We start from the raw sequence: 55,905 nt of genomic DNA, 5'->3' as shown, positions 1-55,905 counted from the left end.
AACCCTTCGGGCTAGGTGACATCGCTTCTAGAACACTTCCTGGTTAGCACGACACAAGACGAACAGCTCCCGCGAACGGGCGGGTGGGGACTTTACTGATTGTCAGGACGCGGTGCCTGCTGGTTGTTCTGGTCGTAGCGCGGCTGCATCTGCGGGCTGTTCCAGAAGTCCTCGTCCGACTGCTGCTGGCTAGCCGGGGTCTGGCTGATCTGGCCCTGCTGTTGCTCGTCCTGGTAGCGCTGGTCGTCGTTGCCCATCTCGTGGACCTCCGACTTGAAGATGCGCATCGAACGACCCATCGAGCGGGCCAGATCCGGCAGCTTCTTCGCGCCGAAAAGCAGCACGATCAGCAGAATGATAATGGCAATTTGGGCGGGTCCGACCGTCATAGTATTTCTCTCTTTCTCCTCCACAGGCGCCGCGGAGCGGCGATTTTGCCCCTAAGAGCCTAACGCATTCGCTGGTTACTCGCTAAAGGTTGCCAGCGGCTAATTAGTCAGTATATCTCTGCAGGCCCGCTTCGCTGGCGTGCGCAATAGCATTCTTAACCGAATCTGGGCCAATTACCCGGAACCTGTCAGCATGCCCGACAGCAAACCGCGCGAACCACTCCACCGATCCGATGGGCATAGAGGCTGCTACGTAGCCGTTTCCGAGATCCTCGCCCAACCGGATGTCGTAGTCATCGGCCAGCCAGGTGGCTTCCTTCTTCAGCTCAATATGGGCTCTGTCACTGTCCGCTAGCCCGAAGGGGTCCCGCGGATCGAAATCCAGCTGCCGCAGATGGGGCTGGGCCTCCTCGTCCAAGACCGTGGCCTGGCGGATCCGGTCCATGCGGAAGCGCCGGTGCTCCCCCTTGTCTTCTTCCCAGGCCACCAGGTAAACCTGCGAGTCGAAGATGAAGATGCGGGCCGGGTGGACGGTCCGGGTGCGCTCCTCGTTGGAGCTGGCCGACCAGTAGCGCAGCCGGAGTTGCCGCTTGGTCTCAATAGCCCGGGCCGCGGCCACCTGCGCGGCCGACTCGGCCTCCTCCGGCTGGGCGATGGAGTCGTAGATAGCGCGGGTCTTATCGTCCATGATGCCGCGGACCTTCTCCGCTGCGCTTTGGACCGCGGCCGTGTCGATGAGCCCGGGCATGGACTCCAGCGACTCCAGCGTCAGCAGCAGGGCGCCGGCTTCCGTGGGGGTAAGCCGCAGCGCCTGGTTGAGCCCTTGGTCGTCCACGATGGTCACGCCTTCGCGGTAGCCGAAGCTGATGTCGATCAGATCCTCGGTGCGCTGCCCCACCCCGGAACAAAAAAGGCGGTTGAGCGCGCTGTTGAGCTCGGCCACGTCCATGCCGAGGTCCTGGGCGGCCTCCATGAGCGTGGCCTTGGGGTGGCTACGGAAATAGGGGATCAAGTTCAGGGACTGGACCAGGGCGTGCAGTTTCTGGGGTGCGTCGGCCATTAGTAGCGGGCCTCCTCATCCTGGTTGTCCTGGGAAGCGGTGGCGGCAGCCGCGCGCAGCAGCGCGGCGATGTCCTCGCGCACGCTGGCCGGCTCGAGCACCTCCACGTCCGCGGCGTAACCGGCGGCCGTGCGCACGAGGAAGTCGCGCGAGATTTCTTCTATCACCACGGTGCCGTCGGGGCCCGGCGTGCCGAGGGCTTCCAGCTCCCCGGCTTTGCCAGCGGGGATGCGCAGGACGGCGCGCTCGACGACGTCCCGGTTAAGGGAGGCTTCCACGACCTCCTGCAGGGACTGGGTGGGCTCGCCGTGTTCCGGGGTCTGCCGGGTCGCGCGGATCTCGGTGACCCGCAGCAGCCGGAAGGCGCGGGGCGCACCGCGATCGTTATCCCAGCCCACCAGGTAGACGCGGTTGTGCAGGGTCACCAGCCCCCACGGGTCCATGGAACGGGACTGGGCGCTTTGCTGCGGTCCGGGCACGTAGGTGAAGTTGATCCGCAGCCCCTTGCGCACGGTGGTCAGGATGTCGCGCACGATGTTTGGATCCAGGCGGGTCAGGTCATTGTCCGCGGTGTAGACCGGAGCGCCGCTTAGGTCGCGGGAGGCCCCGGAGGCCGCGATCTTCGTCCACGCGGACGAGGAGAACGAGCTCAGCCCGCCCGGCTGCCCCATTCCGGCGGCCACGCCCAGGACCATGGCCTCCTCCGGGGTGAACTCGACCTCGGCTAGCTGGTAGTCGGCCTGCTGCATGCGGTAGACAGACTGGCTGCGCTCTTCGCCGAGTCCCCCGCTGGTTTTGGACGCCGACTGGATAACCGGCACGCCGGCGCGCTGCAGGCTGCGGATGTCGCGGCTGAGTTGCTTGTGGAAGGCCTCGTCGCCCAGGTCCTGGTAGCCCGCCACGTGGGAGCGGATCCACGCGGCGGAGCGGTCGGGGCTGCCGCCGTTCGAGGCGGCGCCGTGGAGGGCGAAGCAGAGATTGGTCAAACGCTCGACGGCCTTGTCGCGGCGCGAGCCCTGCGTGACGGTAGCACCAGCCAAGTTCTCTCCGCTCTCCTTCCCCGTGGCACGAGCACGCCGGCCGGTTTCGCCGGCTGGGCAGTGCCTGCCTAGTGTCCTCGATTTTCCTGCATGTAGTCTAGCAGCGGTTTAAGCCGGGGATCGTCCGCGACGAAAGGATCGAGGAACTGCTCGACGCGGGGCTCGGGCCGATTGACCTTGAGCTTGGTCCAGTCGACGGTGACGTTGGCGCCGGTCTGCCGAGCGGCGGCCAGGAATTTCCCGCGCATCGCCGCCCGAGTCGTGGCCGGGGCCTGCTCGCGCGCGGCGGCGATCGCCTCGTCCGTGGTCCACCGCCGGACCAGGCCGCGGCGGCTCAGCACGCTGTAGAGCCCGCGCCCTGCCCGGATGTCGTGGTAGGTCAGATCGACCTGCGCCAGCTTGGGGTGCGACCAATCGCAGTCCAGCTTCTGCCGGAAGCTGTCCAGCAGCTTCTTCTTAATCACCCAGTCGATCTCCTGATCGACCTGGCTGAAGTCCTGCGTCTCGACGGCCGTGACCATGCGCTCCCACAGGTCGACGACCCGGCGCATCTCGCTGTTCGGCGTGCCCTCGTCGGGCCGCTCGTCCAGCCAGCGCGCGGCGGCGCTAACCAGCTGGCGCTGCACCTCAATGGCCGGGATGGTGAGTCCGTCCGCCAGGGTTAACGGGGTTTGGCCGGTCTGGTCGCCGGCGATGGCGCGCATCTGGGCGATGGGCTCGGTGATAGCGAAGCTGGGCACGTCGAAGCCGGCCTCGAGCATCTCCAGCATCAGCAGGGCCGAGCCCACTTTCAGCGCGAAGGTCGGTTCCGCCATGTTTGAATCGCCCACGATGACGTGCATGCGGCGGAAGCGGGAGGAATCCCCGTGCGGCTCGTCGCGGGTATTGATGATGGGCCGCGAGCGCGTCGTGGCCGAGGAAATGCCCTCCCAGACCTGGTCGGCGCGCTGCGAGAGCACGAACTGCGCGGGAGCAGACCCCGTCGCCGGCTTGATGCGCCCGGCGCCGCAGATGAGCTGCCGGGTGATGAAAAACGGCAGCAGCGCCGTGCTCAGCTCCTTGAGCACGAGGTGGCGCGAGACCAGGTAGTTCTCGTGGCAACCGTAGGAATTGCCGGCCGAGTCCACGTTGTTCTTGAACAGGTAGACCGCGTTGGCCTCCCCGCTCGCGCGCAGTTCCTCCTCGGTGGCGCGGGCGAGTTCATCGACGATGGCATCGCCGGCGCGCTCGTGGTTGAGCAGCTGGGTCAGGCTGTCGCACTCGGCCGTGGCCACCTCGGGGTGCGAGCCGACGTCCAGGTAGAGACGCGAGGAATTGGCGGTAAAGATATTCGACGAGGAATACTTCTCCACCACCGGGCGGAAGAGCTTGCGCGCCAGCTCATCCGGGTCCAGGCCGCGGCGGTCCTCCGGCGACGAGGAAAACAGCCCGTATTCGGTCTCGATGCCCATAATCCGGCGCGCGAAGGGCCCGGGCGCCTGCTGCGGGCCGTGGGTGGACAGCGGGCTCACCGGCTACTGCCCGCCCTTCTGCACGTAGTGGCGGACGAATTCCTCGGCGTTGTTTTCCAACAGGCCGTCGATCTCATCGAGCAGATCGTCGGTTCCGGTAGTCGAAATCTGTGCCTGACCGGAGCCCAAGGCGCCGTCTTCGGCGGCGCCATCGTGGTCGTCGCCGCCACCAGAGTGAATCTGTTGGTTCTGCTGTGACATGGTGTTGTCTTCTCCCTTCCCAGGCCGGTGCCTTTAAGGTGCGTGTGTCTAAAGCTTCGCTAGTGCTACTAGTTCTAACGGTACTCCGGGCTAATCCCCTCGGCCTTGAGCCGGGAGATGAGCTGGTCGAGCCCCAGCTCGCCGTGGATTATCGCCTCGCGGGTCTCCGGCTCGGCCGTTAGGAGTTCGTCCAGCTCGAAAAGCGCGGTCAGATCTCCCTGGCGAATCGCCACGTACTGCCAGTTCGCGGAGATGAGATCGGCGGCGTAGTGCTGCATGAACGCTCCCCGCAGCCCCGCGCGGGAACCCGGCGGGGCAACCTCGGCGGCCCGCTCGATCTCCTCCTCGCTGACCAAGGTGCGCAGCTGCCCGCGCTGCACCAGCGCGTGGTAGAGGGACTTGGACGGGTCGATGTCGGTGTACTGCAGGTCAATGAGCGCCAGCTTGGGGTCATTCGCGGCCACCCCGCGGTCCAGGTAGCCCTTGATGAGGCGGTACTTGGCTACCCAGTCCAGCAGGTGCGCGGCCTGCAGCGGGTCGGCTTCGAGTAGCTCGATAACCTCGTCCCAGCGGCGCAAGACCTCGCGCTCGGCGTCGGTGTCCGCGCTAACCCGCGAGCGGTAGACGGCCAGGATTTCCAGCGCGGTCATCTCGCCGCCGCCGCGCAGCGGCAGCTTCTCCTTGAGCTCCAGGTCCCGACTGACGGTGCTCACGGCCTCGACCGGGTTGGCCAGGCGCACATCGCTGAAGTCCACGCCGGCCTCGATGGCGTCCATGACCAGGGAGGTCATCCCGAGCTTCAGCAGGTTGGAGGTCTGCGACATATTAGCGTCGCCGATGATGACGTGCAGGCGCCCGAACTGGTGGGCGTCGGCGTGCGGCTCGTCGCGGGTATTGATGATGCCGCGGTTGAGCGTGGTCTCCAGGGAGATCTCCTGCTCGATATAGTCCGCGCGTTGGGAAATCTGGAAACCGGGCTCCTCGCCCTCCGGGCCAAGCCCGACGCGCCCGGCGCCGGTAACAACCTGCCGGGTAACGAAGAACGGGATGAGGCCCTGGGCTAGGTCATCGAAGTCAGTGCTGCGCGACCACTGGTAGTTCTCGTGGGAGCCGTATGATGCCCCCTTGCCGTCCACGTTGTTCTTGTAGAACTTCAGCGGCGGGCAGGGCTCGTGATCACTTAAGACCGAGGTATCCTGTGCCGTCAGCTGGGCCACGGCCGCGGCCGCCTTGCGCAGCACCACGTCGCCCGCGGCATCGTAGAGCATGCCCTCCCAGGCGTTCCGGCACTCCGGCGAGGAATACTCCGGGTGGGCATGGTCGACGTAGAAGCGCGCGCCGGAGGCAGTGACCACGTTGGCCACGCCGATGGCGTGCGGGTCCACCACTGGGACGGTCTGGTAGCGCTTGAGGTCGAAGCCGCGGCTGTCGCGCAGCGGGTGCTCCTCGGCGAAGTCCCAGCGCGTGCGGGCGTCGGTGTGCAGGGCGGCGTAGGCGACCACCGCGTGGGTCGAGGAGACGATCGGCGAGAAATCCGGCCGATCGGGGGTCACGATGGCGTATTCGGTCTCGGTTCCTAGAAGGCGTGCCACGTGGGGCTCCTAAATCCAATCAATTCGACGTGCGTGATGGGCTGCCCGGTGGCGTTGCCGCCGACGATCTTGGCCCACTCCTCCGGGTTGGTCGAGGTCGGCACGTGCTCGCTCTCCGACTGCTCGGCCGCCATCGCCTGGGACAAGTGGCGCATCTCGATGGCCGCCTGCTTGCCCGTGGCCAGGGACTCCTTGATGGCCAGCTTCTTGGCACGGGCCACGATATTGGCGATCATCGCGCCGGACACGAAGTCGCGATAATGGAGAGTGGTCACCGAGTCGTCGGCGTGGTGCAGGTTGACGAACGGGCGCGGGGCGAAAAGCTCCGCGATGCTCGACGAGATCAGCGCCTCCCGGTCTCCCGCGTGCGGGATGGACTCCGGGAAATGGCGCTGCATGATTTCGCGCGCGCCCTGCTTGTTGGGCTGGCTGACGCGAATCTTGATGTCGAGGCGGCCCGGGCGCATGATCGCCGGGTCGATAAGCTCCTCGCGGTTCGTCGCGCCGATGACGATGACGTTGCGCAGGTCCTCCACGCCGTCGAGCTCAGCCAGCAGCTGCGGGACGACCGTGGTCTCCATGTCGGAGGACACGCCCGAGCCGCGGGTGCGGAAGATGGACTCCATCTCGTCGAAAAAGATGATGACCGGGCGGTTGGTGGACTTGCCGGCCAGCTCGCGGGCGCGCTCGAAGATCAGGCGGATCTTGCGCTCGGTCTCGCCCACGAATTTGTTGAGCAGCTCCGGCCCCTTGACGTTGAGGAAGTAGCTGGGCTCGCCCGCCCCCATCTTCTGCGCCAGGGAGTGGGCCACCGCCTTGGCGATGAGCGTCTTGCCACAGCCCGGCGGGCCGTAGAGCAGAACGCCCTTGGGCGGGTGCAGCTCGAAGGAGCGGTAGAGCTCCGGGTGCAGAAAGGGCAGTTCCACCGAGTCCCGGATCTGGGTGATCTGCGCGTCCAGGCCGCCGATATCAGAAAACTCGACCTCGGGGATCTCCTCCAGGGACAGCTGGGAAACCTCCGTCTTGGCGACGACCTCCAGCCCGATGCCGGCCTTCGTATCCGCCAGCACGGTATCGCCGGCGCGCAGCGAATCGCGCAGCGACTCGGCCAGGGTGATGACCTCCTCGTCGGCCGGGCCGTTGGTGACCAGGGCTCGGTCGGGGCCCAGGCGCTCCAACACGGTGGCCAGGTGCCCGGTACGCTGGGCTGCCACGCCCTCGACTACGACGATGCCATCGCCGATGCGCACCTGCTGGCCCACCCGCAGGGAGCCCTGCTCCACCTCGGGGGAGATTTTCAGGCGCATGTGGCGCCCGTTGGTAAAGACCTCGGCCTCCTCACGGCCGCCGGAAGGAGTCTGGCTATAGCCCAGGAACGTGCCGTAGGTCGAGGCCGGCTCGGCCAAGGCGTTGACATCGGCGGCGAGCTGGCCGAGCTTGTCGCGCGAATCCTTCAGCAGCTCCGCGAGCTTCGCGTTGCGGTCGGCCAGCTGTGAAATCTGGCGACGCAACTCTTTCGTGTCATCCATGTCACTACCCTAACGTTTTTAGCGACGAGCGGACTATCCGCCCCAACATTGTGCGGGGTTGCCTATCCCCCGCGGATAGATTCCCTAACGGCGGGCGCGGCGCTGCGGGCGCGGCGGCGTCACCCCGTCGGCCAGGCGACGGGTCCAGATGAGGAAGGCCGTGTGCGCGTTCATGCGGTGCTCCGGGCGCGTGGCCAGGCCCTCGACCTTCCACTCGCGGACCAGGGATTCCCAGGCACGCGGCTCGGTAAAGCACTTGAGCTCACGGATGCCTTCCATCACCTTCATCAGCTGCGGCACGGTGGCCACGTACGTCATGAAGACGCCACCCGGGATCAGCAGGTCGCGGACCTTCTCCAGGTGCTCCCAGGGCTCCAGCATGTCCAGGATAATCCGGTCGACCGGGCCACCCAGGTCTTCGACCTGCACGTCGGCCAGATCACCCAGGCGCGGGGTCCACCACTGGGGCGTCTCACCGAAGTATTCCTTGACGTTGTCCACGGCGTATTCCAAGTGGTCGTCGCGCACCTCGTAGGAAAAGACCTGGCCCTCCGGGCCGACCGCGCGCAGCAGGGTCATCGACAGCGCGCCCGAGCCGGCGCCGGCCTCCAGCACGCGGGCGCCCATGAAGATATCGCCCTCGATCAGGATCTGGGCCGAGTCCTTGGGGTAGATGACGGCCGCGCCGCGGGGCATCGACAGCACGTGGTCCACCATCAGGTGGCGGAAGAGCAGGAAGTCCGAACCCAGGCTGGAGGTGACCACCGAGCCCTCGTCGAGGCCGGCGATCTGGCTGTGCTCGATGATGCCCTTGTGCGAGTGGAACTGGCCGCCCTCGGTTAGGACGATGGTGTAGTGCCGGCGCTTGGCATCGGTGAGCTGGACGCGGTCGCCGTACTGGAAGGGGCCGGAATAGGCCATGTGCTTGTTGCTCCTTGCATCTTATTGGGCCAGAAAGGCTGGCCGCCCGTTGTGCAGCGGGGACCAGTCAACCCGGCTATTTTAGCCGACCAGGTATTCCAGCAGGGCGCCGGACAGGGCGGCCTGGTCAGAAACCCCGACCATCTCGCGCGCCGAGTGCATCGACAGCATGGGCACGCCGATGTCCACGGTCTCGATACCTAAGCGGGTGGCGGTAATCGGCCCGATGGTGCTGCCGCAGGGAACATCGTTGTTAGCCACGAAGCGCTGGAAGGGCACTCCCGCGCGCCGGCAGGCGTTCTCCCAACGGGTGATGGATTCGGAGTCGGAGGCGTAGCGCTGCTTGCCGTTGATCTTGGTCACCGGGCCGTGGCCGATGAGCGGCTGGTGGTGCGGATCGTGCTTCTGCGCGTAGTTGGGGTGCACCGAGTGCGCCGCGTCCGCCGACACGCAGTGCGACTGGGCGAAGACGCGGAAGAGATCGTCGCCGCTGGCGCCCAGGCCGACGGCAGTGCGCTGCAGGATATCGGCCAGGATGGGGCCGGCCGCGCCGTAGCGCGAGTTGGAGCCGACCTCCTCGTGGTCGAAGGCAGCCATCACCAGCACGTCTGGGCCGTCGTAGCCCTGGGCCGCGGCCTTGAAGGCCTCCAGGCTGGCGTGCACGGAGCTCAGATTGTCCATCCGGCCGGCGGCGATGAACTCTTCGGCCGGGCCGAACAGTCCGGCCGGCTGCGCGGCGGCAGTAATCAGGTTGAACGCGGCGATGTCCGCGGCCTGCACCCCCAGCTGCTCGGCGACGTACTCGCCCAGCGAGGCGTACTTGCCCCCGTCACTGAGCTGCCAGACCGGCTGCAGGTGGAACTGGCGGTCCGGGGTGAACTCGTCCTTGCGCACCATGTGGATGGCCAGGTTCGGGATCCGCAGGATGGGGCCGGTGTTGACCAGGTGCGTGGCCCGGTCCCGCAGGGTCACCTGGCCGGCCAGGGTCAGCTCCCGGTCGAACCAAGAGTGCAGGATGGGCCCGCCGTAGACCTCCACCCCGATCTGGTCCCAGCCGGCATGCTGGAAATCCGGCTCGGGCTTGACCGTGAACCCCGGCGAATCGGTGTGGGAACCGACGATCCGAAAGCCCCGCAACTTCTCGCCCGCGCCCTCGGCCAACCGGGGCGGGACGATATAGGCCATCACGGCGCCGCCGCGGACCACCACGTGGCCGCCGGGGCTCACGTCCCAGGCGTCCTCCTCGCGTTGGCGTTGGAAACCGGCTGCCACCAGCTCGCGCTCCACGTTGGCCGCGGCGTGGTAGGAACTCGGGGAAGCGTCAATAAAGTCGAGGAAATCCTGCGTGCTAGTCATACCCTCTACCTTGCCACGTCCGCGCGCGCGATAGGGTAAAAACACCATGACTGAATCTTCCCAGCCCGCTACCCCGGCCCAGCCGCGCAAGCCGCGGCCCCTGGCGCTATCGCCCTCCCGCGCCTCCGACTACCAGCAGTGCCCCCTCCTCTACCGTTTCCGCGCGATCGACCGCCTCCCGGAGCCCAAGACCTTGGCACAGGTCAAGGGCACCCTGGTCCACGCCGTCCTAGAGGAGATGCACGAGCTGCCGCGCGAGCAGCGTACCTATCCGGCCGCGGTGAAGATGATCAAGCCGGCCTGGGAGAAGATGCGCGCCGGGGACGCCGAGCTGGACGAGCTGGTGCCCGAAAAACAGACCCTCGATTTCTTCGTCCAGGCCCGCGCGCTGGTCAAGGGCTATTTCGAGATGGAAAACCCGCAGGGCTTCGACTGCCAAGAAGTCGAGATGTACGTCAACACGGTCCTGCCCAACGGCGTGCCCGTGCGCGGGTTCATCGACCGCGTCGACGTCGCCCCGACCGGTGAAGTCCGCGTGGTCGACTACAAGACCGGCAAGAAGCCGGCGCCCAGGTTCAGCCACTCGGCGCAGTTCCAGATGCGCTTCTACGCACTGGTCTACTGGCGCCTGCTGGGCACCATCCCCACCCAGCTGCGCCTGATGTACCTCAAGGTCATCGACTCGATGTTCTTGACCCCCAGCCGCGAGGAACTCGAGTACTTCGAGCGCGATCTCGGCGAGTTATGGGCGCGCATCGAAGGCGACGGCAAGGCCGGCACCTTCCACCCGAAGACCTCTAAGCTATGCGGCTGGTGTTCCTTCCAGGACCTGTGCCCGGCCTTCGGCGGCACTCCCCCGGCCTACCCGGGCTGGCCCGGCTCGGCGGCCGATGCCGCCCCCACCAGCTAGCCGGCCTGCCGCCGCGCCCGTTATTCTGCCCCGGATCGGCCTGCGGCCCTACCGGCGGAAAGCCCTGCGCAACGCGTAAAACCCCGCAGGCCCGAAACTCGAAAGTTCGGGCCGCGGGGTTTCGCGATCCTTAAGCTATGTAAAGCCTAGAAAAGGCCGGAGATGAGGCCGTCGGCGTCCACGTCGATGTTGTTGGCCGCCGGCTTCTTCGGCAGGCCCGGCATGGTCATGACGTTGCCGGTCAGGGCGACCACGAAGCCCGCGCCGGTTCGCGGCAGCAGCTCGCGCACGTGCAGCGTGTGTCCTTCCGGGGCGCCCAGGGCCTGGGCGTCGTCCGAGAAGGAGTACTGGGTCTTAGAGATGACCACCGGGAGCGTGTCCCAGCCGTTGTCCTTCAGGTACTTCAGGTCCTTCAGCGCCTTGGAACCGTACTCGACTTTGTCCGCGCGGTAGATCTCCGTGGCGATCTTCTCGATGGAAGCCTCGATGCCCTCCGCCGGGTCGTACAGCGGCGCGGAGTTGCCGCCCAGGTTGTCCAGGACGATCTGGCCCAGCTCGAGGGCGCCGTCGCCGCCCTTGGTGAAGACCTCGACCTCGGCCAGCTGCACGCCGACCTTATCGGCCCAGTCGCGCATGAAGTCGCGCTCGGCCTGGGTATCCGACGGGAAGAGGTTGAGCGCGACCACCGGGGTGACGCCGAACTTGCGCACATTTTCAACGTGGCGCTGCAGGTTCACCACGCCCTTTTCGAGGGCCTCGACGTTTTCGTTGGTCAGCTCGTCCTTGGCCACGCCGCCGTTGTACTTCTGGGAGCGGATGGTGGCCACCACCACGGCGGCGTCCACGTTCAGCTCGCCGAAGCGGGACTTGATGTCCACGAACTTCTCGCCGCCCAGGTCGGCGCCGAAGCCGGCCTCACTGAGCACGACCTCGCCGTACTCCAGGGCGGTCTGCGTGGCCAGCAGGGTGTTGCAGCCGTGCGCGATGTTGGCGAAGGGGCCGCCGTGCACGAACGCGGGGGTCCCGCCCAGGGTCTGGACCAGGTTCGGGTTGAGGGCATCGCGCATCAGCGCGGTAAGCGCCCCCTCGGCCTCGAGGTCGCGGGCGGTGACCGGGGCCTGGTCGTAGGTGTAGCCCACGGTGATATCGCCCAAGCGCTTCTTCAGGTCCTCCAGGCTGGTGGCCAGGCCGAGGATGGCCATGATCTCGGAGGCGGCCGTGATGGTAAAGCCGGTCTCCGCCGGCACGCCGTGGGCCGGGCCGCCCAGACCGGTGACGACGCCGCGCAGGGCGCGGTCGTTGACGTCCAGGCAGCGCTGCCAGGTCACCCGCCGCGGGTCGATGTTCAGCTGGTTGCCCTGGTGGATGTGGTTGTCGATGATGGCGGCCAGGGTGTTGGTCGCCGCGGCGATGGCGTGCAGGTCGCCGGTGAAGTGCAGGTTGATGTCCTCCATCGGCACGATCTGGGAGTAGCCGCCGCCGGCGGCGCCGCCCTTGATGCCCATGACTGGGCCCTGGGAGGGCTCGCGCAGGGCCACGATGGCCTTCTTGCCCAGCTTGGCGATGGCGTCGGTCAGGCCGATCAGCACGGTGGACTTGCCCTCGCCGGCCGGCGTCGGGGACACGCCGGTAACCAGCACGAGCTTGCCGTGCTCGCGGGAGTGGTCCAGCTTGGTGATATCGACCTTGGCCTTGGTGGTGCCGTACGGGATGAGGGCGTCGGCGGGCAGGCCGGCCTTCTCCGCGATATCGGCGATGGGCTGCAACTGGTGGGACTGAGCGATTTCAACATCGGATGGCTGAGTAGTCATGGTCCCTATCGTACCGAGCTGGCGCGCCTGAGTGGCCAGTTTCATCCATAGACCCAAAGCGATAGGAAAATCACCCCGGAACCGCTGTTGTACTGCGGCGCCGAGGTGACGAGAAAGCTGGGGATGCCCTCCCCGGGCGGTGCTAGACCACCACTGCCCCGATGGCGTAGCAAAGCACGATGGACAGCACGATGCTGACCACACCCGGGACCAGGAACGGGTGGTTGAACACTGCCTTGCCGATTCGGGTCGAGCCGGTGTCGTCCATCTCCACCGCCGCCAGCAGCGTCGGGTAGGTCGGCAGGACGAACAAGGCGGAAACCGCCGGGAACGCGGCCAGCGCGGTCAGCGGGCTAACGCCCAGCGCCAGGGCGGCCGGCATGAGGGCCTTGGTGGTAGCGGCCTGGGAGTACAACAGTGCGGCGGCCAGGAAGAGCACGACGGCCAGCAGCCACGGGGTGGCCTGGATGACGTCGCCGGCCAGGGCCTGGATGTCCTCGATGTAGTGGTTGATGAGGGTGGTGCCCAGCCAGGCCACGCCCAGCACGCAGACACACGCCGACATGCCGGACTTGAAGACCTGCGTGCTCAGGACATCGCCGGCCGGGATCTTGGTGGCCATGACGATGGCCGTGGCAGCAGTCAGCATGACGGCCATGATGGCCTCGTTACGCGGCAGGGTCGGTTCTGCAATCAGGCCGACCTGCTCCGAGGTGATGGTGGCCCAGAGCATCACGATGACGATGGCGACCAGGAAGATGAGGACCGACAGCTTCGCGCCCGGTGCCGGGGTAAACGAGGAGGCCCCGATGGGCTCCTTAACGCGGCCGGCAGCCTTGCGCTCGAGGTAGACCGGATCGACGGCCAGCTCCTTGCCCATCTTGTTGGCCAGCCAGGCCGCCGGGAAAATGGACAGGAAGGTCGCCGGGATAAGGACGGCCAGCACCTGCAGGTAGCCCACGCCGGCGGGCTCCAGGAGGGACGCCATCAGCACGACGGCTGCGGAAATCGGCGAGGCACAGATAGCCATCTGGGAGGCGACGACCGCAATCGAAAGCGGGCGCGACGGACGCACGCCGCCCTCCTTGGCGACCTCCACGATGACGGGCATGGTCGAAAACGCAGTGTGGCCGGTTCCGGCGAGCACCGTCATCAGCCAAGTGACGACCGGGGCGAAATAGGTGATCTGACGGGGATTTTTGCGCAGCAGGCGCTCGGCCAGGTGGACGAGGTAGTCCATGCCGCCGGCGCGCTGCATGGCGGCAATGGCGGCGATGACGCACATGATGATGCCGATGACATCGAAGGGAATGTCTTCGCGAGTGACCGGCACTCCGGTCAGGCCCAAGGCCAACACGCCCAAGCCGCCGGCGAAACCAATGGCGATGGAGCCCAGCCGGGCGCCCAGGAAGATTGCCGCGAGGACAATCAAGATATGGATAACAACCATGGAGGTCTCCAAACGTTGTAAAAAATTATCACTACGTTACTATTGTGCCCCGCCGGGGTGATTCATCCCAATTGAAATGCTCGGTTGTGTTGATTGCCACACCCGCTTCGGTGGATTGGCGTCCGTTAGGGCAAAAACAAACCCTCCGGCCGCGGGGCCGACTCCCCTATTCAGGGAGCCAGCCGCCGCAGCGGGAGGGCATGCCGAGCGTCGTGCTCTACGCGTTAAGAATTAGTTCTCATCCATGTAGAGCTTGCCGCGGAATTCCGGGTGCATGAGGTTTTCCACGGACAGCACGCGGTCCAGGGTCTCCTCGTCCAGCAGGCCCTTCTCCAGGACCAGGTCGCGCACGCCCTTGCCGGTCTCCAGGGACTCCTTGGCGATGAGGTCGCCGTTGTGGTGCCCGATGAAGGGGTTCAGGTAGGTCACGATACCGATGGAGCTCTCGACGTAGTGGCGGCAGACGTCCGCGTTAGCGGTGATGCCTTCCACGCACTTCTCACGCAGGGTATCCACGGCGTTGCCCATGATGCGGATGGACTGGAACAGGGCCTCGCCGATGACCGGCTCCATGACGTTGAGCTGGAGCTGGCCGGCCTCGGCTGCCATGTTGACGGTGATGTCGTTGCCGAAGACCTTGAAGCAGACCTGGTTGACGACCTCCGGGATAACCGGGTTGACCTTACCCGGCATGATGGAGGAACCGGCCTGGCGGGCCGGCAGGTTGATCTCGTTCAGGCCAGCGCGCGGGCCGGAGGACAGCAGGCGCAGGTCGTTGGAGATCTTGGACAGCTTCATGGCGGCGCGCTTGATGGCCGAGTGCAGCAGCACGTAGGCGCCGCAGTCGGAGGTGGCCTCGATGAGGTCGCGGGCGGTCTTCATCTCCAGGCCGGTGACCTCGGACAGCGCGGCGGTGACCTGGTGGCGGTAGCCGGCCGGGGTGTTCACGCCGGTGCCGATGGCGGTAGCGCCCATGTTGATTTCCAGCAGGCGAGCCTGGGCGTCGCGCAGGACGGCCTGCTCTTCCTGCAGGTTGTGGGCAAACGCCTTGAACTCGTCGCCCAGGGTCATCGGGACGGCGTCCTGCAGCTGGGTGCGGCCCATCTTCAGGATGTCCTGGAACTCGTTGGCCTTCACGCTGAAGGCGTTCTGCAGCGCGTCCATCCGCTGGATCAGCTGGTCGATGGAGGCGTACAGGCCCAGGCGGAAGCCGGTCGGGTAAGCGTCGTTGGTGGACTGGGACATGTTGACATCATCGTTCGGGTTGATGATGTCGTAAGCGCCCTTTTCCTCACCGAGGTATTCCAGCGCCAGGTTGGCGATGACCTCGTTGGTGTTCATGTTGACCGAGGTGCCAGCGCCGCCCTGGAAGACGTCCAGCGGGAACTGGTCCATGCAGCGGCCCTCTTCCAGAATCTGGTCGCAGGCCCACATGATGGCCTCCGCCTTCTTCTTCGGCAGGGTGTGCAGACGGCGGTTGGCCATGGCGGCGGCCTTCTTGACCTGGGCCATGCCGCGGATGAACTCCGGAATGGAGTTGATGGTCACGTACGAGATCTGGAAGTTGTCCATGGCGCGCATGGTGTGCACGCCGTAGTAGGCGGAGTTAGGAACTTCCATCTCGCCGATGAGGTCCTGCTCGATGCGGGACTTCTTCGACTTAGCAGCGGTCTGCTTGGTCTCCTTGTCGGACTTAGCAGAGTCGGAAGCGGTGGAGGCTGCGGTGGTTTCCTTGTCCTGGACGTCCTCAGAAGGCTTCTTAGTATCCTTCTTGGCATTCTTTGCCATCTCGGCGACGCTCCTTTGCGTTTTTCGGGGATGAATTTAAGTACTTCAAATACTTGACCCCCCATGGTAGCTAGCAAAGGAGTTTTAGAATCCTCGCGCCGAAGGTGTACCCCTAAATGCGGGCAATGCGGAGTTCCGAACCCAGAATTGCCTCGGCGCCGAGGCCTGAAAGATCATCCATCAGCTGGTTCGCCTGCTTCTTAGGCACCAGCGCGCGCACCGCGACCCAGCCCTCGCGCGCCAGCGGAGACACCGTCGGGCCCGTCAGCCCCGGGGTGATCTCCGAGGCAGCCGGGAGGTTTTCCTCCGCGATGTTGTAGTCGATCATCAGGTAGCGGCGGGCGTTGAGAATACCGCGCAGGCGTCCCAAGAGGATCTCCTCCTCGCGCCCCACGGTCGCGCCCTTGCGCTGGATGACCACGGCCTCGGAGGTAATCAGCGGCTCGCCGAAAGGCTCCAGCCCCTGCTCCCGCAGGGTGCGGCCGGTGGAGACCACGTCGGCGATGACGTCGGCGACGCCGAGGCGAATGGAGACCTCCACTGCCCCATCCAGGCGAATGACCTCGGCCTCTAAGCCGCGCTCGGCCAGGTCCTTGCGGACCAGATTCGGGTAGGAGGTCGCGATGCGCTTGCCGCCCAGCTGGTCCACGCTCCAGCCCTCGCCCTTAACCCCGGCGTAGCGGAAGGTCGACCCGCCGAAACCGAGGTCGAGGATCTCTTGGACGTCAGCCTTGGCGTCGGCGGCCAGGTCACGGCCGGTCACGCCGATGTCCAGCACGCCCTTGGCCACGTAGATGGCGATATCTTTCGGGCGGAGGAAGAAGAACTCCACCCCGTTGGCTTCGTCGACGACGTTGAGCGACTTGGAGTTGCCGCGGGACTTGTACCCGGCTTCCGCGAAGATGGACATCGCGGCTTCGGACAGCGAGCCCTTGTTGGGCACTGCGATAGTGATCATGCGTGTGTCTTTCTTCCCTGCTCGTGTGTACTCGAATGGACTGGGGGGCGCCATGCGCCAGCGGTAGCGCAGCGCGGGCGCTAGAGGTACTTGTAGATGTCCTTGGGCTCGAGGCCACGGGCCAGCATCATCACTTGGGTCCAGTACAGCAGCTGCGAGATCTCCTCCGAGAGCTCCTCGTCGGATTCGTACTCTGCCGCCAACCAGACCTCGCCGGCTTCCTCGATGACCTTCTTGCCGATGTGGTGCACACCATGGTCCAGGGCGGCAACGGTGCCGGACCCTTCCTCCCGCTCGGTGGCCTTGGTCTTTAGCTCTGCAAATAAATCATCGAAGGTTTTCACGTCATCTATTGTTCCATAGAAATTAGCCAGTAGGTCGCAAGCGCCATTTTTCTACCCCCGATATGCGGTTATCTGCTGCCACCACGCGTAGACATCCGCAGCCCCAGCCGGGGCTAGGTGGCGGTGGCCGTGCAGCTGCGAAATCTGCACCACACCGTCAGGCACGGCGACGTGGTCGTCCTCCGGCAGCCCAATGACCCGGCAGCCCGCCTCGACCGCCGCGGTCATGCCTGCCGTGGAGTCCTCGAAGACCAGGCACTCCTGCGGATCCGCGCCGACGCTGCGCGCTGCCTGGAGGTACATATCCGGCGCCGGCTTGCCGGTGGGCACCTCGTCGCCGCAGATCGTGTCGTGGAAAAACTCCGGCCCGATGGCCGCGATGGCCCCGTCGGCGACGTAGCGCTCCGTGTTGGTGGTCACCAACATCGGCATGCCGTCCGCGTGGAGCTCGCGCAGCAGTCCCCGGACGCCGTCAAAGACCTCCAGGTTGCCGGCGAAAAGTTCCCGCACCTTGGAAAACATCAGCTTCCGGTACTTGGGGTAATCCTCTTCGATCAGCGTGACCCCCGCCTTCGCCGCGCAGATCTCCAGCGTAGTGGCGAAGGTGGAGCCGACCGTGGCCAGCCGTTCCGTCGGGGTCAGGCGCTTGCCCAAGGTCTCCGAGAGGTAGAACGTCGCTTCCGCCCACAGCGGTTCAGAGTCGGTCAGCGTGCCGTCCATGTCCCAGAAGATGGCCCGGGGGCGGGCCGGGAAGCCGGTAACGCCCGGGGTTGTTGCGGCTTGGTCCAGGTGGGACTCGCTAGGAAGCGGCATAGAAATTCGTGACTACTTTCTTCTTGGGTCGGCAAATTCGCGCCCGGGTGCGCGGGCGCGCTGCTGCGCCAGCTATGGCGCCGAGGTGTGGCGGCGGGGGCTAGTCCAGCTCGGGGATCTGCGCCAGGGCCTCGTCGTCCGCGCCGGTCGCGGCGGAGGCGGAGTAAATGAGCTCGGCGAGCTCTTCCTTTTCTTCCGGCTCCAGCACCGCGTAGTCGTTAGCCTTGTTGAAGGCGACCAGCTCCACCTGACGCTTGGCGATCACCGCGGAGAGGACGTCACCGTTCGGATCGTCCGGGACCGCGTCCAGGTCGTCCAGCAAGCCTTCAATAATCTCCTTGAGGTCCGGCAGGACCGCGGGATCGAAGGGCTGGTCCCAGAATTCTTTCTCGTCTTCCTTCAGGTAGTCACCCGTGGCGAAAGAATTAAGGTTGGCAATGAACTCGTCGACGGTGGGCTGGAAATCTGCGCGAATGCTCATGCGCTTAATTCTTACTCAATTCCGCTAAGCTCGCACGCCGAGCAGGCTCCGCAGCGCGACCGTCACCAGCTGCTGGGCGGCCGGATCGTCCTCCCCGCGCTCGCCGGCGGCCCACTCGTCGAGCGCCTCCAGCACGCGCGGAGTATCCAAGTCGTTGGCCAAGGCGGCGCGGATGTCGCGGACCAGTTCCTCGGCCCGCTCGCGGGAGCCGGCGTGCTCCAGGGCCTCGCGCCAGTGAGAAAGGCGCTGCTGGGCGGCGGCCAGAACCTCATCCGACCAGTCCCGGTCGCTGCGGTAGTGGCCGGCGTAGATGCCGATGCGGATGGCCGAAGGCTCCACGCCCTGTTCCACCAGCTTGTGGACGAAGACGAGGTTGCCCAGGGACTTAGACATCTTGGTCCCGTCCAGCCCGATCATGCCGGTGTGGACGTAGAAATCGGCCATGCGGTCCACGCCCAGGCCGGCCTCCGCGTGGGCGGCGGAGAACTCGTGGTGCGGGAACTTCAGGTCGCTGCCGCCGCCTTGGATCTCGAAAGTCTTGCCCAGGCGGTTGGTCGCGATAGCCGAGCACTCGACGTGCCAGCCCGGGCGGCCGGGCCCGAACGGGGACTCCCAGGCCGGCTCACCGTCGCGGTGCGCCCGCCAGAGCAGGGCATCCAGCGGGTTGCGCTTGCCGGCGCGGTCGGGGTCCCCGCCGCGCTCGGCGAAGAACTTCTCCATCTCTTCGCGGCTGTAGTTGGACTCGTAGCCGAACTGCTCCGTGGCCTCGATGGAGGCGTAGACGTCCGGGTACTCCGGATCGTCGACCACGTAGGCGGCGCCGCGGTCGAGCAGCTTCTGGACCAGCTCGACAATCTCGTCGACCGCTTCCATGGCGCCGACGTAGTCCTGCGGTGGGATGACCTCCAACAGCTCCATGTCGGAGCGGAAGAGATCGATCTGGGAGGTGGCCAGCTCGCGCCAGTCGACGCCGTCGCGCTCGGCGCGTTCAAAGAGCGGGTCGTCGACGTCGGTGATGTTCTGCACGTAGTGGACGTCGTGGCCGTTGTCCATCAACATGCGGTTGACCAGGTCGAAGGTCACGTAGGTCGCCGCGTGCCCAAGGTGCGTGGAGTCGTACGGGGTAATGCCGCACACGTACACACCCGCCTGCGGGCCGTCGACCTTAACCTCGCGGACGGCGCGGTCCGCGGAATCAAAAAGCTGCAGGGGAACAGAAGCGCCCGGGACGGGCTGAATTTCGGGCTGGGGCCAAGTATGCATGCCCACCATCGTAACGCCGAGTCCCGCTGACGCGCATAACGCCACAGCCGGGCCTGTACGACCCAGGGGCGGTTGCGCCGTTAGCCCTACTCCTTAAGGCTGCAGCACGCCGAAGGCCAGCAGGGCCATGACAAAGAGGCCGACCGGGATGCGGTAGGCAGCGAACCAGGAGAAGGAGTGGTTGGCCACGAACTTCAGCAGCCAGGCGATCGCGGCGTAGCCGACGACGAAAGCGATGCCCGTGCCGACCAGCAGCTGGGTGCCGGTGGCGGACTGCCCCACGGTCGGGCCGAAGGCATCGCCCAGCGAGAACAGGCCGGAGGCCAGCACCGCCGGGATGGCCAGCAGGAAGCTGAAGCGGGTGGCCACCTCGCGGTCAAGCCCTAAGAAGAGGCCGCCGGAGATGGTGCCGCCGGAGCGGGACACACCCGGGATGAGAGCCAGGCACTGGCACAGGCCCATGATGATGGCGTCCTTCATGGTCAGCTCGTCGAAGCCGCGGGTCTTTTTGCCCATCTTTTCGGCCAGGATGAACACGAAGGAAAACAGGACCAGCATGGCCGCGGTGATCCACAGGTTGCGCAGCGCGTCCCGGATGAGGTCCTTGCCGAAGAAGCCGATAATCCCGATCGGGATGGAACCGACGATGACCATCCAGCCCATCTTCCAGTCCTGGCCGCGCGAGTCCTTGTCGACCCAGCCACGGAACCAGCCGGACAGGATCTGCCAAATCAGCTTGGCGAAATAGACCACGACGGCCAGCTCGGTGCCGAGCTGGATGACCGCGGTGAAGGAGGCGCCAGCGTCCTGGCCCCAGAAGAGCTCGGAGACAATGCGCAAATGCCCCGAGGAGCTGACGGGGAGGAACTCGGTAAGGCCCTGGACTACCGACAAGACGATGACTTGCAACCAGGACATATCTGATTGTTCTACGCCTGCTTGGGCGAGGTACTGCACGTTATTCACCCGGAACAGCATACTGACGCCCCCGCCACCCACGCGAGGACCACCCCGGGCGAGTCTGACTTTCGAAGCAAGCTCACACCTTCCGGACAGTTCTGATTAACTCGCGCCGCCTCCCCACTGCCCCGTGGCGTTCCCGGCCGATTCCGGCGGCTGGTGGGACTGCTGGATTTGGAGGTCTCACTGCTAGGATGACTGTTTGTGACTTCTAAGACCGGTTTCGCAGTAATGACTGTCTCCGCAGTCTCCGCCCTGGCTCTGGCGGGGTGCCAACAAACCCCGCCGGAAGAGGAGGCGGACGACTCCGCCACGGTCGGCAACGCCACCCCGGCTGAATCCCCCGCCGCCGCGGATCCCGACGGCGAGGTCGCCCAGCTCCCCCGCGAGGTCGCTGAGGTAACCGACATGGCCGCCACCGGCGAGACCATCGCCGTGCGCAGCTCCGATCACCTGGCCGTGGGCGATGCTGCCGCTTTCCAGGACGGCTCCGCCGCGGTGGTGGAGATCCCGACCGATTGCGGCCAGCTTTCGGCCGCCGACAACGAGTTCCTGCTCGGCTGCGGCACCGAGGTTCTCTCCTTCGACCCGGCCCGCCCCACACAGCCGGAGAAGATCGCGGTCGACGAGGAATTCCCCGTCACCGCCGCCGCCCGGACCTCCACCGGCGAGCTTTTCGTGGCCTCCAACCAAGGCTCCGACGTCGCCATCTACAAGGACGGAAAGCGCAGCGATTCCTTTGCCGTCGAGGACCCGACCGACCAGCTTCTGGCGGTACCGAACCAGGACGGCACGGACAACGTGGTGCGTACCCTGCGCGCGGATTCCACCATCCAATCACTGGATTGGGAGCAGTCCCGCGCGGGCGGCCGCCTGCGCGTCGGCGTCGGCCTGGGCCAGGCCTCAGTCGGTGAGAACGGCACCATCGTGGTTTCCGACACCTTGGGCAAGCGGATCGCTATCTACAACGCCGAGGACGTCATCCGCCTGCACCAGTACGGCAACACCGACGGGGTGCCGTGGGCCACGGCCTGGGACGAATCCCGGCAGCTGGCGTGGACGACCACGACCGACAACAACCAGGCGCAAGCCTTCGAGATCTCCAAGGGCGTTCCGGAGGAGCGCGCCAAGGTCTCCACCGTGGCCAACGCCCAGCACATGGTCGCGCTCAGCGACGGAACCATCGCGATTGCCTCCGCCTCCGGCGACGGACTGCAGATCATTAAAGACATTTAAGGAGTTTCCACCATGCCCACCATCTTCCGCACCGTCCGGGGCAAGGTTTACGATGCCGCGCTCAAAGCCATGTTCCAGATCGATGCCGAGCGCATCCACCACCTGATGAGCTCGGCCCTCCACGGCTTCCACGTCGCGTGGCCGGTCAACCGCGGGCTGAACAAGGTCCTGCCGGTCAAGGACCCGGTCCTGCGTCAGACCGTTTTCGGCGTGGACTTCCCGCGCCCGCTCGGCCTGGCCGCCGGCTTCGACAAGAACGCCACCGCGGCGGACGCCTGGGGGCCCATTGGTTTCGGCTACGCCGAGCTCGGCACCGTCACCGCGGCCGCCCAGCCGGGTAACCCGGCTCCCCGGCTCTACCGCCTGCCCAAGGACAAGGGTCTGCTCAACCGAATGGGCTTCAACAACCAGGGCGCGGAGGAGGTAGCCCGCAATCTGCGGGCCCGCCGCAGCGACGACGTCATTGGCATCAACATCGGCAAGACCAAGGTCACCCCGGTGGACCAGGCCGTCGACGACTACCGCCGTTCGGCCTCAGTTCTGGGATCGCTGGCCGATTTCCTGGTGGTCAACGTCTCCTCTCCGAACACCCCGGGCCTGCGCGATCTGCAGGCCGTGGAATCGCTGCGCCCCATCCTCACCGCCGTTGCCGAGGTAACCCCGGCCTCGGTCTTGGTGAAGATCGCCCCGGACCTGTCCGACGAGGACGTCCTCGCCGTCGCCGACTTGGCCCGCGAGGTCGGCCTGGCCGGCATTGTCGCCACCAACACCACCATCTCCCGCGAGGGGCTCAAGACCCCGGCCGCAGAGGTCGAGGACATGGGCGCCGGCGGCGTCTCCGGCGCGCCGGTGGCCGCGCGCTCCCTGGAGGTCCTGCGCCTGCTCCACGAGCACCTGGGCGGCGAGCTGCCCATCGTCTCGGTCGGCGGCATCTTCACCCCGCAGCAGGCCTGGGAGCGCATCACGGCCGGCGCCAGCCTCCTGCAGGGTTATACCCCCTTCATCTACGGCGGCCCGGACTGGATCCGCGACATCCACCTAGGGATTGCCGAGCAGATCCGCGCCCACGGCCTGAGCAACATCAGCGAGGCGGTCGGCTCCGGCCTGCCGTGGAAGAACTAATCCCTTCCAACAAGGAGCGAAACATAAACAAAAGCTAGGGCTGCCTTCGCAGCCCTAGCTTCTTCTTTTCGGCGCTTTTCATTTCTAGGTAGTGTGCCAGCGCGTCCGGCCGCCCGCCAGCCCGTGCTGGGCACTGACTTCCTAGGAGCGAGGGGCCAGGCTGCGGCGCAGCACGAGCGCGCAGACCAGCGCTAGGCCGGCGTAGATGAGCAGCCACCACTGGCCCATCACGGCCAGCTCGGCACTGGGCAGGAAACGGCTGGCGATGATAATCAGCACCGCCCCGCCCAGGGCCACCACCTGAGTGATGCTGGGGCGCTGGTCCTTGCGGATGGTGGCGAAGGCGCCGATGATGAGCGCGGCGACCACCAGCGCCACGCGGGCTGGGGTCCACACGAAGGGGCTCATCCACCCTTCGGTGAGTACCGCGACGATGGTCATGATGACGAGGACGAGTGCGACGGCGATAAAGGCTCCGCCCACTCGCAGCTGCAGCGGGATCGTCACCCCGGGATTGTCGTTGTTGGCCATAGGGTCAGTGAGGACTACTTCTCCTCGTACCAGCCCCACAGGATGGCGCGGCCAATCGCGTGGAAGTGCAGGTTGAAGCCCAGCACCGTCGGGGTGGCGTCCGGATCAATGTCCAGCTTTTCCGTGTCCACGGCGTGCACTGCGTAGAGGTAGCGGTGCGGGGCGTGGCCGGCCGGCGGCTGCGGCCCGTGGTAGGTGCGCTTGCCGGAGTCATTGCGCAGGGAGATAACGCCCTCGATGCCGAGGTCTTCGGCGGCGCCCGCGTTGGTGGGCAGCTCGGTGACATCGGCCGGGATGTTGAAGGCCGCCCAGTGCCAGAAACCGGCGGCGGTTGGGGCATCCGGGTCGAAGCAGGTCACGGCCAGGGACTTGGTGCCCTCCGGCAGGTTGGACCACTCCAGCTGCGGGGAGATGCTCTCCGGCGCGCGGAAGCGCTCTTCGATCTCGTCCCCGTCGACGAGGTCGGACGAGGACAAAGCGAACGACGGGAGATCCCGCAGCGGCGCATAAGGATCGGGGCCAGGGAATCGAGAATCGTTGTAAGAAGTCATACTCCCATTTGTACCGGAAAACACATTCCGTGTCTGTCAGTAACGCGCACCATATTCATCCTCCCACCGCACCCCAGAGTTTGGCGCAGTTCAAAAAGTGGAACTGCGCCGCCAGTTGCCCCGCCAGTTGCCTGGACCGCGCCCGCGGAGGGCAGCCGCCCTCCCCTTGCCCACTCGGGGAAGGAAAGGAACTCCCTAACAATGGTTCCATAATCACGCGGGCGTTTACGGCCCTGTGCTGGCGATTTGTTTGCCCGCCGCCGGCAGGCTAGAGTTTTGGGAGTGCCGAAGCCGGTAACGGCTGAAAACACCCTGCCCGGGTGGCGGAATGGCAGACGCGCTAGCTTGAGGTGCTAGTGTCCTATTAACGGACGTGGGGGTTCAAGTCCCCCTCCGGGCACAATGACTCTCCCGCGTTCTTCGAACAAGAACGCGGGATTTTTCTTTCTGCACCACGTCGACTTCGCACAACACTGATAGAGAGCACAGGCATAGAGCAAGGTGGCCGGCATGCACGATGAAAACTCCGCGTGGGGCTGGTTGCGCAGCTTCGGCAGCTTCTTGGCCCAGGTCGCGCGCGACGCCGTGCGCACGCTGTGTGGGTTGGGCTGGCGGCGTTGGCTGGTCATCCTCGTGGCCGTGGCCGCCCTCGCGGTGGCGGCGCGCTATGTCGACGTACCCGAGTTGGCCGACCTGCGGGCCGGCGCGCAGCAGTACGGCGATTTCTTCGTAGTGCTTTTCGCGCTGTCCTATATCGTCTTTACCCTCTTTCCCCTTCCGCGGACCATCTGGACCGTGGCGGCGGGCATCCTCTTCGGGCCGGTGCTAGGGCTTAGCCTGGCGCTGGTCTGCCTGACGGTATCGGCCGCGCTCGCCTTCTTGGGCGTGCGCAAGCTCTTCGGCGAGTGGATGCGCCCGCGGTTATCCCACCCGGCGGTGGCCGGACTTAACGCCCGACTGGCCCGCCGCGGCTGGCTGGCCATCTGCAGCCTGCGCATGGTGGCGGGCGTGCCCTTCTCCCTACTCAACTACACCGCCGCCCTGACGAGTATCCCGTTCTGGCAATTCGTCAGCGCGACTTTGGTCGGTTCCATCCCCACGACGGTCATCGGTGTCTTCTTCGGCGAGGCCCTCACGAGCGGGCTCTCCCCCTGGATCCTCGCCGCGTTCCTCCTTGCCGCAGCCGCCGGGCTGGGCGGCCTCTATGTTGAGTCCCGGCTACCCCAACCTCAACCAAGTCAAGCCCAGGAAGTAGACTAAGAGAAAAGGTCAAGGCTTTTACCTTGCCATAGTTCCCTATTGGCCACTTCCGGGAAGGAGCTGGATCCCTATGCTCGCCGTGCACGCTCGCTACCGCGGTTCCTCCATGCACCGCGCCGACCTCGTCAAGCGTTCCGCCCAGGCGCTCGCCACCCTCGACGGCGTCGACGATTTCACCATCCTCGGCGTGGAGGACATCTGCACCGTGGTCGACTCCCCCTCGTCGGTCTGCGAGGTCGTCATGGCGCTGCTGGCCGACGGCGATTGGGCCGTCGGGATCGGTCTGTGCCCCGGCGCCACCGACAAAGCCGTGGCACGCGCGACGGCCTCCGGGGCCTTGGGGCGCTCCGCCCGCGCCGGCCAGGTCCGGGCCAAGACGGACGTGCGCGCCCGCAAGTCGGAGGCGGACGACATCGCCGCCGCCTTCGGACTGCTCGGCTACGTGCTCCATAAGCGCACCGCCGAGGGGCGCGAGGCCACCTCCCTGGTGCGTTCCGGCTACAACCAGAACGAGGCGGCCGAGCAGCTCGGCATCTCCAAGCAGGCCATGTCCCAGCGCCTGCAGGCCGCCGGCTGGGCGGCAGAGAGCGCCGGCTGGCAACTAGCCGTCCGCCTTTTGGAGCGCGGCAACCAGGCCTAGAGCAGGTCCTCCTTGGAAAGCTCCGGGGTGGTCACGAAATCCACCAGGCGCTCGACTGCGCCGATCAGGCTGGGCTCTAGGTCGCGGAAAGAGTTCACCGCGCTGTAGACGCGGTGCCAACCTTCCTTCGGATCGGACCAGCCCACGCGCTTGCAGATGCCCGTCTTCCAGTCCTCGCCGTAGGGCACCTCCGGCCAGCTCTTAAGGCCCAGGCGCTCCGGTTTTACCGCGGCCCAGATATCGATGTACGGGTGCCCGGTGACCAGGCAGTCCGGGCCGACCGCGCGGGTCAGCCGGCTCTCCTTACTGCCTTGGACTAGGTGGTCGGCCAGCACGCCAATGCGGCGCCCGGGCTCGGGGCGAAACTCCGCGAGCCGCTCCGGCAGGTTGTCTAAGCCCTCGAGGTATTCGACGACCACGCCCTCGACGCGCAGGTCGTGGCCCCAGACCTTCTCCACGATCGCGGCGTCGTGGATGCCTTCGACCCAAATGCGCGACGGCGCGGCGACTTTGGCCTCGAGGTTTTCCACCCGCCGGGAGCCGGAGTTCGAGCGGCGCGGGGCTTGCTTTTCCACGTAACGCACCAGGGTCACTGGCTTGCCCTCGATGAGGAAGCCGCCTTTGACTAGGTTGAACACCCGCTCGTTGCCGTGGCGGTCGGCGAGCCGAACGACCTCGCCGAAGACCGTCTTATCCACGCCTTGGACCGCCCCGGTAAATTCCTGCTCGTCCCCGCGGACCTCCACCACGAGCCCGGGTTCGGCAGGCACCTCGGGGTAGTTCTTCGGCTGCTTGCGCGCGTGTCCGGCGAAAATATCGCCGCCGTAGGGGTCTCGGGAGTTGAAGCTCATGGCGGAATATCTTATCTACTAGACTGTCCCGTCATGGATATGCGCGCCGAGGTGTGGTTACCACTGCAAAACACCGCCGTCTGGTTGGGAGCCTGGCTCTACCACCACGAGTCGGCGGATGCGACGCTGCAGGCCCTCGAGGAGCTTGGCGGGCCGGTCTATGTCCGCCACGGCGAGCCCGGTATTGAGCTGCTGCGGCTCATCCGCGACAACGCCGCAGACGACGCCGAGCTGTCGCCGGGCTCCCGGCCGGAGCCGGCGCTGCGGTTGATTCTCTCCGGCCCCGGGGATCCTCCCGCCCTGCCCGCGGGTACGGAGGCCGCGGAACACGTGGCGGCGAACGGGGCCGGCGGTATCGTCGTGCGCACCGCAGATCCCGACCGCCACCTGGTCTTAGCCCCCGACTTTCACGACGGGGCGACCTGGTGGTTCGCCTACGAGGTGGCCGGGCGCCTGCCCGAGCCGGCCTGGCTCAGCCCCGGCGAGGCGAACGCTGTGCTTTCAGCTGCGACGGAAGAATCCGCGCAGCTCATCGAGGCCACCGGGCAGCGTAAGATAAACGCCGCCGACGCCCGGCTTACCGTCGGCACGCTCGCGGATTTCTACGACACCCCCGGCCTGCCGTCGTGCGTGCCGGGGCGCGCGGCTAAGCTTTTCGCCCGCGCCGATCGCGTGGCGGCCATCATCGAGACCGTCACGGATCGCCTGGGCGATCACAGCCTGGATCCCCAGCTGCTGCGCCTGTGGCGGCACATCCGCCAGGCGCGCATGGCCGGGGTGGCCTACGCGCTCAGCGATTTCGCCCGCTAGCTGGATTTACGCAGCGACCAGATGTCGCAGCAGCCCGGGGCGCAGGGCTCGCCGTTGACGGTGCAGCCCTGGGTGGTGACCTCGCCTAGGTCCTCGCGGGGCGCGCCGGCGGTCATCTCTTCGACGAGATCGACGATCATCTCGGTAAAGGCCGGGGTCGGCCCGGCGGTCCGGGTGCGCGACATCTCGACCCCCATCTCGCGGCAAGCCTCGGCCAGCTCCGAGTCCAGGTCCCAGATGACCTCCATGTGATCGGAGATGAAGCCCACCGGACAGACGACGATCGCATCCACGCCCTCGTCGTTGTGGATGTCCGTGGCGTGGTCCACGATGTCCGGCTCCAGCCACGGCGTGGCCGGGTTGCCGGAGCGGGAGTTCCACACCAGGTCGTAGCGGCCAATCCCCGCCTGCTCGGCGATGAGCCGGGCCGCCTCCGCCACCTGGCGGGAGTAGAGGTTCTTGTCGCCTTCCGCGCCGCCGACGGCGTCGTGGGCGTTCGGCACCGAGTGGGCGGTAAAAAGCACGCGGGTGCTGTCCCACTTGTCCTGCGGGATCTCCGCGCACGCGTCCTTGAGCGCGCGGGCCATCTCCCCGATGAACTTCGGGTGGGAGTAGAACTGCCGCAGCTTCGTGAACTCAATCTCGGGCAGACCCTGCTCCGCCAGGTGCTTACGCATGGCGACGATGTCCTCGTCGTACTGCCGGCAGGCGGAGTAGCCGCCCCAGGCGGAGGTAGCGAAGACGAGCGCGCGGCGCACGCCGTCGGCGGCCATCTGCTCCGCTGCCTCGTTGGCAAACGGGTGCCAGTTGCGGTTGCCGAAGTAGATGGGCAGATCCATGCCACGGCGGGCGAGCTCGCCCTTGACATTGTCGATGATTTCGCGGTTGAGCCCATTGAGCGGGCTGACACCATCGAAGTGGAAATAGTGCTCGCCGACCTTCACGAGGCGCTCCCGAGGGATGCCGCGGCCGCGAGTGACGTTCTCCAGAAACGGGACGACCTCCTCGTTTCCTTCCGGGCCACCGAAAGAAAGAACGAGGAGGGCGTCATAGCCAAGATTAGTCTGTTGTGCGTCAGTCATAATCCTGACAGTACCAACTAAAGTTGGTGGCTTAATATTTGGCGACGCTAGATGAGACGTACGGCATACGGTGCCATACCCCCGTAACGCACCGGAGATTTCTGCACGTTCTGGCCCGACTGCGGGGCCTCCAGCATCATGCCGTCACCCAAGTAGATGGCGACGTGGTGCGAGGCGTTGGGGCCGTAGAAGATCAGGTCGCCACGCTCCATCTCGGAGGTCGGGATCTTCTCGCCGTGGTTGTACTGGTAACCGGTGAAGTGCGGCAGGGAGATGCCCACGCCGGCGAAGGCGTAGAGCACCAGGCCAGAGCAGTCGAAGCCAACCTTGTTGTAGTCGCCGAAGGAGTCGGCCACGCCGCCGTCGCGGATACCCTGGGTCGGGCCGTTGGCGTCGCCGCCGCCCCAGGCGTAAGGCACGCCGATCTGGGACTCGGCTCGCGCGATGACGGCCTCGATCTGAGCCTCGCGGCCCATGTCGGAGACAGCGTCGCTGGCCTCTTCGGTCACCGAGTCAGAGGTCTCGAGCTCCTCCAGCACGCCGCCCAGCTGGCTCGTCAGGTCCGCGTCCTCTTCGCCCTGACCCTCGCCCTGCAGGGCCGGAAGGCTACCGGTGGACTCGTCCGCGGTAGCTTCCTCGAGCTGCGAGTGCACCGGCTGAGAACCGGCCACAATGCCCTCTGCCACGGCCATGGCCGCGCTCGACAGCACTGCCATGTCCTCTGCCGAAGAACCATTCTCGCGTGCGCTCAGCTGGTCACCGGAGTCGGCATCGCCGGCACCGGAACGCGGTGCCGACTCGAGCCCCTGCACGGTCGGCTCATCCTGCTGCGAGCCGTTGTTGCCCGCGCCGGCGCTCTCCGCGCTGGTGGAGGTAGCCGAGGAATCGCGGGCCTCGGTCGGCTCCGCGGATTCAGACGAACCAGCGGACTCAGTCGAGGCAGAAGACTCGGATGCGGAGGCGCTCTCCGAGGTCGAGGCCTGGGCCGAGGTGCTGTTTTCAGCGCCCGCGCGAGTGGAGGTCGACTCCTCCCGTGGGGCGGCCGTCGAGGTCGCAGTCGCGGACTGCGAGCGGCCGCTAGCAGCAGACTGGTTGTCATCCTTGTCGGCGTCTTCAGTGCCGCGGTTAGCGCTGTGCGAGTGACCGCGGGCCGCATCCAATGCTTCCTGGGCGTCTTCTTCCTGGTGCGCCAGTTCGTCGCGCTCGGCGGAGATCTTTTCCACCTCGGCCAGGGAGTCTTCCAGGGTCTTACGGGCGTCCTCTTCGGCGGAGGTCGCGCGCTCCTCGCGCTGGTCGGCCAGTTCCTTGGCCAGGCGCAGCTGGGATTCCTTGTTGGCCTTCTGCGTGCGAACCTTTTCCAGGTCTTCGACGACGGCACGCTGCTTATCGGACTGGTCCGCCAGGTAGCTCTGGCGCTCCAGCTTCTCCGCCCGCGCGTCGGCGCCGGCGGCGTTGGTCACCGCGTCCGAGGTGCCGGAGCGGCGGTAGACCGAGCGGGAAATCTCGTCGAGCTTTTCCTGCGCCTTTTCGACGTCGACCTGGGCACCGTTGAGCTCTTCCTTGGCGGTGGCGGCGCCGTCGCGGGCCTGCTGGGCCTCGGTGCGCGCGTCCTGCAGGTCGACCAGGGCTTGGTTGACGATCTCGCGGTAGCGACCGATTTCGCCTTCCAGGCGAGAGATCTCGCCTTGGACGTCGGCAATGGCGCCGGCGACGTCGGAGATCGAGCTGCTGCCGCGGGTCAGTTCCCGGGTCAGGCGCTTCAGGTCGTCGCCCGGCTCATCGGCGTTGGCAACGGTCGGGGTCAAAGTGGCGACGGTAGACAACGCTGCTGTACAGGCAACAGCGGAAAACGCCGCCCGGAAACGGGACTTGAAAGAACGGCCGGAATTACTCCGCGCGTTCACATTGGATGTGGTGGCCACGAATATGCTCCTTGGCCAGCAAGCTAGGTGTGTTGAGACAGGCCTACCTCGCACAAAGGTATGCCGAAGCCGCAGGTTCTTAACCGTGAGCAAAAAGCGCGCTCACCCATCCCGTCTATGGGAACGGCTGTTGGGCGGACTCAGGCACAGACTTCCCCATCGGCATGAGCTCCGGGCGCAGCAGCCACCCCGCAAATCGGTCATCGCGGAACGAAAGACCGTCGGTATGGGCACGACACTTAACAACAAAGGTAAAGGCCTACGGCTTGTCTCCTCCTAGCCTGTTGGCAATACAAAGATTGGACATTAACTCCAACCCATGGGCCAACTGTCAGACGCGGCAAACGGGTGAACCCCGACCACAACGGCCCTTCGCCCGGTCTTGGCGTGCTTCCCCACATGCCCGTACCGCGTACGTCTGGACGTTCCAGTCAAGCCTCACTCCGTGAACCATGTTCCACAATTCACCTCATGAGTTGCTATGGAAACCATAAAGCACACACGCCACATCTCGCATATGTTTCTCACAAACCACACGAGTTAAGTAAAGTCACAGAACTTAACATTTCGCCGTCACCAGCACCGTTACCGACTTGAGACTAAGCGTGTGAGTTTCGTCACTTTCCCGCTTTTCCTGCGCGATCATGTAACGAGCGACCCACCGATCGGCATACAGATCGAAAAAGTGGTCAACCCTAGAAGGTTGACCACCGCGATTTAAGACGGCCTCCGCTAACACCCGCCGACCCCGATTTATTCCCGGGCCCCACGTCCAGAAGCGGCCATATCGTTACATTGACTAGCGTTACGCTCTTAGCGCGGGCGCCAAGCACCGGCGGTTGCGCGCGCCATCGGCGGCACCCGCACCCCTAGGCTGGCGCCGGTTCGGTTCGCTGGACGCCGCCGACCGCCCGCCGGAAGGCCCAGATTGCCCCGACCACGGCAAGAACCGCGACCATAACCATCGCCGCGGAGACATAACTAAACGGAGTCTGGTCGACGCCGGCATAGAAGGCATCGAGGGCCTCGGATTGCACCAGCCCTGTAGGGACCCCGGCCTGGGCAGATTCAATCTCGGCGCGGGACAAGGAATCACTAACCACAGAGATAGTTCCGGGAGACTGGACGATGACCGTATCCAGGCCGGTGGCGTCCTGCAGCTCCTGGGCGACGTCGCGATAATCGGCCGGCGAACCGCCCGCGATGTCCACGACGGCAATCCCGTCGCCGTCCCGCAACGAGGCCTGCGCGTCCGCCTGCGCACCCGGGTCCCCCGCTAAAACGGGGTTAGTAAATGCAACCGAATCCTGGTCCAGCTGTTCCGCCAAGTCCGGAACATCTACCCCTTGCGGAATCATCGTCTCGTCTCCTTGTCGCATCCCAGGTCCTTCCCCAACAGTGCGTTGAGCTGGGAATAGACCGGACCCGGTGGGATTGTTTACGGGGCCACATTACGCATCAACTCGCACCCCACGCGCATCCGACTCGCCGCGAAGCGTCAAAATGCTGGAAACAGAACGCGCGTACTGTTATAGTTAAGGCAGTCGACGGTTCAGCCATCTATGATGGATAAATGAACCATCGCGTTCACGTCGTCTCCGAAGTATATATCCCATGGCTATTAACTTCGCCCTAGTTTCCCGCTCACGCGGGGCGCCCGGGCGAGTATGCGGAACTAATACCTGAGCGACGATGGCGAACATCTTAGTTCTCAAACAAGGAATGGAGCTCCCTGTGACTGAAAGCTTGAACTCTTTCGGCGCCAAGAAGACTCTTGACGTCAACGGCAAGTCCTACGATTACTTTGACATCAACGCTGTCGAGGGCATGTCCAAGCTGCCCTACTCGTTGAAGGTCCTCGGCGAGAACCTGCTGCGCCACGAAGACGGCAAGAACGTGACCAAGGAGCACATCGATGCCCTGGCCAACTGGGACCCGAAGGCTGAGCCGGACACCGAGATCCAGTTCACCCCGGCCCGCGTTCTGATGCAGGACTTCACCGGCGTTCCCTGTGTGGTCGACCTGGCCACCATGCGCGAGGCCGTGTCCGCTCTGGGCGGCACCCCGGATCAGGTCAACCCGCTGAACCCGGCCGAGATGGTCATCGACCACTCCGTTATCACCGAGGCCTTCGGTTCCTCCGACGCTCTCGAGAAGAACGTCGAGATCGAGTACCAGCGCAACGAGGAGCGCTACCAGTTCCTCCGCTGGGGCTCCGAGAACTTCTCCAACTTCCGCGTGGTGCCCCCGGGAACCGGTATTGTCCACCAGGTCAACATCGAGTACCTGTCCCGCGTCGTCTTCGACAACGAGGGCCTGGCTTACCCGGATACCTGTATCGGTACCGACTCCCACACCACCATGGAAAACGGCCTGGGCATCCTGGGCTGGGGCGTCGGCGGCATCGAGGCCGAGGCTGCCATGCTGGGCCAGCCGGTTTCCATGCTCATCCCGAAGGTCGTCGGCTTCAAGCTGACCGGTGAGATCCCGGTCGGCGTGACCGCTACCGACGTCGTTCTGACCATCACCGAGATGCTGCGTCAGCAGGGCGTTGTCGGCAAGTTCGTCGAGTTCTACGGCAACGGCGTCAAGTCCGTCCCGCTGGCTAACCGCGCCACCATCGGCAACATGTCCCCGGAGTTCGGCTCCACCGCGGCCATCTTCCCGATCGACGAAGAGACCATCAAGTACCTCGAGCTCACCGGCCGTCCGGAAGAGCAGATCGACCGTGTCCGCGAGTACGCCAAGGCACAGGGCATGTGGCTGGAGCAGGACGCTCCGGAGGCCGAGTACTCCGAGTACCTCGAGCTCGACCTGGGCACCGTGGTTCCGTCCATCGCCGGCCCGAAGCGCCCGCAGGACCGCATCCTGCTGTCCGAGGCCAAGGAGCAGTTCCGTAAGGACCTGGGCAACTACACCACCGACGAGGCCATCGTCGACGAGACCACCGTTGAGGCCAAGCGCATGACCGACGAGGGCGGCGCTCCGGACGACGACGTCGACGTCACCGGCGGCCTGAACCAGTCCCGCGCGGGCAACAACGAGTCCGCCGCCAAGGGTTCCTCCGGACGTCAGTCCCACCCGGTCGTGGTCAACTCCCCGAACGGTGGCGAGTACACCCTGGACCACGGCATGGTGGCTATCGCCTCCATCACCTCCTGCACCAACACCTCGAACCCGTCCGTCATGGTCGGCGCCGGCCTGATTGCCCGCAACGCGGCTAAGAAGGGCCTGCACTCCAAGCCGTGGGTCAAGACCATTTGCGCCCCGGGTTCCCAGGTTGTCGACGGCTACTTCCAGCGCGCCGACCTGTGGAAGGACCTCGAGGCTCTGGGCTTCTACCTCTCCGGCTTCGGCTGCACCACCTGCATCGGTAACTCCGGCCCGCTGCCGGACGAGATCTCCGACGCCATCAACGAGCACGACCTGGCTGCTACCGCAGTCCTGTCCGGTAACCGTAACTTCGAGGGCCGCATCTCCCCGGACGTCAAGATGAACTACCTGGCGTCCCCGATCATGGTCATCGCCTACGCTATCGCCGGCACCATGGACTTCGACTTCGAGAACCAGGCCCTGGGCCAGGACCAGGACGGCAACGACGTCTTCCTGAAGGACATCTGGCCGTCCACCGAGGAGATTGAGGAGACCATCCAGTCCGCTATCTCCCGCGAGATGTACGAGGCCGACTACGCCGACGTCTTCAAGGGCGACGACGCATGGCGCAACCTGGACGTTCCGGAGGGCGAGACCTTCGAGTGGGACGAGAACTCCACCTACGTCCGCAAGGCACCGTACTTCGAGGGCATGCAGCTCGAGCCGGGCGACGTCGAAGACATCAAGGGCGCTCGCGTCCTGGTGAAGCTGGGCGACTCGGTCACCACCGACCACATCTCCCCCGCTTCCGCCATCAAGCCGGGCACCCCGGCCGCCCAGTACCTGGACGAGCACGGCGTGGCCCGCAAGGACTACAACTCCCTGGGCTCCCGTCGTGGTAACCACGAGGTCATGGTCCGCGGTACCTTCGCGAACATCCGCCTGGCTAACCAGCTGGTGGACGTGACCGGCGGCTACACCCGCGACTTCACCCAGGAGGGTGGCCCGCAGGCGTTCATCTACGACGCTGCTCAGAACTACAAGGAGCAGGGCACCCCGCTGGTCGTTCTGGCTGGTAAGGAATACGGCACCGGTTCCTCCCGTGACTGGGCTGCTAAGGGCACCAACCTGCTGGGCGTCAAGGCCGTCATCACCGAGTCCTACGAGCGCATCCACCGCTCCAACCTCATCGGTATGGGCGTGGCTCCGCTGCAGTTCAAGGACGGCGACTCCCACGAGTCCCTCGGCTTGGACGGCACCGAAACCTTCGACATCGTTGGCCTGAGCGAGTTCAACAACGAGGGCCACCCGAAGGAGGTCCACGTCACCGCCACCAAGGAGGACGGCTCCACCGTCGAGTTCGACACCGACGTGCGCATCGACACCCCTGGTGAGGCTGACTACTACCGCCACGGCGGCATCCTCCAGTTCGTGCTGCGCCAGATGGTTAAGTCCTAAGCTGGCTAGGCTCGATATAGCCGCACCCTGAAGTTAGAGGGGGCTGCACTCCCGCGGCGTCAACCTGCGGGAGCCTCGCGGCCCCCTTTAGCTATACCCGCACCCGCCCCGCGGGGCTCATGCGCCTACGCGCAATTTCCTGTCCACGTCCACCCACAGAGCAAGAGGTCACAACATGCCCATCGTCAGCGATAGCGAACTCAACCGGCGCCGCCACGACATCCTGATAGGTGCTCGGCGCTGCTTCGCGGAGCATGGCTACGAGGGTGCCACGGTGCGCCTGTTGGAGGAAGCGACAGGCAAGTCCCGCGGTGCTATCTTCCACCATTTCGGTGACAAGGAGTCGCTGTTTTTGGCCCTGGCCCGCGAGGACGCCGCCCGCCAGGCGGAGGTCGTCGCCCGCGAGGGCTTGGTTGAGGTCATGCGCAACATGCTCAACCAGCCGGAGCGTTACGACTGGCTGGCCACCCGCCTGGAGATCATCTCGCTGCTGCGCACGGATGCCTCCTTCCGTGCCCGCTGGAAGGACCACCAGTCCATCCTGGACGACGCGGTCCGCCAGCGCCTGTACTCCAACGCGGAGAAGGGCCGGCTGCGCGACGACGTCCCCGTCGAGACCCTGGTCATCTACCTGGAGACCTTCATGGACGGGTTCATCAACCGGCTGGCCATGGGTGATACCCAGCGGCTAAGCAGCGTCCTCGACATCGTCGAGCACTCCATCCGCAAGGACGGCGTCGACTAGGACAGGTCCTTCCCCGTCCGCCCCAGCCACAATTCGTGCACGGCCAGCCCCGCAGGCAGGTCGTGCACGAATTTTTCGTTGTGGCAGGTCAACACCACCGCCGCGCCCGTGGCCGCCACCCGGGCGATAAGTCCGGCGATGACCTCTCGGTGGGCGGGCGCGAGGTAGGTATCCGGTTCGTCGAAGACTACGACGCGGGCCGCCCGCCGGGCGGTGGCGACAACCTGGGCCACCCGCAGCTGGGAGACCGGCAGGTCCAAAGGGTGCGTTTGGGGGTCAAGGCCGAGTTGCCTGCACGCCTGTGCCGAGCCCAGCATCGTCTCCACGGTGGGGGCCGCCACCTGGTCGAAGGGCGACTGCAGGCAGGCCGCGACGGAGTCACAAACCGGTTCATGGCCATCCAGGCCCGCCAACGCGCGCACCAGCGTGGTCTTCCCGCTGCCGTTGTCCCCGCGCACCCACAGCACCCGACCGGGTACGAGATCGAAGTCGACCGGACCCACCTTAAAGCCCGGGCCCTGGGTCTGCCGGAACTGCCACCAGCGCCGCCGGCCCGCCCCGCGGCGCACCACCAGGTCCCGCACGGGCAGGCTCTCCCCCGCCGCATCCGCTACCGACCCGGCCGCGGGCTCTATCCTCGTCCCGGCACCCGGCAGGTCGAGGGCCTGCACCCCGGCAGCCAGGTCCGGCTCGTCCGTGGTGGCGGCGAGGGCGACGACCTCGCCACCCAGGTCTTCTTCCACGGCGTGGCTGATCGTCACCACCCGGCTGCCGTCCAAAGCGTGGAGGAGCTCGACGATGCCCGCCCGGGACCTACTGTCCAGGCCCGCGAGCGGCTCGGTCAGCACGACCGCTGCCGGGGAGACGATGGTCAGCGCGCCGATAGCCAGACGGCGGGTCTGGCCGCCGGACAGTTGCCGCGGGTCGCGCTCCGCGTGCTCGCTTAAGCCCACTTGCGCGAGCACCGCGGTGCACCGGCATTCCATGCTCTCCCGCGTCCATCCAGCGTGCTCGAGCGGGATGGCCAGTTCCTCAATGACCGTGTTACGCAGCGCGGAGATGTGCACCTGCGGGTCAGCGCCTAGCACCGCCCGGGTCTCCAGCGCGCCGGCCAGCGCCTCGGCGACGTCTTCAACCTGGTAGCTATACGGCACCACGACTTGCACCAACCGCGCGGAGGACTCCCGAACGCGGTCGGCCAGCTGGGCTAACTCCATAGCGACCACCCCACGACGGCCAGCCCGGCGACTACGGCGGCCCAGCGGAAGACCCGTTGGCCTAGGGTGTCCGGGACCGGGCGGAGCACCGTGCGCGGGCCGGGCTGGTCGAAGCCGACGGCGGTGAGTGCCTTGGCCTGCGCCGTGGCTTGGTACAGCAGCAAGGAGACCACCGGGCCGATATAGCGGCTGGCCAGGTTCCGCCAGCTAGGCGCGCGGCCTTCCAGGCGGTTAGCGTCCCGGACTACGCCGACGACCCGGGTGCCCCGCGGCAGCAGCTGCAACGAGGCGCCCACGATATAGGCCACCTTGTACCCGGCCTTAGAGGCCTGGATCGCCTTGGCAACGTCGGGCACGTCCACGCAGGCCACCGCGGCGAGTACCACCGCGACGAGCGCGAGAAACCGCAGCGACAAGACCCCGGCCAGGACCAACCCGTCGCGGGTGACGAAAGCAAAGATCTGGTCCTGACCGTGCGGGGCGTGGATGGCGACCATCGACAGCGCCCCGGGCAGAGAAATAGCGCAGGTCATCATGGCCACCGCCGGCCCGCGGCCGCGGTAGGTGCCGACTACCAGCGCGAGCCCCAGCACCACCGCGGAGACCGCCGGGTGGTTCAGCGCGATGACCAGCAGCCGCGCCACCGCGGCAAAAGTCGCAGGCGTCGCCGGGTGGAGCCTGCGCTGCGGCGCCCGCGGCGCGTTACCGCCACCGCGCGTGCCCGCGGCCGGGCCCTGGCCCGTCCCCATCCCCATGCCCATATCGGTTGGTATTCCCGGCGGCTAGGACTTCGTCTCGGCGTCCTGGCGCGGCTGCACTGCCGGGTGCAGGCGCTTGAGGACTCGCTGCGGCAGCGCCTTCACCGTGAGCGCCACGACTGCAAGGACCACGATCTTGTCGAGCGGATCGGAGACCAGCGACTGCATGGTCACCGACGCGAGGAGGGAATTGCCGAATTCGCGGAAGACCGAGACCAACGCGCCCGTGCCCAGACCCGCCGTGCCGCCGTAGACGAAGGCCGCGACCGGAGCGGCGAGCATGCCGCTAACGATGCCGATGATGGCGCCGCTGACCACGATGCGCCAGATGCGTTGGAAGGCACCGCGCTGGATGGCCCACCCGGCCATCCACCCCGTGGCCGCCGACACCGCCGCAAACGGCAGGGCGGCCGGGTTGATAAAGCCCCAGACCACGGATGACAGCGTGCCGGTGGCCAGGCCGGCCACTGGGCCGAGCAGGGCCGCCATCAGGACGGTGCCCAGGGAATCTAGGTAGAGCGGCACGCCGATAGAGCCGATGAGCTCACCGATGACGATGTTGATGACCAAGCAGACCGGGATGAGGGCGATTGCCTCGGCGGATAGCGACGGCAGCGCGCCGGCGAGCAGCAGCGCTGCCCCGCCGAAATAGCCGGCCAGGGTAATTAGTGCCTCGGGGCTGCCGGCCACGGACTCCCAATCCGTGGGCCGCAGCAGAACCAGGTAGATCCAGGTGCCGGCGACGACCAGGGCGCCGGCCACCATGAGGGCGCGGCGGCCGGCGCTGAGCTGGCCGGGCCGGGGGTTCGCGTCTCGGCGGAATCAGCAGATGGAGCGGACTTTGAAAACAGTGGGGACATAGAAATTGACCACCTACGGGTTGGTAGTGGATAGGAAAAGCACGGCTATTGCCGTGCTGCCTGCTCTATGTCACCTCGAGCCAGCAGCTGTACGGTGGCTATCTTAGCGTTCCGGGTGCTGTGGCCCGAATTCGGCTAGCAGCCGCCAGCCCCGCTCCAATTCCGCGTGGGCGCGGTCGATGTCCACGCCGGTCACGAGCGAAGCATTGGCGTCGCGTCCCCAGTGCCCGCGCAGGTCGGCCACGCTCGTGCCCCGCAGCAGCGGGCTGTCGACCTCGACGTCCATGGTGGTGGGCACGGCATCGTAGTCGCACGCGCCCAGCGCCACGATCGCGGTTACGGCGTCGTGGACTTGGGCCTGGTAGCCCTCGCCTTGCGCGTCGTGGAACTCGAAGTAGAACCGCAGCATCTCGAGCATCGCCTCGGCCAGGTCCGCATTATCAAGCACGCCCGCCAACCGATCGGCGCGCTCCGGGGTGATGAGGAATTGCTCGGTCACCTCCAGCGAACACAGCACCACCGGCGGCAGTTGGGCATGGAAAAACTGGTGGGCGGCCAAAGGGTCCACCCAGAAGTTCCACTCGGCGGTCGGGGTGGTGTTGCCGCGGTAGTTGACGGCACCGCCCATGACGGTGACCTGGCGGAACCTCGCGAGATTATCCCACTGCGCCGCGTTCGTCAGCGGGCCGGTCACGATAAGATCTACGGGTTCCTTCCCGTCCAGGCACTGCTGCCACAGCTCCCGCCACGATTGTTTCGGCTCTGCCCCGTCGGCCAGGCGCGCGTCGAAGTGCCCCAGGCCGCTAGGTCCGTGGGTCTCCGGGGTGGTGACCAGCTCGCGGTCGGCGGGGCCGGCCTCCCCAACGGCCACGGGGACCTCGGGCAGGCCACAGGCGTCTAGGAGCCAACGGGCGTTAACCGCGGTCTGCTCGGCGGTGGCGTTGCCGCCCGTGGTGCTAATCCCGACTAGCTCGATTTCCCCGGCGTGGTGCCGCCCGGCCAGGTACAGGATGGCAACGGCATCGTCGATGCCGGGGTCGCAATCCAGCAGGACCTTGCGCGGTGCCTGCCCCGCCGCTGAGTCCACACGTTCATCCTCCATCTGGTCTTTGGCCTCCATCTCAGGTCTTTGATTACTGCCCACAGTCTCCGGAGTCTGCACGGCCCGCAAAGGCTCCGAAGTCTCCAGAGTCTCCAATATTCTCGAGATTCTCCGCGATCGACGAAGTCTGCGGGACCGACCGACGCTCCCCGTTCTAGGCGATTTCGCCGAGCGTCCCTTCGCCATCGACGAAGGAAACCGGGCTGTGCGGGGTCTGCTCGCGGGTAACGACCTCGGTGATGACCGCGGCGACCAGTTCGCGGGAGGTGTGCTCATCGGTAGAGGTCGCAGGCTGATCGGCAACGAGCTGGATGCCCGCCGCCGGCTCGTCGGTAAGCACTGCTGGGCCCAGGATGACGTAGTCCAAGTCCGTGGAGTTCAGGTAGTCGTCCACGGCCTTCTTGGCCAGCGAATAGGTGTAGAGGTCGTGATCCGGGGCGAACTCCGCTTGCGTCGCGCCCTTGTAGGAGACCATGACGTAGCGCGGGACCTTCGCACCCTGATCGCGCAGCTGCTCCAGGCCGTGGATGCTGGCCAGCGCGGCATCCTGGTCGACGTCGATGGTGACCTGCTCGCCCCCGCGGCCGCCGTTACCGGCGGACCAAACCACCGCGTCGAAGTGGCTCTCCAGCTGGGCCCAGTCCTCCACAGTTAGTTGGGTGACGTCCGCCAGGTACGGCGTCGCACCCAGCTTTTCGATGTCGGCCTGCTGATCCGGGTTGCGGATGAGCGAGGTGACTTCGGCGCCGGCCTCGCACAGCTTCGGTGCGGCGAGCTGGGCGACCTTGCCGTGTCCGCCGATGATGAGGACCTTGAGTTCTTTGTTCGCAGTCATAAGCCCCACCGTACCAACGTGAGGCGAATTACCTTGCCGATTTTGCCCTTTAGCCCGCCACCTGTGGAGTGACAGATACAATAGGGACATGTTTGCGATTATGACCGTGACCGGTGTGGATTCCACCGGTATTGTTGCCTCCGTGTCCACCCAGCTCGCCGAGCTCGATGTGAATATTGTTGACATCTCCCAGACGTTGATGTCCGGCTTTTTCACGATGATTCTGCGGGTCGAGTTTGATGATTCTGCCACCTCTATTGCCGAGATCCAGTCGAAGATGGATCCGGTCGCGGAAGCGAAGAAGCAGTCCATTCGCATCCAGTCCGAAGAACTGTTCACCACCATGAACGAGGTCTAAGGAGAGTCTGGATTCATGGTTAACACGTTCAATACTCACCGGGTCCTCGAGACCATTGAGATGATCGACAAGTACCGCCTGGACATCCGGACGGTCACGATGGGCATCTCCTTGCTCGGCTGCACCCGCTCCACGATGTCTGCCACCGCCGAGGCCGTCTACGACCTGGTGACTAAGCGCGCCGAGCGCCTGGTCGAGGTCGCCCGCGGTATCGAGACCGAGCTGGGCATCCCGATTGTCAACAAGCGCATCTCCGTCACCCCGGTCTCCCTCGTGGTCGCCGGCGTCGAAGGCAACCCCGTCGAGGTCGCCGAGGCCCTCGACCGCGCTGCCAAGGAAGTCGGCGTGAACTTCGTGGGCGGCTATTCCGCCCTCGTGGAAAAGGGCGCCACCTCCGCGGAGAAGAAGCTCATCGACTCCATCCCGGAGGCCCTGTCCACCACCGAGCTCGTCTGCTCCTCGGTCAACATCGCCTCCTCCCGCGCCGGTATCAACATGAACGCCGCCAAGCGCATGGGCGAGGTCATCAAGGAGTCCGCGGAACTGACCCGCGACAACTCCGCCATCGCCTGCGCCAAGCTGGTCGTCTTCGCCAACTCCGTGGGCGATAACCCGTTCATGGCGGGTGCCTTCCACGGCATCGAGGAGCCCGACTGCGTCGTCTCCGTGGGCGTGTCCGGCCCCGGCGTGGTCGACCGCGCCCTAGGCTCGCTGGAGGGCGCGACCCTCAACGAGGTCGCCGAAGAGGTCAAGAAGGCCGCGTTCAAGATCACCCGCGCCGGCCAGCTGGTAGGCAACCTCGCCGCGGAGCGCCTCGGTGTCCCCTTCGGCATCGCGGATCTGTCCCTGGCACCTACCGCCGAGTTGGGCGACTCCGTCGCCCACATCCTCGAGCACATGGGCCTGGACCAGGTCGGCACCCACGGCACCACCGCTGCGCTGGCGCTGCTTAACGATGCCGTCAAGAAGGGCGGCATGATGGCCTGCTCCCGCGTCGGCGGCCTGTCGGGTTCCTTCATCCCGGTCTCCGAGGACAAGGGCATGATCGACGCGGTCAAGTCCGGGGCCATCTCCATGGACAAGTTGGAGGCGATGACCTCCATCTGCTCCGTCGGCTTCGACATGATTGCCCTGCCAGGCGATACCTCCGCCACCACCATCGCCGGCATGATCGCCGACGAGGCGGCCATCGGCATGATGAACCATAAGACGACCGCGGTGCGCGTCATCCCGGTGCCCGGCGCCCAGATCGGCGACGAGGTCAACTTCGGCGGCCTGCTGGGCTACGCCCCCGTCATCCCGGTCAACACCGTGGGCAACTCCCAGTTCATCAACCGAGGCGGCTTCATCCCCGCCCCGGTCCACGGTTTCCGCAACTAGGAGCCGTTCCCTACTTCGCCTGGTCCCCGGGGTTGGCCGCCTTATAGGCGCCCACCCCGACCAGGCAGACCACCCCGCCCAACCCGGCCAGCCCACAGGCGACCGGAGCCGGCGGGGTTTCTAGTAGGAAAAGCGCGAAGCGCCAGGGCGAATGCGCGACCGCCGACCACAGCGCAGTTTGTACGAGGAACGCCCCTACTATCGCCACCATCACAGTATCGCTACGTAGCCACCGGCCCAGGACAATCCATGCCGCTTGAAGCAGTGAGCAGGCATAAAAGAACCTCAGCCCCTCCTCGGTCAGCACCACTACCGCCACGGGCAAACCCCACAGGACGCCAACGAGGAGGCTGTCCGGCACCTTCCAGTTTCGTTCGCCGATTTCCTCAAGCTCCGACGCCCGATTGCGAAAGGTCAACGGAATCAGACACCCGTAGGCGATTTCCGCCACCACCGCCACGTTTACCAACCCTTCTCGGGGAATCCATGGCAATGAAATAGCGACTCTCCCGATAGCGACAACCGCCACGACACACCCAGCGCCACAGCGACTACCGCGGTGAGCCGGTGGGAACGCCAGTACAAAGCGAACATCGAACGCAAGACACTACCCTCCCTGCCGAACGGTGGCGTCGGCCGGCGGGCATAGCGTTTCCTCTAGCCTTTGCTGGACCGCTTCGACCGACAGCGGCTTATCCATCGGCCACGGCTCCATGGTTCGCACCGAGCTCAATCCCTGGGGATCGCGGCCGCAGACAGCAACGCCTGCCTGGCTGAGATATCCCACGGCCACTTGGTCGATGAAGTCTCCCAGTACCCCGTCGACGTGCTCCGCCCCGCTAAAGAGAAGCTGCCCACCGGACGCGGCGTCCCAGACCACGGGGCCGGTGACTCGGGGCCGGAGCCCTTCCGGGACGAGCTCGTTGATCTCGTCTAGGGCCTGGACATTGAGCTCGACGTTGTGCTCTGGGACTTCCGGCCACGTGCACACCTCGTCCACGCACCGGATCTCCTCTGCCGCGCGAGGTTTGCCCCCGCCCACGCCGACGGTGCCAGCGAGCGCAAAAGCAAGCACCGCGCTGACTACTGAGGCTCCAACGCTTAGGGGCACCCCGACATGGACTCGTCCGCGCGATACCGCCGCCGTGAGTCCTAGCACCGCTAAAGCCAATGCGCTCACACTGAGTGCTGCAACGAGCACAGCCTGCGGATCTATCGTGCGATCCAGTGCGCAGCATGCCGTAAAATCTCCGGTCAATACCCGTAGCCGGCCGGGCTGCAGGGCCGGGGTCAGCGCGTACCAGACGTACGGAACCGCGACGCCTAGCAGAATGGCAAAGACCGGGCGGAGCATAAGTCCCAAACAGAAGCCGACGACCGACCAGGCCAGCCCGACTACCAGGCAGTACAACACCATCCCGGTCAACGTGGACAGGTTCGGCGCAGACGAGCCGGGCAGGAGCAACACCAGCCCCAGCAGAAAACCAGCGAGGGGGACGAAGATGAAGCCTCCGGCACGGCTGGCGAAAATCTTCAGCCCGGTCCGTGGTGACAGTGGCCGAAGTGCTCGGAACCGGGAGGCTTCCCAGGCCACGGCGCACACGCTGGCCGGAACCGCCACGAAGAATGAGACGGTAGCCTGCGCCAGTGCCGATTGGCCGTACCCGCCACTGGTCAACTCCTCCAGTGGCACCAAAAGGATGGCTAGCCCCACGATCACCAACCACACTGACGGGCGGCGCAGCCAGTGCGACAGACCAAATAGGCGTGTCATGGTCTCTGCCCCCTTTCCACGAAAGACCGAGCGAGCACCGCCACGGGCCCTGAACCGGTTTCCCCCAACTGGCGAAACTCGTCCCGGCTCCCGTCGAAAGCAATAGCGCCTTCTAAGACGACTAGCACTCGGGAAAAGGCGCCTGCAGCTCGCCCGGGTCGTGCGTCGAGACAACTATCGAATGCCCGCTGCTTGCTACGCGTTGGTACGTCTCCGTCAGCTGCTGTTTACTCAGTGGATCCAAAGAGGCACTCGGTTCGTCGAGCAGCAACGTGTCTGCCGCGCTGTTCAGCGCAGTCGCCAGCCCCAGGCGGGCAGCCTCACCGCCACTCAATCGGTCGCACCGGTGCCCGCGCAAAGAGGCAAGCCCCACGGAATCCAACCACCGCGGCGCATCGGCGCGTGCGGCAGCCGAGGTTTGCCCTTGCAACCACGCCACATACGCGCAGTACTCCAGGCAGCTGAACCCAACGATGGGCGTGAATTTTTGCGGGACGTAGATGGTCCTTCCGCTGCGAACTACCCTGCCGGAAGAGGGCTGCAGAATCCCTGCGGCGACGTTCATCAACGAGGTCTTGCCCGCGCCGTTCGGCCCCAAGAGCAACGTCGGACGTTCATCCAATTCCAGCCGCGGGACCGAGCACGTGACGCGCCGCCCGCGCCTCACCTCAACGTTTTCTAGGTAGACAGTCATGGATTCCTTTGCGGGAGATGCTTAAACCTTCGGCCGTCGTCTCCTGACGTGCGCAGGATTAACTGCACAGCGCCGGGGCCACTAAGCCACTCACACACAGGACAGAAAGAGTGAAATAGTATTGCCCTGCGCACACTTCTCTTAAGACCCTAAAACACTCGGACTGAATAAAAGTACCAAACGGAAGATTCTCCACGAGAGTCGCATGGACACTGCACTAACCTTCAATACGTTTGCCCAGCACACTCCCACAAAATTGACCTCCAAAGGTAGCGAGGACCCCGAACAAGAAAAAGTGGCAGCCTAGCCAAAGCCAGGGCTGCCACTAAGTGCGTTAGGTTCTAACGGCGCCGGATGCCTCCGAGGAGGAAGCCGGCGGGGCCGAAGGTGCCGATGACGGCGGTGATAATGGCCCAGAGCCACTTCGGCCCGCGGATCTTGCGGCTGGGTAGGTGGTAGAGGTAGTGCCACGCGGTCGCCTTGAGGACGCCGTCCAGGACGAGGGCGCCGATAACGCCCTTTTGCTCGGCTGAAGAGAGCTGCGACCAGCGCTTGTTCAGGTCGTGTTGGCACTTATCCCACGAACAGGACATGGTTGACTCCTTTTCCTGCGTCACGGTCGGCGCAAAGTAGTGAAATGTTATCCCCCTATTTTAGTGTTTAATTCGGGAGAAATCGGCGCTTTTGGTGTTGCGTTAGCCACCTCCGCGGAGGTGGCGAAGCCCACCTAGGTTAACGGCCGGTTAACACCATGCAACCTGGGAATTAATTTAGTGTGACAATTCAGATAGGTGCATGAACTAAATTGTTTAAATCTCGAGGCAGGAGTAATGTTTCGGACCGTCCGCGACGCTTGGGCGCCGCAGATGCACTCTGTACTACTCAAATCATGCACTGCAAGGGGCCGACACTGTGACAGCGACTCTGATCATCCTGGCGATCGTGGTGATTACCGCCATCGCTTTTGACTTCACCAACGGTTTCCACGACACGGCCAACGCCATGGCGACCTCGATTGCCACGGGCGCGCTCAAGCCTTTTACCGCGGTAGCCATCTCCGCGGCGCTCAACCTGGTGGGCGCGTTCCTCTCCGTTAACGTGGCCGCCACGGTGGCTAAGGGAATCGTCAACCTGGACTCCTATGACCTCTCCGGCGCGGGCACCGGCGCAGTGCCGGCCGACGGCCAGGCCCTGCTGATGGTGGTCTTCACCGGCCTTATCGGCGGCATCCTGTGGAACCTGTTCACCTGGCTGCTGGGCATGCCGTCGAGCTCCTCCCACGCGCTGTTTGGTGGCCTGATTGGCGCGGCCTTCGCCGCCATGGGCTCCGGCGGCGTGGAGTGGTCCTCCATCGCCGGCAAGATCATCATCCCGGCCCTGGCCTCCCCCGTCATCGCCGCGCTCGTTTCCGCGTGCGCCACCGCCCTGATCTACTGGGTCACCAACACCATCCCGACGAAGGTCAAGAACGAACACTTCCGCCACGGCCAGATCGTGACCGCCTGCCTGGTGTCCTTGGCCCACGGCGCCGGTGACGCGCAGAAGACGATGGGCGTTATCTTCCTGGCGCTGGTCGCCGCTGGCGAGACCTCCGCCGAGTCGCGCATCCCGACCTGGGTCATTTTCGCCTGTGCAATCGCCATCGCAGCCGGCACACTCTCCGGCGGCTGGCGCGTTATCCGCACCCTGGGCAAGGGCTTGGTCGAAATCGAGTCCCCGCAGGGCATGGCCGCTGAGGCCACCTCGGCCGCCATCATCCTGACCTCAGCCACCGGCGGCATGGCGCTGTCCACCACGCACGTGTCCACCGGCTCCATCATGGGCACCGGCCTCGGCAAGCGCGGCGCCGACGTCCGTTGGGGCGTGGCCATGCGCATGGCCGCGGCCTGGCTGATCACGCTGCCCTGCGCCGCCTTCGTCGGCTTTGTCAGCTGGTGGCTCGCCCACGGCGTATCCGCCTTCTCTTCACTAACGGTGGGCGCCATCGTGGACTTCGTCCTCCTGGTCGCCATGGCCGCCCTCATCGTTGTCCGCTCCCGCATGAACCCGGTCGACGCCTCCAACGTCAACGAGGACTGGAACAAGGACTCGGAGTCCGTTGACTCCTCCATGTCCCGCCCCCAGGAGCCCGTCGCTGCCGCCGCCACCGCGTCTGCTCAGCCGGTCGCCGCATCCGATTCCACTAACGTGCAGGAAGGTCGCTAAACGCCATGACCGTCACCGAGATTTTCCAGTCCATCCTCCACGTCGCCGGGCTTGCCCTTCTCTTTGGCGCCGGCATTCCGCTCCTGTTTTCACTCGGCATGCGGTGCATGACCGGCGATCCCATCCGCAACGCCGATGGCGTCGTGGTGGACGACACCCCGGCCAGCCCCCAGATGAAGGTGCTTGGCTGGACCGTCTACGCCGTGCTCGCTGCCGTCATCATCCTCGCCATCGTCTGGATTGCCCGCGACACCATCGCCCACTACTTCGGCATGGAGCTCTTCGGCGGCCTCTAAAACCGGCCGGGCCACACCGCCCGGCCATAAAGTGAACAAAAGGTTAACACTCGGTTACCTAGGGGTTGCTTTCACAGAACGACCGTCCTATAATTGAGCTATCAACTATCGAGACGATCCGTATTCACGTGGAGGTGAATCATGATGACCACAATGCGCACCATCCTGGATGGCATTGCTGATACGTTCAAGGATTCTCTCACCGGTACCGGCGTGGATACCATTTCTGCTACCCCGGTCGACGCCGCGGTGGCTGAATACTTGGTCGAGGCTGACTCGACCCCGGCGAGCACCAAGGAGGCCGCAGCGGCCTTCGAGACTATCGCCGGCCACGCCCCCGATACCGACGAGATGATTCAGCTCGAAGCATTCCTGCTGAGCTTCGGTTGGCTGCGCTAAAGCCAACCCATACATACAAGCACCGCCGCGGCCTGCCTTCCTGGCAGCCCGCGGCGGTGCTTTTTGTTTCGAGCTTCCCCGCTACTGCCCTGCCGCCTGGGCACACGGATGGCAGGGGGCGTAAGCGGTGAGGCGTTTAGGCCAGCTCGACGATCTCCATGTACTCGTCCGACCAGAGGTCCTCGTCGCCGTCGGGCATGATGATGACGCGCTCGGGCTCGAGGGCCTTGACCGCACCCGGATCGTGGGTCACGAGGACGACGGCGCCGGTGTAGGTGCGCAAGGCGTCCAGGACCTGCCCGCGGGAGATAGGGTCCAGGTTGTTGGTCGGCTCGTCCAGCAGCAGGACGTTGGCGCGCGAGGAAACCAGCGTGGCCAGGGCCAGGCGGGTCTTCTCACCGCCGGAGAGCGTGCCGGCGGGTTGCTCCAGCTTGTCGCCGGAGAACATGAACGCGCCGAGCAGTCCGCGCAGGTCCTGCTGGCCGGCCTCTGGGCAGGCCTCGATGGTGTTTTCCCAGACGGTCTTGTCGCCGTCGATGGTGTCGTGCTCCTGGGCGAAGTAGCCGATGCGCAGGCCGTGGCCGCTGACGATGCCGCCTTCGCCGTCGGTGCGCTCCACCCCGGCGAGCAGCTTGAGCAAGGTGGTCTTGCCCGCGCCGTTGGTGCCGAGTACCACCACGCGGGAGCCCTTGTCGATGGCCAGGTCCACGCCGGCGAAGACCTCTAGGGAGCCGTACATCTTGGTCAGGCCCTTGGCGTTCATCGGGGTCTTGCCGCAGGGGGCCGGTTCAGGAAACTTGATGCTGGCGAACTTGTCGCTCACGCGCACCTCGTCCAGCTCGTTCATCATGCGATCAGCGCGGGCGAGCATCTGTTTCGCGGCCGCGGCCTTCGTCGCCTTCGCGCCCAGCTTCGCGGCCTGCTTGTGCAGCGCCGCGGCCTTCTTCTCCGCGTTGGCGCGTTCGCGGCGCCGGCGGGCCTCGTCGGTAGCGCGGGCGTCGAGGTACTTCTTGTACCCCATGTTGTAGACGTCGGCTTCCGCGCGGACCGCGTCGAGGAACCAGATCTTGTTGCAGACGGCCTCGAGCAGCTCCACGTCGTGGGAGATCATGATGAGGCCGCCCTCGTGCTTGGCCAGGAAGCCGCGCACCCAGGTAATCGAGTCCGCGTCCAGGTGGTTGGTCGGCTCGTCCAGCAGCAGGGTCGTGTTCGACTTGCCCGCGCCCGCGGTGGCGGAGAAGAGGATCTGGGCCAGCTCCACGCGGCGGCGCTGGCCGCCCGACAGGGTCTTGAGCTGCTGGTCCAGCACGCGCTGCGGCAGGCCCAGGTTGTCGCAGATTTGGGCGCACTCGGCCGCGGCCTCGTAGCCGCCCAGCGCCTGGTAGCGCTCCTCCAGGCGCGAGAACTTCGCGATCGCCTTGTCGCGCTTGTTGTCGTCGTCGGTGTTTTCCATGATGTGCTGCTGCTTTTCCATGGAACGCTGGATTTCATCCAGGCCGCGGGCAGAAAGCACGCGGTTGCGGGCGGACTGCTCGATATTGCCCTCCCGGGAGTCCTGCGGCAGGTAGCCGATGGGCCCGGAGGTGGTCACCGAACCGCCGTAGGGCTCCGTCTCCCCCGACAGGATTCGCATCGTGGTGGTCTTTCCGGCACCATTGCGTCCGATGAGCCCGATGCGGTCCCCCGGCTGGACGCGCAGGTGTTGGCCCGGGGCGTTGAGCAAGGTACGGGCGCCGACGCGAACTTCCAAGTCATTGGTAACAATCACAACCCGCTAGTCTATCAACTTCCGCGCAGCACAAAGCCAGGCCCCCTGGACGAACCAAGGAGCCTGGCTAAGTGAGAGAAAACGAAGTCGAGCCTAGACGGCGAACCCGAGGGCTTGGAGCTGTTCGCGCCCCTCCTCGGTGATCATGTTCGGACCCCACGGCGGCATCCAGACCCAGTTGATTTCCAACTGGTCGGCTACCTTGTTGCCCACGACCGCCTGCTCGGCCTGTTCGGCGATGATGTCGGTCAACGGGCACGCCGGAGAAGTCAGCGTCATGTTAACGACGGCCTTTTCCTTGCCCTCGTTTTCTTCCATCCAGATCTCGTAGACCAAGCCGAGGTCGACGACGTTGATGCCGAGCTCGGGGTCGATGACGTCACGGAGGAACTCAGCGACGTCGTAGGCCTTCGCGATCTGCTCCTCGGTCTGCTCGGGGCGCTCGCGGCCCCCATCAAAGCTCGAGGACTCGTTCTGGTACGGGTCAGTGGGCTGGGTCATTAGTGCTCCAATTCGTTGAGTGCGTCGCCTGCAGCGGCTTGGAATGCCTTCCAGGCTAGCAACGCGCATTTGACTCGGGCTGGGTACTGGGAAACCCCGGCGAAGGCCACACCGTCACCGATGATTTCGTCGTCGCCCTCTTCCTTGCCGCGGGAGGTCACCATCTTCTCGAACTCGGCGAGCTTCTGGTTGGCCACCTCCAGCGGCTGGCCCACGATCTCCTCGGCCATCACCGAGGTCGAGGCCTGGGAAATCGAGCACCCTTCCGCGTCGTAGGAAATGTCCTCGACGGTCTTGCCGTCTTCGGACAGCTTGACGCGCAAGGTCAGCTCGTCGCCGCAGGACGGGTTCACGTGGTGAACCTCCGCTTGGTGGCCCTCCCGCAGGCCCTTGTACTGCGGGTTCTTGTAGTGATCCAGGATCACCTCTTGGTACATCGAGTCCAGCATCTACACCACTCCAAAGAATTCTTGCGCCTTCTTGATGGCGGCGACCAGCTGGTCGACTTCCTCGCGCGTGTTGTACAGGTAGAAGCTAGCGCGCGCCGTGGACTGCACACCCACCGCGCGGTGCACCGGCCACGCGCAGTGGTGACCCACGCGGATGGCCACGCCCTGATCGTCAAGCACCTGGCCCATATCGTGCGGGTGGACCCCGTCGACGAGGAAGGAAATCGCCCCGCCGCGGCGCTCCGCCGTCGTGGGCCCCACGATGGTCAGGCCCTCGATCTGGTTCAGCTGCTCCAGCGCGTACTCGGTCAGCTCATGCTCGTGCGCCTGGATGTTGTCCATGCCGATCTCGGACAGGTACTTGACCGCTGCGCCAAGGCCAACGACCTGGCTGGTCATCTGGGTACCGGCTTCGAAGCGCTGCGGCGGCGCGGCGAAGGTGGTGCCCTCCATCTTGACGACCTCGATCATCGAGCCGCCCGTCAGAAACGGCGGGAGGGCCTTTAGGTGCTCGGCCTTGCCGTAGAGCACACCGATGCCGGAAGGGCCACACATCTTGTGCCCGGAGAACGCGGCAAAATCAACGTCCAGGGCGTGGAAGTCGACCGGCATGTGCGGGACGGACTGGCAAGCGTCCAAGACGGTGAGAGCACCCACGGCCTTCGCACGGGAGACGATCTCCGCGACGTCGGCGACGGCACCCGTCACGTTGGACTGGTGGGTGAACGCGACCACCTTGACCGACTCGTCGAGCTCCAGGGAGTCCAGGTCGATGCGGCCGTCCTCGGTCACCGAGTACCACTTCAGGGTCGCGCCCGTGCGGCGGGCCAGTTCCTGCCACGGAACCAGGTTGGCGTGGTGCTCCAGCTCGGTGATGACGATGGTGTCATCGGCCGTGACGGCTAGGTCACCGGCGCGGTCGTCGCCCAAGACGTAGGCCACCTCGTTAAGGGCCTCCGTCGCGTTCTTCGTAAACGCGATCTCGTCCCGGTCGGCGCCCACGAAGGCGGCGATTGCCTGGCGGGAAGACTCGTAGGCGTCGTCAGCTTCCTCGGCCAACTGGTAGGCGCCGCGGTGGACAGGCGCGAAGGTGTGCAGGACGAAGTCCTCCTCCGCCTTCCACACCGGCAGGGGCCGCTGCGAGGTCGCCCCGGAGTCGAGGTAGACCAGCGGCTTATCCCCGCGCACGGTGCGGCTGAGGACGGGGAACTGCGCCCGAATAGCTTGAGTATCTAGTACTGACATAGTCTCCAGCTTTACTTGACGAACTTGTCGTAGCCCTCGGCCTCGAGCTGGTCCGCCAGTTCGGCGCCGCCCGTCTTAACGATCTGGCCGTGAGCGAAAACGTGGACGTAATCCGGCTTCACGTAGTTGAGGATGCGCTTGTAGTGCGTAATCAGCATGATGCCGCCGTTGGTCTCTTCCTGGTACTGGTTGATGCCGTCGGAGACAATACGCAGCGCGTCCACGTCCAGACCGGAGTCGGTCTCGTCCATGATGGCCATCTTCGGCTTCAGGATGTCCAGCTGCATGACCTCGTGGCGCTTCTTCTCGCCGCCGGAGAAGCCCTCGTTCACGGAGCGGTGAGCGAAGGACTTATCGATCTGCAGCTGCTCGCGGGCCGCGGTCAGTTCCTTGTTCCACTCGCGCAGCTTCGGGGCCTCGCCGCGGGTAGCGGTGACGGCCGAGCGCAGGAACTGGCTCATCTTCACACCCGGGACCTCGGTCGGGTACTGCATGGCCAGGAAGAGGCCGGCGCGGGCGCGCTCGTCTACTTCCATGTCCAGGACGTTCTCGCCGTCGAGGAGGATTTCACCCTCGGTGACCTCGTACTTCGGGTGGCCGGCGATGACGTAAGACAGGGTCGACTTGCCGGAGCCGTTCGGCCCCATGATGGCGTGGGTCTCACCAGAGTTAATGGTCAGGTTCACGCCCTTGAGGATCTCCTTGGGCTCTTCGCCCTCTTCGTTCGGGAGCACCTGGGCGTGGAGGTTCTTGATTTCCAGAGTTGACATAGCGATTTAATCTTTCTGTTGCGTGGGTTTCAGCAGGGGCGCTAGGCGTTGATCTTCGCTAGCTCGTCAGAAACACGGTTTTCCAGCTCTTCGCGCAGGGACTCGACCGGAATACGGTTGATGACCTCGTTGAAGAAGCCGCGGATGATGAGCCGGCGGGCTTCTGCCTCCGGGATACCGCGGGACATGAGGTAGAACAGCTCCAAGTCATCGAAGCGGCCGACGGTCGCAGCGTGGCCGGCGCCCGTGATCTCGCCGGTCTCGATCTCCAGGTTCGGGATCGCGTCGGCGCGCGCCCCGTCGGTCAGGATGAGGTTGTTGTTCGTCTCATAAGTGTCGGTGCCCTGCGCGTCGGCGCGGATGAGCACGTCGCCCACCCAGCAGGTGCGGGACTCGGCCTTCTTGTCGCCCTGCAGAGCGCCCTTGTAGAGCACGCGGGAGCGGCAGTTCGGCACGGAGTGGTCGACCAGCATGCGGTTTTCGAAGTACTGGCCGGAGTCCGCGAAGTAGACGCCGAGCAGCTCGACGTCGGCGCCCGGGGCGCTGAAGGTCACGCGCGGGACGATGCGCACGATCTCGCCGCCGAAGATGGCGGAGTTGTGGCGCAGGGTGGCGTCGCGGCCCATCTTGATGGCCTGGTGCGACAGGTGGACGGCGTCGTTTTCCCAGTCGGCGTCGACAATGACGGTGACGTGCGCGCCGTCGCCGATGACGAATTCGACGTTGTCAGCGTGGGTGCCGGAGCCCTCGTACTTGAGCACGACGGTCGCCTCGGCGTGGTGGCCGACCTCGATAGAGGTCGCGCCAAAGCTGGTAACGCCGTCGCCGCGGCCGGTGATCGTCACGATGGTCGGATCCTCCAGCCGGGCCTCCGGCTCGATGGTCACGACCTGGGCCTCCGGCATGGAGGTCCATGCCTGGGCAGCCACGCGGTCGGTGGGCTTGCCGGCCCGGCCCAGCCGCTCGTCGGTGGGAGCGACCGTCTCGGTGCGGACCTCGTCCGGACCGGTGACCTTCACGTCTTGGGCTACGGCCTCAGCAAACTCGCCGTTGTGCAGGCCGCGGAGGTTGCGCAGGGAGATAAAGCGCCACACCTCGTCGCGACCCTTCGGGATGTCGAAGTCCGCCACGTCGAAGGAACCGAAGAGATCACCCTTGGTGACCTGGTTCGGGTTCTTACGAGCAGAAAATTCGTTTGAGTTCACCATCGGGACTAGCCCACCGATCCTTCCATCTGTAGCTCGATGAGGCGGTTGAGCTCGAGGGCGTACTCCATCGGGAGCTCCTTCGCGATAGGCTCAACGAAACCGCGCACGATCATAGCCATTGCTTCTTCTTCCGCGATGCCGCGCGACATCAGGTAGAACAACTGCTCCTCCGACACCTGCGAGACGGTCGCCTCGTGGCCCAAGGTCACGTGGTCGTTGCGGATGTCGTTGTAGGGGTATGTGTCCGAACGCGAGATGCTGTCGACCAGCAAGGCGTCGCACTCCACGTTGGAGGTCGAGTGGTGCGCGTTCTGGTTGACCTGAACCAAGCCGCGGTAGGCCGCGCGCCCGCCGGCGCGGGCCACGGACTTGGACACGATGTTCGAGGAGGTGTGCGGCGCCATGTGCGTCATCTTCGCGCCGGTGTCCTGGAACTGATCTTCGCCGGCGAAGGCGACGGAGAGCACCTCACCGCGGGCGTGCTCGCCGGTCAGCCAGACGGCTGGGTACTTCATGGTCACCTTGGAGCCGATGTTGCCGTCGACCCACTCCATGGTCGCGCCCTCTTCACACTTGGTGCGCTTGGTCACCAGGTTGTAGACGTTGTTCGACCAGTTCTGGATGGTCGTGTAGCGGCAACGGCCGCCCTTCTTGACGATAATCTCCACGACGGCGGAGTGCAGGGAGTCCGACTTGTAAATCGGCGCGGTGCAGCCCTCGACGTAGTGCGCGTAAGCGTCCTCATCGACGATGATGAGCGTGCGCTCGAACTGCCCCATGTTTTCCGTGTTGATGCGGAAATATGCCTGCAGCGGGATGTCCACGTGGACTCCCGGCGGAACGTAGATGAAGGAGCCACCGGACCAGACGGCGGAGTTCAGCGAGGAGAACTTGTTGTCGCCGGCCGGGATGACAGTGCCGAAGTATTCCTTGAACAGCTCCTCGTGCTCGCGCAGGGCAGTGTCGGTGTCGACGAAGATAACGCCCTGGCGCTCCAGATCCTCGCGGATCTGGTGGTAGACGACCTCGGACTCGTACTGGGCGGCGACGCCAGCCACCAGACGCTGCTTTTCGGCGTCCGGGATACCCAGCTTGTCGTAGGTTTCCTTAATGTCGGCGGGCAGATCGTCCCAGGTCTGGGCCTGCTCCTCGGTCGACTTGACGTAGTACTTGATGTTGTCGAAGTCGATCCCGGACAAATCCGCGCCCCAGGTGGGAATCGGCTTCTTCTCGAAGATGTTGAGGGCCTTGAGCCGCTGGTTGAGCATCCACTCGGGCTCGTTCTTCTGGCGGGAGATGTCGCGAACGACCTCCTCGCTCAGCCCACGTCGTGCCGATGCACCGGCCACGTCCGAGTCGTGCCAGCCATATTCGTACGCACCGATGGACTCGATGATCTCGTCATCGGTCATCTTGGCCTCGGTACCCGGCGCAGATTGTGCCTGAGTCATGACCCGCTCCTTTCTCACTGCGTGTGAAGATTAGTTGCGTTGTTTAAAAATTGGTGTCAAGGGGATGTTAGTCGTGCAGATACCGTGACCGTCCGCGATGGAGGCCAAAGGCTGCACGTGCTTGCCTAACAGGGCGGAAAAGACCTCCTGCTCCGCCTCACACAACTCGGGGTGCTCCGCTGCCACGTGAGCCACGGGGCAATGGTGCTGACAAATCTGCACTCCCTGACCCGCGCTGGTCACGGTGGCGGCGTAGCCGTGGTCGTCCAAGGCCGCGGCGAGCTCCGCCGCGATCTCTTCCACGGATTCGCCCTCCTGGACCAAGGGTTCCACGTCCGCCAGCAACCGCTCCATGCGAGCTTTCGCAAATTGCTTGACGGCCGCAGAGCCGCCGACTTCCCTAAGGGCGGTCAGCGCTTCGGAGGCGAGTTCGTCGTAGGCGTGCCCGAACTGGGCCCGCCCCTTGTCGGTGAGGCGGAAATGTTTGGCGGGGCGCCCGCGCCCGGCCGGTTCCCCGTACTTGGGGTGCGGCCGACGGTGGACCACCTCCGTCAAATCCTCTTCCACCAGGATGTCTAGATGGCGTCGCACGCCCGCGGCGGAAAGCCCCAGGCGCTTTCCCAGGTACGAAGCGGTGACCGGACCGTCCTTGAGCAGCAGAAGCATGACTTGGCGGCGGGTATCCCCCTCCGTGGAGCGAGACTCCTTTGCCGGGCTCGCCGCCGCGGCAGCTCGCGCCTTGTTCGTCATGTCTTCCACCTCCTTGCGCACTGGCCGTGCACACCTAACAAGTCGTATCCGAGCCAGCCACCTCGATACCGGGGCTAACACTTTAGACAACACTAGTGTTCCCTAATTCATTCCCGAATGCCACCAACGCAGGTTATCGGCGTGCCGCCCGCGGGCCCCCACGGGTGGAGTGCGTAAAGTAGACGCCGATGAAACAGATTTTCGCCG

Annotated in this window: 55 protein-coding genes and 1 tRNA gene (1 of these 56 only partly in view); 15 read left to right on the top strand and 41 right to left on the bottom strand. The window is 65.3% G+C overall.

The features are described 5' to 3' along the window. Positions 1-92: 92 nt before the first annotated feature. The 9 genes from tatA to VVR85_RS02345 form a co-directional block, all read right to left on the bottom strand. Positions 93-389: a Sec-independent protein translocase subunit TatA gene (gene tatA / locus VVR85_RS02385; RefSeq protein WP_368519350.1), complete on the bottom strand. Its 297-nt coding sequence runs from the start codon at positions 387-389 to the stop codon at positions 93-95. Positions 390-492: 103 nt separating this feature from the next. After that, the gene (locus VVR85_RS02380) at positions 493-1,449 is read right to left on the bottom strand and encodes a helix-turn-helix transcriptional regulator (RefSeq protein ID WP_368519349.1); all 957 of its coding nucleotides are present in this window, start codon (positions 1,447-1,449) and stop codon (positions 493-495) included. Next, a complete protein-coding gene (locus VVR85_RS02375) occupies positions 1,449-2,489 on the bottom strand; it encodes a helix-turn-helix transcriptional regulator (RefSeq protein WP_368519348.1) in 1,041 nt (346 codons plus the stop codon). Before VVR85_RS02375 ends, VVR85_RS02380 begins: the two co-directional genes overlap by 1 nt. 68 nt (positions 2,490-2,557) lie before the next feature. After that, positions 2,558-3,940: a Pup--protein ligase gene (gene pafA / locus VVR85_RS02370; protein ID WP_368519431.1), complete on the bottom strand. Its 1,383-nt coding sequence runs from the start codon at positions 3,938-3,940 to the stop codon at positions 2,558-2,560. Positions 3,941-4,003: 63 nt separating this feature from the next. Continuing rightward, positions 4,004-4,201 carry a ubiquitin-like protein Pup gene (locus tag VVR85_RS02365; RefSeq protein ID WP_368519347.1) on the bottom strand — a complete coding sequence of 66 codons (198 nt, stop codon included), beginning with the start codon at positions 4,199-4,201 and terminating at the stop codon, positions 4,004-4,006. Between the two features lie 74 nt (positions 4,202-4,275). Continuing rightward, on the bottom strand, positions 4,276-5,793 hold the full coding sequence (dop, locus tag VVR85_RS02360) for a depupylase/deamidase Dop (RefSeq protein ID WP_368519346.1): 1,518 nt from the start codon (positions 5,791-5,793) through the stop codon (positions 4,276-4,278). Then, entirely contained in the window at positions 5,778-7,322 is a 1,545-nt protein-coding gene (arc, locus tag VVR85_RS02355) for a proteasome ATPase (RefSeq protein ID WP_368519345.1), read from the bottom strand. Before arc ends, dop begins: the two co-directional genes overlap by 16 nt. Before the next feature lie 84 nt (positions 7,323-7,406). Continuing rightward, a complete protein-coding gene (locus VVR85_RS02350) occupies positions 7,407-8,243 on the bottom strand; it encodes a tRNA (adenine-N1)-methyltransferase (RefSeq protein ID WP_368519344.1) in 837 nt (278 codons plus the stop codon). A gap of 81 nt (positions 8,244-8,324) precedes the next feature. Continuing rightward, a complete protein-coding gene (locus VVR85_RS02345) occupies positions 8,325-9,599 on the bottom strand; it encodes a M18 family aminopeptidase (protein WP_368519343.1) in 1,275 nt (424 codons plus the stop codon). A 46-nt stretch (positions 9,600-9,645) separates the two neighbouring features. On the opposite strand from VVR85_RS02345, the gene VVR85_RS02340 reads away from it, so the two are divergent. After that, positions 9,646-10,509: a RecB family exonuclease gene (locus VVR85_RS02340; RefSeq protein ID WP_368519342.1), complete on the top strand. Its 864-nt coding sequence runs from the start codon at positions 9,646-9,648 to the stop codon at positions 10,507-10,509. Positions 10,510-10,655: 146 nt separating this feature from the next. On the opposite strand, the gene VVR85_RS02335 is transcribed toward VVR85_RS02340, so the two are convergent. The 9 genes from VVR85_RS02335 to VVR85_RS02295 form a co-directional block, all read right to left on the bottom strand. Then, positions 10,656-12,320, bottom strand: coding sequence for a formate--tetrahydrofolate ligase (locus VVR85_RS02335; protein ID WP_368519341.1), 1,665 nt, complete (start codon positions 12,318-12,320; stop codon positions 10,656-10,658). A 142-nt stretch (positions 12,321-12,462) separates the two neighbouring features. Continuing rightward, complete coding sequence (locus tag VVR85_RS02330) at positions 12,463-13,770, bottom strand: anaerobic C4-dicarboxylate transporter (protein ID WP_368519340.1); 1,308 nt, start codon at positions 13,768-13,770, stop codon at positions 12,463-12,465. Between the two features lie 231 nt (positions 13,771-14,001). Next, positions 14,002-15,558 carry an aspartate ammonia-lyase gene (gene aspA, locus VVR85_RS02325; protein WP_368519339.1) on the bottom strand — a complete coding sequence of 519 codons (1,557 nt, stop codon included), beginning with the start codon at positions 15,556-15,558 and terminating at the stop codon, positions 14,002-14,004. Positions 15,559-15,670: 112 nt separating this feature from the next. Next, the gene (hisG, locus tag VVR85_RS02320) at positions 15,671-16,516 is read right to left on the bottom strand and encodes an ATP phosphoribosyltransferase (RefSeq protein WP_368519338.1); all 846 of its coding nucleotides are present in this window, start codon (positions 16,514-16,516) and stop codon (positions 15,671-15,673) included. Between the two features lie 80 nt (positions 16,517-16,596). Next, positions 16,597-16,860, bottom strand: coding sequence for a phosphoribosyl-ATP diphosphatase (locus tag VVR85_RS02315; protein WP_368519337.1), 264 nt, complete (start codon positions 16,858-16,860; stop codon positions 16,597-16,599). A gap of 51 nt (positions 16,861-16,911) precedes the next feature. After that, a complete protein-coding gene (locus tag VVR85_RS02310; RefSeq protein WP_368519336.1) occupies positions 16,912-17,673 on the bottom strand; it encodes an HAD family hydrolase in 762 nt (253 codons plus the stop codon). A gap of 100 nt (positions 17,674-17,773) precedes the next feature. Further along, complete coding sequence (locus VVR85_RS02305) at positions 17,774-18,154, bottom strand: hypothetical protein (RefSeq protein WP_368519335.1); 381 nt, start codon at positions 18,152-18,154, stop codon at positions 17,774-17,776. 24 nt (positions 18,155-18,178) lie between these two features. Further along, the gene (gene mshC / locus VVR85_RS02300) at positions 18,179-19,417 is read right to left on the bottom strand and encodes a cysteine--1-D-myo-inosityl 2-amino-2-deoxy-alpha-D-glucopyranoside ligase (RefSeq protein WP_368519334.1); all 1,239 of its coding nucleotides are present in this window, start codon (positions 19,415-19,417) and stop codon (positions 18,179-18,181) included. 93 nt (positions 19,418-19,510) lie between these two features. Then, on the bottom strand, positions 19,511-20,335 hold the full coding sequence (locus VVR85_RS02295) for an undecaprenyl-diphosphate phosphatase (protein ID WP_368519333.1): 825 nt from the start codon (positions 20,333-20,335) through the stop codon (positions 19,511-19,513). A 246-nt stretch (positions 20,336-20,581) separates the two neighbouring features. Between VVR85_RS02295 and VVR85_RS02290 the strand changes: the two genes are divergently transcribed. Both VVR85_RS02290 and VVR85_RS02285 read left to right on the top strand, forming a co-directional pair. After that, complete coding sequence (locus tag VVR85_RS02290) at positions 20,582-21,613, top strand: hypothetical protein (RefSeq protein ID WP_368519332.1); 1,032 nt, start codon at positions 20,582-20,584, stop codon at positions 21,611-21,613. 12 nt (positions 21,614-21,625) lie between these two features. After that, positions 21,626-22,735: a quinone-dependent dihydroorotate dehydrogenase gene (locus VVR85_RS02285; protein ID WP_368519331.1), complete on the top strand. Its 1,110-nt coding sequence runs from the start codon at positions 21,626-21,628 to the stop codon at positions 22,733-22,735. A gap of 141 nt (positions 22,736-22,876) precedes the next feature. Here the strand turns inward: VVR85_RS02285 and VVR85_RS02280 are convergent, their stop codons facing one another. Together VVR85_RS02280 and VVR85_RS02275 are read right to left on the bottom strand one after the other, a co-directional pair. Next, positions 22,877-23,266, bottom strand: coding sequence for a hypothetical protein (locus tag VVR85_RS02280; protein WP_368519330.1), 390 nt, complete (start codon positions 23,264-23,266; stop codon positions 22,877-22,879). Between the two features lie 14 nt (positions 23,267-23,280). After that, a complete protein-coding gene (locus tag VVR85_RS02275; RefSeq protein WP_368519329.1) occupies positions 23,281-23,817 on the bottom strand; it encodes a YbhB/YbcL family Raf kinase inhibitor-like protein in 537 nt (178 codons plus the stop codon). A gap of 314 nt (positions 23,818-24,131) precedes the next feature. On the opposite strand from VVR85_RS02275, the gene VVR85_RS02270 reads away from it, so the two are divergent. From VVR85_RS02270 to VVR85_RS02260, 3 genes are all read left to right on the top strand, one after another. Continuing rightward, positions 24,132-24,217 (top strand) — tRNA-Leu (locus VVR85_RS02270). A gap of 110 nt (positions 24,218-24,327) precedes the next feature. After that, positions 24,328-25,077 (top strand): TVP38/TMEM64 family protein, encoded by a 750-nt coding sequence (locus VVR85_RS02265; RefSeq protein WP_368519328.1) that lies wholly within the window; start codon positions 24,328-24,330, stop codon positions 25,075-25,077. Between the two features lie 70 nt (positions 25,078-25,147). Continuing rightward, the gene (locus VVR85_RS02260; RefSeq protein ID WP_368519327.1) at positions 25,148-25,717 is read left to right on the top strand and encodes a MarR family transcriptional regulator; all 570 of its coding nucleotides are present in this window, start codon (positions 25,148-25,150) and stop codon (positions 25,715-25,717) included. Here VVR85_RS02260 and VVR85_RS02255 read toward each other — a convergent pair. Next, positions 25,714-26,568 carry a DUF3097 domain-containing protein gene (locus VVR85_RS02255; protein ID WP_368519326.1) on the bottom strand — a complete coding sequence of 285 codons (855 nt, stop codon included), beginning with the start codon at positions 26,566-26,568 and terminating at the stop codon, positions 25,714-25,716. The two genes, VVR85_RS02260 and VVR85_RS02255, sit on opposite strands and share 4 nt — an antisense overlap. Positions 26,569-26,601: 33 nt before the next feature. On the opposite strand from VVR85_RS02255, the gene VVR85_RS02250 reads away from it, so the two are divergent. Continuing rightward, positions 26,602-27,378: a hypothetical protein gene (locus tag VVR85_RS02250; protein WP_368519325.1), complete on the top strand. Its 777-nt coding sequence runs from the start codon at positions 26,602-26,604 to the stop codon at positions 27,376-27,378. On the opposite strand, the gene VVR85_RS02245 is transcribed toward VVR85_RS02250, so the two are convergent. The 3 genes from VVR85_RS02245 to VVR85_RS02235 form a co-directional block, all read right to left on the bottom strand. Then, entirely contained in the window at positions 27,375-28,460 is a 1,086-nt protein-coding gene (locus VVR85_RS02245; protein ID WP_368519324.1) for a ferrochelatase, read from the bottom strand. The genes VVR85_RS02250 and VVR85_RS02245 overlap by 4 nt on opposite strands. Before the next feature lie 47 nt (positions 28,461-28,507). After that, complete coding sequence (locus VVR85_RS02240) at positions 28,508-30,382, bottom strand: DIP1281 family NlpC/P60 protein (protein WP_368526513.1); 1,875 nt, start codon at positions 30,380-30,382, stop codon at positions 28,508-28,510. Between the two features lie 869 nt (positions 30,383-31,251). After that, positions 31,252-31,740, bottom strand: a complete 489-nt coding sequence (locus tag VVR85_RS02235; RefSeq protein ID WP_368519323.1) for a DUF6676 family protein — start codon at positions 31,738-31,740, stop codon at positions 31,252-31,254. A 376-nt stretch (positions 31,741-32,116) separates the two neighbouring features. On the opposite strand from VVR85_RS02235, the gene acnA reads away from it, so the two are divergent. Together acnA and VVR85_RS02225 are read left to right on the top strand one after the other, a co-directional pair. Further along, positions 32,117-34,933 (top strand): aconitate hydratase AcnA, encoded by a 2,817-nt coding sequence (acnA, locus tag VVR85_RS02230; protein ID WP_368519322.1) that lies wholly within the window; start codon positions 32,117-32,119, stop codon positions 34,931-34,933. Positions 34,934-35,108: 175 nt separating this feature from the next. After that, the gene (locus tag VVR85_RS02225; protein ID WP_070768031.1) at positions 35,109-35,678 is read left to right on the top strand and encodes a TetR/AcrR family transcriptional regulator; all 570 of its coding nucleotides are present in this window, start codon (positions 35,109-35,111) and stop codon (positions 35,676-35,678) included. Here the strand turns inward: VVR85_RS02225 and VVR85_RS02220 are convergent. From VVR85_RS02220 to VVR85_RS02200, 5 genes are all read right to left on the bottom strand, one after another. Continuing rightward, on the bottom strand, positions 35,675-36,895 hold the full coding sequence (locus VVR85_RS02220; RefSeq protein ID WP_368519321.1) for an ATP-binding cassette domain-containing protein: 1,221 nt from the start codon (positions 36,893-36,895) through the stop codon (positions 35,675-35,677). The genes VVR85_RS02225 and VVR85_RS02220 overlap by 4 nt on opposite strands. Beyond that, complete coding sequence (locus tag VVR85_RS02215; protein WP_368519320.1) at positions 36,886-37,656, bottom strand: ABC transporter permease; 771 nt, start codon at positions 37,654-37,656, stop codon at positions 36,886-36,888. The genes VVR85_RS02220 and VVR85_RS02215 overlap by 10 nt, the downstream gene beginning before the upstream one ends. A 21-nt stretch (positions 37,657-37,677) precedes the next feature. Next, positions 37,678-38,418: an ECF transporter S component gene (locus tag VVR85_RS02210; protein ID WP_368519319.1), complete on the bottom strand. Its 741-nt coding sequence runs from the start codon at positions 38,416-38,418 to the stop codon at positions 37,678-37,680. Positions 38,419-38,616: 198 nt separating this feature from the next. Beyond that, a complete protein-coding gene (locus tag VVR85_RS02205) occupies positions 38,617-39,615 on the bottom strand; it encodes a nucleoside hydrolase (RefSeq protein ID WP_368519318.1) in 999 nt (332 codons plus the stop codon). A gap of 154 nt (positions 39,616-39,769) precedes the next feature. Continuing rightward, positions 39,770-40,450, bottom strand: a complete 681-nt coding sequence (locus VVR85_RS02200) for an NAD(P)H-binding protein (RefSeq protein WP_368519317.1) — start codon at positions 40,448-40,450, stop codon at positions 39,770-39,772. A gap of 88 nt (positions 40,451-40,538) precedes the next feature. Between VVR85_RS02200 and VVR85_RS02195 the strand changes: the two genes are divergently transcribed. Together VVR85_RS02195 and VVR85_RS02190 are read left to right on the top strand one after the other, a co-directional pair. After that, positions 40,539-40,808, top strand: coding sequence for an ACT domain-containing protein (locus VVR85_RS02195; protein WP_290221813.1), 270 nt, complete (start codon positions 40,539-40,541; stop codon positions 40,806-40,808). A 15-nt stretch (positions 40,809-40,823) separates the two neighbouring features. Further along, on the top strand, positions 40,824-42,188 hold the full coding sequence (locus VVR85_RS02190) for a PFL family protein (RefSeq protein WP_368519316.1): 1,365 nt from the start codon (positions 40,824-40,826) through the stop codon (positions 42,186-42,188). Between the two features lie 10 nt (positions 42,189-42,198). Here VVR85_RS02190 and VVR85_RS02185 read toward each other — a convergent pair whose 3' ends face one another. From VVR85_RS02185 to VVR85_RS02170, 4 genes are all read right to left on the bottom strand, one after another. After that, positions 42,199-42,648 (bottom strand): hypothetical protein, encoded by a 450-nt coding sequence (locus VVR85_RS02185; RefSeq protein ID WP_368519315.1) that lies wholly within the window; start codon positions 42,646-42,648, stop codon positions 42,199-42,201. A 147-nt stretch (positions 42,649-42,795) separates the two neighbouring features. Then, positions 42,796-43,962, bottom strand: a complete 1,167-nt coding sequence (locus tag VVR85_RS02180; protein WP_368519314.1) for a hypothetical protein — start codon at positions 43,960-43,962, stop codon at positions 42,796-42,798. A gap of 121 nt (positions 43,963-44,083) precedes the next feature. Then, positions 44,084-44,656, bottom strand: a complete 573-nt coding sequence (locus VVR85_RS02175; protein ID WP_368519313.1) for an ATP-binding cassette domain-containing protein — start codon at positions 44,654-44,656, stop codon at positions 44,084-44,086. A gap of 341 nt (positions 44,657-44,997) precedes the next feature. After that, positions 44,998-45,249 carry a hypothetical protein gene (locus VVR85_RS02170; protein WP_368519312.1) on the bottom strand — a complete coding sequence of 84 codons (252 nt, stop codon included), beginning with the start codon at positions 45,247-45,249 and terminating at the stop codon, positions 44,998-45,000. A gap of 319 nt (positions 45,250-45,568) precedes the next feature. Here VVR85_RS02170 and VVR85_RS02165 point away from each other — a divergent pair, with 319 nt between their 5' ends. From VVR85_RS02165 to VVR85_RS02155, 3 genes are all read left to right on the top strand, one after another. Further along, on the top strand, positions 45,569-46,861 hold the full coding sequence (locus VVR85_RS02165; protein ID WP_368519311.1) for an anion permease: 1,293 nt from the start codon (positions 45,569-45,571) through the stop codon (positions 46,859-46,861). A 5-nt stretch (positions 46,862-46,866) separates the two neighbouring features. Next, positions 46,867-47,157, top strand: a complete 291-nt coding sequence (locus tag VVR85_RS02160; RefSeq protein WP_368519310.1) for a hypothetical protein — start codon at positions 46,867-46,869, stop codon at positions 47,155-47,157. 141 nt (positions 47,158-47,298) lie between these two features. After that, a complete protein-coding gene (locus VVR85_RS02155; RefSeq protein ID WP_368519309.1) occupies positions 47,299-47,556 on the top strand; it encodes a hypothetical protein in 258 nt (85 codons plus the stop codon). A gap of 136 nt (positions 47,557-47,692) precedes the next feature. Here VVR85_RS02155 and VVR85_RS02150 read toward each other — a convergent pair whose 3' ends face one another. From VVR85_RS02150 to VVR85_RS02115, 8 genes are all read right to left on the bottom strand, one after another. Beyond that, the gene (locus VVR85_RS02150) at positions 47,693-49,324 is read right to left on the bottom strand and encodes an ABC-F family ATP-binding cassette domain-containing protein (RefSeq protein ID WP_368519308.1); all 1,632 of its coding nucleotides are present in this window, start codon (positions 49,322-49,324) and stop codon (positions 47,693-47,695) included. A gap of 93 nt (positions 49,325-49,417) precedes the next feature. Continuing rightward, on the bottom strand, positions 49,418-49,825 hold the full coding sequence (locus VVR85_RS02145; RefSeq protein WP_070768020.1) for a metal-sulfur cluster assembly factor: 408 nt from the start codon (positions 49,823-49,825) through the stop codon (positions 49,418-49,420). Then, positions 49,825-50,274: a Fe-S cluster assembly sulfur transfer protein SufU gene (gene sufU, locus VVR85_RS02140; protein ID WP_368519307.1), complete on the bottom strand. Its 450-nt coding sequence runs from the start codon at positions 50,272-50,274 to the stop codon at positions 49,825-49,827. The genes VVR85_RS02145 and sufU overlap by 1 nt, the downstream gene beginning before the upstream one ends. After that, a complete protein-coding gene (locus tag VVR85_RS02135; protein WP_368519306.1) occupies positions 50,275-51,519 on the bottom strand; it encodes a cysteine desulfurase in 1,245 nt (414 codons plus the stop codon). 11 nt (positions 51,520-51,530) lie between these two features. Further along, a complete protein-coding gene (gene sufC / locus VVR85_RS02130) occupies positions 51,531-52,289 on the bottom strand; it encodes a Fe-S cluster assembly ATPase SufC (protein ID WP_368519305.1) in 759 nt (252 codons plus the stop codon). 41 nt (positions 52,290-52,330) lie between these two features. Next, positions 52,331-53,497 (bottom strand): Fe-S cluster assembly protein SufD, encoded by a 1,167-nt coding sequence (gene sufD / locus VVR85_RS02125; protein ID WP_368519304.1) that lies wholly within the window; start codon positions 53,495-53,497, stop codon positions 52,331-52,333. Between the two features lie 5 nt (positions 53,498-53,502). Beyond that, on the bottom strand, positions 53,503-54,948 hold the full coding sequence (gene sufB, locus VVR85_RS02120; RefSeq protein WP_368519303.1) for a Fe-S cluster assembly protein SufB: 1,446 nt from the start codon (positions 54,946-54,948) through the stop codon (positions 53,503-53,505). A 30-nt stretch (positions 54,949-54,978) separates the two neighbouring features. Next, positions 54,979-55,698, bottom strand: coding sequence for a helix-turn-helix transcriptional regulator (locus VVR85_RS02115; protein ID WP_368519302.1), 720 nt, complete (start codon positions 55,696-55,698; stop codon positions 54,979-54,981). Between the two features lie 188 nt (positions 55,699-55,886). Between VVR85_RS02115 and mptB the strand changes: the two genes are divergently transcribed. Beyond that, positions 55,887-55,905, top strand: partial view of a polyprenol phosphomannose-dependent alpha 1,6 mannosyltransferase MptB gene (gene mptB / locus VVR85_RS02110; protein WP_368519301.1) — the 5' end (the start) only. It continues 1,745 nt past the right edge of the window; only the first 19 of its 1,764 coding nucleotides appear in the window; it begins with the start codon at positions 55,887-55,889; its stop codon lies off the right edge, out of view.

Source organism: Corynebacterium sp. LK2590, from assembly GCF_040946105.1.
Taxonomy (GTDB): domain Bacteria; phylum Actinomycetota; class Actinomycetes; order Mycobacteriales; family Mycobacteriaceae; genus Corynebacterium.
This window is presented reverse-complemented; position numbering and strand designations above follow the sequence as displayed.

What these genes read in the sequence shown, in the direction of transcription:
- tatA (WP_368519350.1), bottom strand. Translation starts at nt 389, where the DNA reads ATGACGGTCGGACCCGCCCAAATTGCCATTATCATTCTGCTGATCGTG.
- VVR85_RS02380 (WP_368519349.1), bottom strand. Translation starts at nt 1,449, where the DNA reads ATGGCCGACGCACCCCAGAAACTGCACGCCCTGGTCCAGTCCCTGAAC.
- pafA (WP_368519431.1), bottom strand. Translation starts at nt 3,940, where the DNA reads ATGGGCATCGAGACCGAATACGGGCTGTTTTCCTCGTCGCCGGAGGAC.
- VVR85_RS02365 (WP_368519347.1), bottom strand. Translation starts at nt 4,201, where the DNA reads ATGTCACAGCAGAACCAACAGATTCACTCTGGTGGCGGCGACGACCAC.
- arc (WP_368519345.1), bottom strand. Translation starts at nt 7,322, where the DNA reads ATGGATGACACGAAAGAGTTGCGTCGCCAGATTTCACAGCTGGCCGAC.
- VVR85_RS02350 (WP_368519344.1), bottom strand. Translation starts at nt 8,243, where the DNA reads ATGGCCTATTCCGGCCCCTTCCAGTACGGCGACCGCGTCCAGCTCACC.
- VVR85_RS02345 (WP_368519343.1), bottom strand. Translation starts at nt 9,599, where the DNA reads ATGACTAGCACGCAGGATTTCCTCGACTTTATTGACGCTTCCCCGAGT.
- VVR85_RS02340 (WP_368519342.1), top strand. Translation starts at nt 9,646, where the DNA reads ATGACTGAATCTTCCCAGCCCGCTACCCCGGCCCAGCCGCGCAAGCCG.
- VVR85_RS02335 (WP_368519341.1), bottom strand. Translation starts at nt 12,320, where the DNA reads ATGACTACTCAGCCATCCGATGTTGAAATCGCTCAGTCCCACCAGTTG.
- VVR85_RS02330 (WP_368519340.1), bottom strand. Translation starts at nt 13,770, where the DNA reads ATGGTTGTTATCCATATCTTGATTGTCCTCGCGGCAATCTTCCTGGGC.
- aspA (WP_368519339.1), bottom strand. Translation starts at nt 15,558, where the DNA reads ATGGCAAAGAATGCCAAGAAGGATACTAAGAAGCCTTCTGAGGACGTC.
- hisG (WP_368519338.1), bottom strand. Translation starts at nt 16,516, where the DNA reads ATGATCACTATCGCAGTGCCCAACAAGGGCTCGCTGTCCGAAGCCGCG.
- VVR85_RS02310 (WP_368519336.1), bottom strand. Translation starts at nt 17,673, where the DNA reads ATGCCGCTTCCTAGCGAGTCCCACCTGGACCAAGCCGCAACAACCCCG.
- VVR85_RS02305 (WP_368519335.1), bottom strand. Translation starts at nt 18,154, where the DNA reads ATGAGCATTCGCGCAGATTTCCAGCCCACCGTCGACGAGTTCATTGCC.
- mshC (WP_368519334.1), bottom strand. Translation starts at nt 19,417, where the DNA reads ATGCATACTTGGCCCCAGCCCGAAATTCAGCCCGTCCCGGGCGCTTCT.
- VVR85_RS02295 (WP_368519333.1), bottom strand. Translation starts at nt 20,335, where the DNA reads ATGTCCTGGTTGCAAGTCATCGTCTTGTCGGTAGTCCAGGGCCTTACC.
- VVR85_RS02285 (WP_368519331.1), top strand. Translation starts at nt 21,626, where the DNA reads ATGCCCACCATCTTCCGCACCGTCCGGGGCAAGGTTTACGATGCCGCG.
- VVR85_RS02280 (WP_368519330.1), bottom strand. Translation starts at nt 23,266, where the DNA reads ATGGCCAACAACGACAATCCCGGGGTGACGATCCCGCTGCAGCTGCGA.
- VVR85_RS02275 (WP_368519329.1), bottom strand. Translation starts at nt 23,817, where the DNA reads ATGACTTCTTACAACGATTCTCGATTCCCTGGCCCCGATCCTTATGCG.
- VVR85_RS02265 (WP_368519328.1), top strand. Translation starts at nt 24,328, where the DNA reads ATGCACGATGAAAACTCCGCGTGGGGCTGGTTGCGCAGCTTCGGCAGC.
- VVR85_RS02260 (WP_368519327.1), top strand. Translation starts at nt 25,148, where the DNA reads ATGCTCGCCGTGCACGCTCGCTACCGCGGTTCCTCCATGCACCGCGCC.
- VVR85_RS02255 (WP_368519326.1), bottom strand. Translation starts at nt 26,568, where the DNA reads ATGAGCTTCAACTCCCGAGACCCCTACGGCGGCGATATTTTCGCCGGA.
- VVR85_RS02250 (WP_368519325.1), top strand. Translation starts at nt 26,602, where the DNA reads ATGGATATGCGCGCCGAGGTGTGGTTACCACTGCAAAACACCGCCGTC.
- VVR85_RS02245 (WP_368519324.1), bottom strand. Translation starts at nt 28,460, where the DNA reads ATGACTGACGCACAACAGACTAATCTTGGCTATGACGCCCTCCTCGTT.
- VVR85_RS02235 (WP_368519323.1), bottom strand. Translation starts at nt 31,740, where the DNA reads ATGATTCCGCAAGGGGTAGATGTTCCGGACTTGGCGGAACAGCTGGAC.
- VVR85_RS02225 (WP_070768031.1), top strand. Translation starts at nt 35,109, where the DNA reads ATGCCCATCGTCAGCGATAGCGAACTCAACCGGCGCCGCCACGACATC.
- VVR85_RS02220 (WP_368519321.1), bottom strand. Translation starts at nt 36,895, where the DNA reads ATGGAGTTAGCCCAGCTGGCCGACCGCGTTCGGGAGTCCTCCGCGCGG.
- VVR85_RS02215 (WP_368519320.1), bottom strand. Translation starts at nt 37,656, where the DNA reads ATGGGCATGGGGATGGGGACGGGCCAGGGCCCGGCCGCGGGCACGCGC.
- VVR85_RS02210 (WP_368519319.1), bottom strand. Translation starts at nt 38,418, where the DNA reads ATGGTGGCCGGCGCCCTGGTCGTCGCCGGCACCTGGATCTACCTGGTT.
- VVR85_RS02205 (WP_368519318.1), bottom strand. Translation starts at nt 39,615, where the DNA reads ATGGAGGATGAACGTGTGGACTCAGCGGCGGGGCAGGCACCGCGCAAG.
- VVR85_RS02200 (WP_368519317.1), bottom strand. Translation starts at nt 40,450, where the DNA reads ATGACTGCGAACAAAGAACTCAAGGTCCTCATCATCGGCGGACACGGC.
- VVR85_RS02195 (WP_290221813.1), top strand. Translation starts at nt 40,539, where the DNA reads ATGTTTGCGATTATGACCGTGACCGGTGTGGATTCCACCGGTATTGTT.
- VVR85_RS02190 (WP_368519316.1), top strand. Translation starts at nt 40,824, where the DNA reads ATGGTTAACACGTTCAATACTCACCGGGTCCTCGAGACCATTGAGATG.
- VVR85_RS02180 (WP_368519314.1), bottom strand. Translation starts at nt 43,962, where the DNA reads ATGACACGCCTATTTGGTCTGTCGCACTGGCTGCGCCGCCCGTCAGTG.
- VVR85_RS02175 (WP_368519313.1), bottom strand. Translation starts at nt 44,656, where the DNA reads ATGACTGTCTACCTAGAAAACGTTGAGGTGAGGCGCGGGCGGCGCGTC.
- VVR85_RS02170 (WP_368519312.1), bottom strand. Translation starts at nt 45,249, where the DNA reads ATGTCCTGTTCGTGGGATAAGTGCCAACACGACCTGAACAAGCGCTGG.
- VVR85_RS02160 (WP_368519310.1), top strand. Translation starts at nt 46,867, where the DNA reads ATGACCGTCACCGAGATTTTCCAGTCCATCCTCCACGTCGCCGGGCTT.
- VVR85_RS02155 (WP_368519309.1), top strand. Translation starts at nt 47,299, where the DNA reads ATGATGACCACAATGCGCACCATCCTGGATGGCATTGCTGATACGTTC.
- VVR85_RS02145 (WP_070768020.1), bottom strand. Translation starts at nt 49,825, where the DNA reads ATGACCCAGCCCACTGACCCGTACCAGAACGAGTCCTCGAGCTTTGAT.
- sufU (WP_368519307.1), bottom strand. Translation starts at nt 50,274, where the DNA reads ATGCTGGACTCGATGTACCAAGAGGTGATCCTGGATCACTACAAGAAC.
- VVR85_RS02135 (WP_368519306.1), bottom strand. Translation starts at nt 51,519, where the DNA reads ATGTCAGTACTAGATACTCAAGCTATTCGGGCGCAGTTCCCCGTCCTC.
- sufC (WP_368519305.1), bottom strand. Translation starts at nt 52,289, where the DNA reads ATGTCAACTCTGGAAATCAAGAACCTCCACGCCCAGGTGCTCCCGAAC.
- sufD (WP_368519304.1), bottom strand. Translation starts at nt 53,497, where the DNA reads ATGGTGAACTCAAACGAATTTTCTGCTCGTAAGAACCCGAACCAGGTC.
- sufB (WP_368519303.1), bottom strand. Translation starts at nt 54,948, where the DNA reads ATGACTCAGGCACAATCTGCGCCGGGTACCGAGGCCAAGATGACCGAT.
- VVR85_RS02115 (WP_368519302.1), bottom strand. Translation starts at nt 55,698, where the DNA reads ATGACGAACAAGGCGCGAGCTGCCGCGGCGGCGAGCCCGGCAAAGGAG.